Origin of the sequence: Streptomyces sp. Ru72 (assembly GCF_002920635.1) — a bacterium.
Classification (GTDB): Bacteria; Actinomycetota; Actinomycetes; order Streptomycetales; family Streptomycetaceae; genus Streptomyces.
In genome coordinates, this window is the sequence record NZ_PQSR01000050.1 from 1 (window position 1) to 53,683 (window position 53,683).

Genomic DNA, 53,683 nt, shown 5'->3' on the forward strand with positions numbered 1-53,683 from the left:
GCGGCGATGTCCAGGCCTCCCACGAGGGTGCAGGCCCTGGCGATCAGCGTGGGGACGGCCTCCGCACGCGGGCCGCGGAGTATGCGCCGCACCACACGTGATCGCTCCGGAACCTCACCCGACTTTTCCCCATCTATCCTGACAGACATCGCATCCCGTAGTTCTGCGAGAGACCTTGAGCCCGGTGCCGATCGGGGCATCCGGCGACATTGCGCCCTCTAGGACGGTGTCTCGGGGAGAGAGGTTCACTCCCCATCACAAAGCCGGTTCAAAGCCGACGGAAAGTCCGGGGCAAGAGTCGGCGAAACCGCGGGGGCGGGCCCCGCGGCACGTATGGAAAGCGCAGGCAGGAAAGAGCCCATGGGTCTCACGAGCAACAAGGTGCTGGCGCTGGCGATCGTGTTCGCCGTGCTGCTGTTCGTCGGCACGGTGTGGTACTGGCCACGGCTGGCACGACGGAACTGGCTGGCCGTCAGCGGACGGGTCGGTCTGCTGTTCGCCACCCAGGTGTCGATCTTCGCGTCCCTCGGGCTCTTCGCCAACCAGACCTTCGGCTTCTACGCCAGCTGGTCCGATCTGTTCGGCCAGGACACCGGACAGGGCGTGGTCGTCGACAACGGTGCCACGGGAGCGAGCGGCGGAGCCGTCCAGGTGGTCGGCACCCAGACGGTGAACGTGGCGGGCGGCGCACGGCCGCAGATCGGCGGGCAGATCCAGAGGATCACCATATTCGGCGCCAAGACGCACATCGCCACGCCTGCGTACGTCTACCTGCCACCGGAGTACTTCCAGCCGCAGTTCCGCACGCGGTCGTTCCCGGTGGGCGTCGTCCTCACCGGCTACCCGGGTACGGCGGAGGCGCTCATCAAGGGGCTGAAGTATCCCCAGACGGCGCACGACCTGGCGAAGAGCGGCAAGATGCAGCCGATGATCCTGGTGATGCTGCGGCCGACCGTGGTGCCGCCGCGGGACACGGAGTGCGTGGACATCCCGGGTGGGCCGCAGGTCGAGACCTTCTTCGCGAAGGACCTCCCCGACGCGATCAAGTCCCACTACAAGAGGGTGGGCGTGAGGCCCGCCGGCTGGGGCATCATCGGCGACTCCACGGGCGGCTACTGCGCGCTGAAGTTCGCGATGCACCACCCGGACGTCTATGCCGCCGCGGTGGGTCTGTCGCCGTACTTCAAGGCGCCGATCGACCCGACCACGGGCGACCTCTTCCACGGGAACAAGGAACTGCAGAACCGCGCCGACCTGATGTGGTACCTCAAGCACATGCCGGCTCCCAACACCTCACTGCTCGTCACGAGCAGCAAGCACGGGGAGTTCCACTACAAGGCCACGCTCAAGTTCATTGAGCAGGTGCGGGCGAACAAGGTGACGCGGATCTCCTCCCTCATCCTCCCGAGCGGGGGCCACAACTTCAACACGTGGCTCCGGGAGATCCCGAGCTCGCTGCAGTGGATGAGCGGGCGGCTCAGCGACCGCTGAGCGGGTGAATGGGTGGTATCTCCACGGGAATTCACCGCAATCCGGAGACGGTCGGCTCCCCGTTCCCTTTCGGGCGGGGAGCCGGGCCGCGGTAACGAGCTTCCGGCCGCACATAAACGATCTTGAAGATCTGTCCCGGTGACTCCGGAAGGGGCCCATGGCGTGCCGAAACGGCCCGGAGGAGCGGCCCATGACCCACTTCGGTGTCGATGACGTATCCATCTCCGAAGCCAATCTCCCGGATTCGGGAGGGTGCTGTTCCCATTCAGGTGTCGCGAGGCTGTGGGAACGTTGCGGTGTGGCCGCATTTTTACCGGGCGTGGCACCATCATTCGCCTACGCGCGGTAAGTTTCTGGCCATGCCACGTGGACGTCACCGTCATTCCCCACCCTTGCACAGGCTGTTGCCTCCTTCGGTGATCGCAGGCGTCTCGGTCGTCTGCGCCGTGGGGCCCTGGTTGTTCACGGAGCCGCTGGTGCTCCGTGGGCTGGCCGCGGGTGCCGCGGTCACGACGATCGTGGGCTCGGTCGTCATGCGCCGCTGGGATCTGGCCGCGGGCAAACGCGTCGCCGACCTCACGCGCGCGCGGGCGAGCGACGAATGGCGTCACGAGGAGCGCGTCGCCGAGCTGGAGACCGACCTCGAGGAGTCGCGCGAACTGCGGGTCAAACTGGAGCAGAGGCTCCGTGCCAAGCGCACGGAACTGGCCAATCTCCGCAACGAACACGCCGCCCTGCTGCGGCGGTACGCCACGGCGGAGACGGAGCGCGCGAGCGCCCTGGAGGGCCGCCGCCGGCTGGCGATCGAGGCCGCGCCCGCTTCTCGGGAGCTGTCCGCGCCGGTCGCTGAGGCGCCCGCCACCGGGCCGGACAAGGACGCAGGGCCGGCGCCGTCCGCGCCCCGGGCGTTCTCCGCGGAGGGCCCGGCGCTCTTCGCGGCGGCCAACGAGGCGCTGGCACGGCTTGCCCGGGGCGGGACCGCGGTCGTGGCCGGAGAGCCGGACACCGACGCCGGGGCGGCGAGCGAGAAGGACTCACCGACGAAGGGCGGCCCCGACGACGACGGCGGCGAGGGGGCCTCAGCAGGCCCCGACGCCCCGGAGGCCCCCGAGGCCGGTAGCGAGACCGAGGGCGCGGGCGAGCCGGCTGCCGAGCGGGAGCACCCGGCCGGTTCCGAGCGACAGCAGCCCGAGGCCCCCGCCGCCAAGCCGGCCCACACCACCGGCCACTTCACGGTGCCGACCGCCGTGGCCGTCGTACCGTCGGCCCCGCGTCCGCGCCCGGCCGTCGAGGGCGGGTTCGACTTCTTCGGCACCAAGTCGCGGCAGAGCCTGGAGTCCGTGCAGAACGAGGACCTCGCGGACGTCGTCGGCCAGGAGGCGCTCGCGGCGCACAAGGCGGAGTCCGAGTCCGGCTTCAAGTCCGCGGACCCCGAGGCGCGCGCCGTCGGCCAGGTCATCGACCTGACGGCGCACGACGAGACCGAGCGGATCGACGTCCAGGGGCTGCGGACCGCGGCCTCCTGACCCGTCAGGACGTGGATGAGGGGCGGCGGCACGCCAGGTGCCGCCGCCCCTCACGTCGTCACGTGGTGGCGCTGCCGCCTACGAGGCCATCCACCGGTCCGGCCGCGCGTCCCGCCGCCCCGTGCGCGACCGGTCGGCCTGCGCGTGCAGCAGCGCCGCCGCCTCCTCGGCGTCCCTGAGGCACGCCGTGACCGTCTTGTTCGCGCCGGTGTCCAGATGCACGTCGGCGACCCGCCACAGCCGCTGCCAGGGCCCCTGCGTCAGCCGTGCGCTCTGCACCTTGGCGTGCGGGACCAGGGACAGGGTGCGGCGCATCAGGCCGTGCCGGGCGGCGAACACCGCCTCGGTGACGGCCAGACCCTGGCCGCGCCACCACACCGGCAGGCACCGGGCCGCGCGCCGCGGCGGCCGGGACAGGGACGTCGGCACGGTCACCCCGGGCAGCACCCGGGCGATCACCGACTCGGCCGCCGCGCGCGGGGCGACCGGCACCAGCACCGGGTTGGACGAGCCCGCCACGTCCAGTTCGACCCGCACCCAACCGCGCCTGCGCCACAGCAGCGGCTCCACGATCCGTACGCTCTGCACGCGCCCCGGCGGCACCGTCTCGTGCGACCGGTCCAGCAGCCCGCGGTCGATGCGGAGCCCGTCCGGCGACTCGCCCACCGTCCAGTCGTACGCGCGCACGAAACGCCCCGCCGACCTGGTGGCCGCGCCGCCGATAAGCGGCACCCCGGCGGCCAGCACCGCCCCCACGCTGTGCGTGCCGAGCCACACCAGCGTCGGCACGACCAGGGCGCCGAGCAGCGAGCCCCAGGTGGCGCCGACGAGGAGGAGCGAGACGGCCAGGTCGCCCGGCGGCACGTGCAGCAGCCGCAGTACCGGTGCCTCGCCGACCTCGTGCGCCGTCTCGGGGGCGAAGCCGGCCGCGCGGGCGAGGAGCTCGGCCCGCAGCGCCCGCGCCTCCCCCTGGCCGAGATAGGCCAGTTCGTCCTTCTTGTGGGTGCCGATGACGTCCAGCTTCAGCTTGGCGACACCCGTGAGGCGGGCCAGCAGCGGCTGGGTGAGGTCGACGGCCTGCAACCGGTCCAGACGGATGTGCGCGGTGCGGCGGAACAGCAGACCCGTGCGGATGCGCAGTTCGGTGTCGGTCACCGAGAAGTGCGTGAACCACCAGCTGAGGAAGCCGTACAGGGCGGCGGTCGGCACGAGGACCGCGAGCCCGATGAGCAGCGCGGTCGCGGTCAGTCTCGCCAGCTGCTCCTGGGCCTGGTTCGGGTCGTGCACGGCCCAGCCGACGACCACGGCGACCGGCGCCCAGGCGCGCCGCAGCGGGGTCACGGGATGCAGCCGCCGCTCGGTACCGCGCTGCCCCTCGGGTATGCCGGGCTGTGCCCCGCTGTCGCTCACAGTCCCGCCGATCGGGCCTCGCCCAGCTCGGTCAGCCGATCCCGCAGCCGCTCCGCCTCGGCCGGATGCAGACCGGGGATCCTGGCGTCGGTCGCGGCGGCGGCCGTGTGCAGCTGGACGCTCGCCAGCCCGAAATGCCGTTCGACGGGACCGGAGGTCACCTCCACGAGCTGCATGCGGCCGTACGGCACCACGGTCTCCTCCCGCCACAGCACGCCCCGGCTGATCAGCAGGTCGTCGGCGCGCTCGGCGTACCGCCAGGAGCGCCAGTTGCGGCCGAGCAGCACCCAGCCCCAGGCGAGCCCGCCGAGCGGCAGCACTGCGAACAGCGCCCACACCGGCCCGGCCAGCAGACCCGGCAGCAGCGCCACCAGGACGGTCATCGGCCCCAGCCACACCAGCAGCAGCATCCGCCGCATTCTCAGCAGCCCCGGCGGCAGACCCGCCCAGAGGGGCTCGCCGCCCGCCTTCACCGTCCCCGTTTCCATGGCGCAAGCGTACGTACGAGAGACTGGGTCCATGACTCCTACGACGGAGACCATGGTCGGGATCGGCGGCGCCGCGGAGAGCACCGACATGGTGCTCAACATCGGGCCCCAGCACCCGTCCACGCACGGTGTGCTGCGGCTGAAGCTGGTGCTGGACGGCGAGCGGATCAGGCGCGCGGAGCCGGTCATCGGCTATATGCACCGCGGTGCGGAGAAGCTGTTCGAGGCGCGCGACTACCGCCAGATCATCATGCTGGCCAACCGCCACGACTGGCTCTCCGCCTTCTCCAACGAGCTGGGCGTGGTCCTCGCCGTCGAGCGGATGCTCGGCATGGAGGTGCCCGAGCGCGCCGTGTGGATGCGCACGCTGCTCGCCGAGCTGAACCGGGTCCTCAACCACCTGATGTTCCTCGGCTCCTATCCGCTGGAACTGGGCGGCATCACGCCGGTTTTCTACGCGTTCCAGGAGCGCGAGGAGCTGCAGAACGTCATGGAGGAGATCTCCGGCGGCCGCATGCACTACATGTTCAACCGGGTCGGCGGGCTCAAGGAGGACCTTCCGGCCGGATGGACCGCACGCGCGCGTACCGCCGTCCGTGACGTGCGCTCCCGCATGGACCGGTTCGACGACCTGGTGCTCGGCAACGAGATCTTCCGGGGGCGCACCCGGGGCGTGGGCGTCCTCGCGCCGGAGACCGTGCACGCGTACGGGGTCAGCGGGCCGATCGCGCGCGGCTCCGGTGTGGACTTCGACCTGCGCCGGGACGAGCCGTACCTGGCCTACGGGGAACTCCAGGACACCCTCAGGGTCGTCACCCGGCAGGAGGGCGACTGCCTGGCCCGGTTCGAGTGCCTGCTGGAGCAGACGCACAACGCGCTGGACCTGGCCGACGCGTGCCTGGACCGGCTGGCCGAGCTGCCGCCGGGGCCGGTCAACCAGCGCCTGCCCAAGGTGCTCAAGGCGCCCGAGGGCCACACCTACGCCTGGACCGAGAACCCGCTCGGCATCAACGGCTACTACCTGGTCAGCAAGGGCGACAAGACCCCGTACCGGCTCAAGCTCCGCTCGGCCTCGTACAACAACATCCAGGCGCTGACCGAGCTGCTGCCGGGCACGCTGGTCGCGGACATGGTGGCGATCCTTGGGTCGATGTTCTTCGTGGTCGGGGACATCGACAAGTAGCTCCCGCGAGCAGCTTCCCGAGTAGCCTTCCCGAGCAGCTTTTCCGAGCAGCTTTTCCGAGCAGTCGGCGGCCTCGAGCCGATCGAGGCCGTCGAGCCCTTCCGGACCGTCGTGCCCTTCTGGTCTCTGCGCTCTACGAGGCTTCGCGCCCTACGAGTCCTTGTGGCCTTCGAGCCCCTCCAGGGCCGCTTCCGCGATGCCCACCGGCTGGAGCAGCCAGCCGAAGTCGCCGAGGCCGCCGGGCGCGGTGAGTTCGGCGGCGGCTCCGGCGTGTGCGAGGGCGCGTACGTACGCGGAGGGGTCCGTGGAGGCGAGGGTGAGCGGGGGGCGTGCGCCGGTGATCCCGAGGGCTCGCAGCGCGGCGCGCTGGGTCAGCAGGCGTGCCCCGGGCAGGGCGCACGCGTCCAGGGCCACATGCGCCGTGATGTCGCAGGAGCCGTCCGGCACGGGAGCGCACTCCCGGCCCGCGCGGAAGCCGGTGAGCGTCCCGAACGGAGGCCGGGCGTCCGCGTGGTGCGCGTAGTCGACGGCGACGGCCAGCCCGCGCTCGACAGTGGCGACCGCGGCTGCCCACGCGGTGTCCCGGGGCACGCCGATCTCGGCCCGGGACCCTTCGGCGGACAGCGGCCACCAGCGCTCCAGCCAGGCGGCATCCGCTCCCGTGACCGGCTCCCCGAGCCGCTCGGTCCCGTCCCGCCGGACCAGGACCAGCCGGGGCAGGCCGTCGGCGTCCGCCTCCGCGACCTCGACCGGCACGTTGTCCAGCCACTCGTTCGCGAACAGCAGGCCGGTGATCTTCTCCGGGGGCTCTCCCCGCCACTCGATCCCGCGATCCAGGCCCCGGGGCCGGCCGGCGATCTCCACGGCACACGCGCGCGTGCGGGCGGCCACGTCCCCGGGCAGCGCGTCCAGGACCCCGGCGACCAGTTCGCCCCGCCCCGCCGCCATGTCCACGAAGGTCAGCTCGGCCGGCCGTCCCAGCGCCTCGTCGACCAGGCACAGCAGCCGGGCCACGGCCACCGCGAACAGCGGCGAGGCGTGCACGGACGTACGGAAGTGTGCCGCAGGCCCCTCGGGCCGCCGGTAGAAGCCGCCCGCCCCGTACAGCGCCTCCTCGGCCGCCGCCCGCCATCCCCGCCACTCATCGCTCAGCCGCTGGTCCACGGGGTCAGGCTAGGCGCACCGTCGCCAGGCATCTCCGACCAAGGGGTGCCGGCGGGTATCCACCTTGCGGAGTACGTGTGTCCGTCACGGATCGGCCCTCCGGTTGACCCCCGCACCCTGCGCGTTTCCCTACTCTGGGTTACGTGCAGCGCCTCTATGACTTCCTCCGCAGGCATCCCACCTGGGTCGACAGTTTCTGGGCCGTCGTCCTGTTCGGGCTCTCCTGCGTGAGCCTGACGAACCTCAACGGGGCGCCGGACCACCACGGATCGCTCCCGGTCGGGCTCGCCGTCTCCGTCGTGCTCTGCCTCGTCGTCGCGCTGCGCCGCCGCATCCCCGAGAAGATGCTGATCGTCGCCGCCGGCATGGGCCTGGCCCAGCTGGTCCTGGACGAGCAGCCGGTGATCGCCGACTTCGCGATGCTGGTGATCATCTACACGGTCGCCGCCCTGGGCGCCCGATGGGCCTCGCGGGTCGGCCTGGCCGTGGGCCTGAGCGCGGGCATCCTGGCCGCGGTCCGCTGGCCTGAGCACCACTCCAGCGTCCTCGGCAACATCGCGATAGCCGTCTTCCAGACGGTGCCCTTCGCCCTCGCCTGGGTCCTCGGCGACTCCCTGCGCACCCGGCGCGCCTACTTCGCCCAGCTGGAGGAGCGTGCCGCCAGGCTGGAGAAGGAGCGCGAGGCGCAGGCCAAGGTCGCGGTCGCCGCCGAGCGCGCCCGTATCGCCCGCGAGCTGCACGACGTGGTCGCGCACAACGTCTCGGTGATGGTGGTGCAGGCCGACGGCGCCGCCTACGTCCTCGACACCGCCCCCGACCAGGCGAAGAAGGCCCTGGAGACGATCTCCACCACCGGCCGTCAGGCGCTGGCCGAGATGCGCCGCCTGCTCGGCGTGCTGCGGACCGGCGAGCACAAGGAGGGGGGCGAGTACGTCCCGCAGCCCGACGTCGAACAGATCGACGAGCTGGTCGAGCAGTGCCGCAGCTCTGGCCTGCCCGTCGACTTCAAGGTGGAGGGCACCCCGCGCCCGCTGCCCAGCGGCGTGGAGCTCACCGCGTACCGCATCGTGCAGGAGGCGCTCACGAACACCCGCAAGCACGGCGGGCCGGGCGCGGGCGCCAGCGTGCGGCTGGTGTACTTCGACGACGGCCTCGGACTGCTCGTCGAGGACGACGGCAAGGGCGCCCCGCACGAGCTCTACGAGGAGGGCGGCCTCGACGGCCAGGGCCACGGTCTGATCGGCATGCGGGAGCGCGTCGGCATGGTCGGCGGAACCCTGGACGCGGGCCCCCGCCCCGGAGGAGGCTTCCGCATCAGTGCCCTGCTTCCGCTGAAACCGGCCCACTGACATGTGCCCGCCCCAGCCCGCCGACACCCACCGACCGAAGGACCCCCGCCATGCCGATCCGCGTGATGCTCGTCGACGACCAGGTGCTGCTGCGCACCGGGTTCCGGATGGTGCTGGCCGCCCAGCCGGACATGGAGGTCGTCGCCGAGGCGGGTGACGGCGTCGAGGCCCTTCAGGCGCTGCGTTCGACCGAGGTCGACGTGGTGCTGATGGATGTGCGCATGCCGAAGCTGGACGGCGTGGAGGCGACCCGCCGCATCTGCGCGGACCCGAACCCGCCGAAGGTTCTGATCCTCACCACGTTCGACCTCGACGAGTACGCGTTCTCGGGGCTGAAGGCGGGCGCCTCCGGCTTCATGCTCAAGGACGTGCCGCCCGGTGAACTGCTCGCCGCCATCCGCGCCGTGCACAGTGGCGACGCGGTGGTCGCGCCGTCCACGACCCGTCGTCTGCTCGACCGGTTCGCACCCATGTTGCCGGGCGGCAGCACCGAGCCGCGGCACAAGGAGCTGGACCGGCTCACCGACCGCGAGCGCGAGGTCATGGTGCTGGTGGCCCAGGGCCTGTCCAACGGCGAGATCGCGGCCCGGCTGGTGCTGTCGGAGGCGACCGTGAAGACCCATGTGGGCCGCATCCTGACCAAGCTGGGGCTCAGGGACCGGGTGCAGGTGGTCGTCCTCGCCTACGAGACGGGGCTCGTCCGGGCGGGCGGGCACGGCTGAGCCACCGCTGAGCGGCCGGCCCCCGGCCGGTGGCGCCTACCGGAGGATGCCCTCCAGGAAGTCGCTGCCGAGCCGGGCCACCGCCGTGACGTCCATCTGGTGCAGCACGTACCGGCCGCGGCGGCGGGTGGTGATCAGACCGGCCTTCTTCAGGACGCCCACGTGCCGGGATATCTCCGGCGGACTCATCCCGTGGATCTGCGCCAGCTCGCTCGTGGTGAACGTACTGCGGGCCAGACTGCGGCAGATCTGCATCCGCGCCGGGTGGGACAGCGCGGCCAGCCGACGGGACAGCTCTTCGACGGAGAGCGGGGAGGCCGGCCCCGGTGAGGTGATGGGGTAGTGCAGCAGGGGCTGCCAGCCGTACCGGTGCAGCACCATCAGGTGAGGCCGGCCGAGACTGGTCGGCACCAGCAGCAGGCTCCTGCCCGCCGTGGTGGTGCGTCCCCGGCCCAGCTTGTCGACGGTGATCCGGTCGCCGTCCTCGTCGATGAGGACCGCGGGCGATACCGCGGCCAGCGCCTCGGTCAGGCCCTTGTGCCGCAGGAGGTCGGTCTTGTGGCGGGCGTCCGCCGTGAGCTGGTGGCGCAGCCGGGACCAGGTCTCGGCGAAGAAGGCCTCGTCACAGTCCTCCAGGAACTGCCGCAGCCAGGCCCGCACCCGTGGCGGGTCCTCGAACAGCCGCTGCGTGAACAGCAACTGTCGCGGTCCTCGGGCGGCGGCCAGCTCGAGGGCGCGCTGTCGCAGTCCGGGGTCGGCGAGCATAGGGGGGCCGGGCGTGCCGTAGGGCAGCGCGCAGGAGAACTCCAGCGCCGCATCCACGAACTGTTCATCCGTGAGCTGGTCCAGCTGGTCGAGCTCCTCGGCCAGGGTGGCTGCGGGGAGTGCCGTCCCGCCAGGGATCCCGGCGTACGGATGGAAGAGGTCCGAGTGCGACGTACGCCACAGGAAGTCGGCCTCGCACATCCGGTCGGCGAGGTGCGGGTCGAGACCGGCGGTCACGGTGGTCACCCATCCCTGCAGCCCGGGGTGGTGGCCGGGCTCCGACAGCGCGTGCAGGGCCATCCCGAGTTCGGACAGCGGTGAAGGCACGACGGAAACACTCTCCGGCCGCAGTCCGCTGATGTCGATGTCCACGCTCACGGCCTCATGGTGCACCCCGCCACCGACATCGCCGTCCTCGTTTGACGGAGGCCGTCAAACGGACCCGTCGACTCCCGGCAGCCGCTCCACGAACTCCACCGCCGCCTTCTTCACGTCGTCCGCCGTCCACTCCAGGGCGGCGGCGCGTACGTAGACCTCGGTGAAGGCCAGGTCCGGACCGCCGCGGTCCCAGGGGTTGGCGAACAGGAGCGTCCCCGTCTCCTCGCCTTGGCGGACGGCGGCCTGAGCGAGGACGTCCGCGTCGTACGGCAGCCAGACCTGGAACTCGTGTGTGTGCGGCGGGTCGGGGTGCACCCTCGCCCACGGCAGCCCCGCCGCCGCGAACCCCTCGCGCAGCGCGGCGGCCACCACGCGCGCGTGGCGCACGTACTCCGGCAGCCGGGGCAGTTCCCGCTCGAGTCCCGCCAGGGCCGACAGCACCGTCGGGAACTGCTGGAAGACCGTGCCGCCGTAGCGGTGCCGCCAGGTCTTCGCCTCGTCGACGAGGGTCCGGGGGCCCGCGAGCGCCGCGCCGCCGTACCCGTCGAGGGATTTGTAGAACGACACGTAGACGCTGTCCGCGAGGCCCGCGATCTCCTCCAGCGGACGGTCGAAGTGGACCGTGGTCTCCCACAGGCGCGCGCCGTCGAAGTGCACCACCGCGTCGCGCTCGTGCGCCGCCTCGACGACCTCGGCGAGCTCCTCGAAGGAGGGCAGGACGAAACCGGCGTCCCTGAGGGGCAGTTCGAGCATCAGCGCCCCGAAGGGCTGCTCGAAGTCGCGCACCTCCTCGGCGGTCGGCAGCCGGGGCTCGCTCGTCACGCGCACCGGGCGCAACCCGCTGACCTCGCTGAACGCCTTCCGCTCGTGCACCTCGGGGTGGGCGAGCGCATGCAGGGCCACCGTGGGGTCGCCGGTGCGGCCCGCCCAGCAGCGCAGTGCCACCTGCTGGGCCATGGTGCCGGTCGGGAAGAAGGCGGCGGCCTCCTTGCCCAGCAGCCCGGCGACCTTCTCCTCCAGCGCCTCGACGATCCCCGTGCCGTACATGTCCCCGGTCTCGTCCAGGTCGTGCAGGCGCTCCGCGCCGTCCAGCAGCGCGAGCCGCTCCCGCAGCGTCCCCAGGAACCCCGGGCGCGCCAGCACGCGCTGCGCACCCCGGTAGGCGGCGATTCGGCGCTCCCGCAGCCGGCGCCGAAGCTCCTCGGGTGACTCCGCCGGGCCGTCCCCGCCCTGCCCGGCAGGCTCACCGGCACCCCGTTCAGCCGTTCGCGCCATGTCCCCCTCCGCCCTCGTTCCCACCCCTGGATCATCTACCGCGCCCCGCGCACGCGGCACCCCGATTTACCGACCGGCCGCGACCTGCGAGAACCCACAGCCTGTGGACAACCGGCCGCCTCACCCCCCAATCGCGTTAACATGACGAGAAATCGTCCGGTACCCAGAGCGGACTGGAACGGGAAGGCCACCGTCGAGTGAGTACAGTCCAGCAGCCAGACCCCAGGGACCGCCCAGCGCGGCTCACCGTGGGCGTGATCGGAGCCGGCCGGGTCGGGCCCGCGCTCGCCGCCTCGCTCCAGCTCGCCGGGCACCGCCCGGTCGCCGTCTCCGGGGTCTCGGACGCCTCCAGACGGCGCGCCGAGCAGATGCTCCCGGACGTGCCGCTCGTTGCGCCCTCCGAGGTGATGGGGCGCGCCGAACTGGTCCTGCTGACCGTCCCGGACGACACCCTGCCGGGCCTCGTCGAGGGCCTCGCCGAGACCGGGGCCGTACGTCCGGGCCAGCTCCTCGTGCACACCTCCGGGCGGTACGGCACGCGCGTGCTCGACCCCGCCCTGCGCGCCGGGGCGCTGCCGCTCGCCCTGCACCCCGCGATGACCTTCACCGGCACGCCCGTGGACGTCCAGCGCCTGGCCGGATGCTCCTTCGGGGTGACCGCGCCGGAGGAGCTGCGGCTGGCCGCCGAGGCCCTGGTGATCGAGATGGGCGGTGAGCCCGAGTGGGTCGCCGAGGAGATGCGCCCGCTCTACCACGCGGCCCTCGCCCTCGGCGCCAACCACCTGGTCACCCTGGTCGCCCAGTCCATGGAGCTGCTGCGCGCGGCGGGCGTCGAGGCCCCCGACCGCATGCTCGGTCCGCTGCTCGGGGCCGCCCTGGACAACGCGCTGCGCTCCGGCGACGCGGCGCTGACCGGCCCCGTCGCGCGCGGAGACGCGGGAACGGTCGCCGCGCATGTCTCCGAGCTGCGCAGGCACGCCCCCCAGACCGTCGCCGGCTACCTGGCGATGGCCCGCGCGACCGCCGACCGGGCCCTGGCCCACGGACTGCTGAAGCCGGAGCTGGCCGAGGACCTGCTCGGAGTCCTCGCCGACGGCACCGACCTGCGCGAGAACGGGGAAGACCGATGAGCCGCCGCCCCTTCGAACTGGCCCCCACGGTGGACGACCTGCGGCACCTCCAGGACCACTACGCGGTGCCGGGACGCACCGCCGTCGTGATGACCATGGGCGCTCTGCACGAGGGCCACGCCACCCTGATCCGGGCGGCGCGCAAGCACGTCGGCAGCAAGGGCTTCGTGATCGTCACCGTCTTCGTGAACCCGCTCCAGTTCGGCGCGGGCGAGGACCTCGACCGCTATCCGCGCACCCTGGACGCCGATCTGAAGGTGGCCGAGCAGTCCGGCGCGGACGTGGTGTTCGCCCCGTCCGTGGACGAGGTCTATCCGGGCGGCGAGCCCCAGGTGCGGATCTCCGCCGGTCCCATGGGCGAGCGTCTGGAAGGGGCCTACCGGCCGGGCCACTTCGACGGCATGCTCACCGTCGTCGCCAAGCTGCTCCACCTCACCCGCCCCGACGTGGCCCTGTACGGGCAGAAGGACGCCCAGCAGCTCGCCCTGATCCGCCGGATGGTGCGGGACCTGAACTTCGGCGTGGAGATCGTCGGCGTGCCCACCGTGCGTGAGGAGGACGGGCTGGCCCTGTCCAGCCGCAACCGCTACCTCTCGCCCCAGGAGCGGCACACCGCGCTCGCCCTGTCCCGCGCCCTGTTCGCGGGCCGCGACCGGCACGCCGCCCAGGAGGCGCTGCGCGCGCGTGCCCTTGAGGTGCCCGCCACGCACGCGCGTGCGGAGGCCCTGAGCGCCATAGGCGAGTCGCGTGCCGCCGCCGACGCGCACGCGGTCGCCAAGGCCGCGCCCGGCGGCCCCGCCGCCGTCCGCGCCGCCGCGAAGCTCGTCCTGGACGAGGCCACCCAGCTGGACCCGCCCCTGGTGCTGGACTACCTGGCCCTGGTCGACCCGTCGGACTTCACCGACGTCCCCGACGACTTCACCGGCGAGGCGGTCCTCGCCGTCGCCGCCCGGGTCGGGACGACCCGGCTGATCGACAACATCCCGCTCTCCTTCGGAGCACCCGAACCCGTCGACCCTCACGGAGCCGCCTCGTGACCGGCACAGGCATACGACTGCACGCGCCCGCCCCGGGCTGGTCCATCTCCGCCGACGTCGTGGTGGTCGGCTCCGGCGTGGCCGGGCTCACCGCGGCGCTGCGCTGCGACGCCGCCGGCCTGAACACGGTCGTCGTCACCAAGGCGCGCCTCGACGACGGCTCCACCCGTTGGGCTCAGGGCGGCATCGCGGCGGCCCTCGGCGAGGGCGACAGCCCGGAGCAGCACCTGGACGACACCCTGGTCGCGGGCGCGGGCCTGTGCGACGAGGAGGCCGTCCGCATCCTCGTCACCGAGGGCCCCGACGCCGTACGGCGGCTGATCTCGACCGGCGCGCACTTCGACACCGACGACGAGGGCGGCATCCAGCTCACCCGCGAGGGCGGGCACCACCGCCGCCGCATCGCGCACGCGGGCGGCGACGCGACCGGCGCCGAGATCTCCCGGGCGCTGGTGGAGGCGGTACGCGCGCGTGGGCTGCGCACGATCGAGAACGCGCTGGTCCTGGACCTGCTCACGGACGCCGACGGCCGTACCGCGGGCGTGACCCTGCACGTCATGGGCGAGGGCCAGCACGACGGCGTGGGCGCCGTGCACGCGCCCGCCGTGGTCCTCGCCACCGGCGGCATGGGTCAGGTCTTCTCCGCGACCACCAACCCCTCGGTGTCCACCGGCGACGGAGTGGCGCTCGCCCTGCGCGCGGGGGCCGAGGTCAGTGACCTGGAGTTCGTGCAGTTCCACCCGACCGTGCTGTTCCTCGGCCCGGACGCGGAGGGCCAGCAGCCCCTCGTCTCCGAGGCGGTCCGCGGCGAGGGCGCCCACCTGGTGGACGCCGACGGGGTGCGCTTCATGGTCGGCCAGCACGAGCTGGCGGAGCTCGCGCCCCGGGACATCGTCGCCAAGGGCATCATGCGCCGGATGCAGGAGCAGGACGCCGGGCACATGTTCCTCGACGCCCGCCACTTCGGCGCCGACATGTGGGAGCACCGCTTCCCCACGATCCTGGCCGCCTGCCGCGCCAACGGCATCGACCCGGTCACCGAGCCCGTCCCGGTCGCCCCGGCGGCCCACTACGCCTCCGGGGGCGTGCGCACCGACTCCCACGGCCGGACCACCGTGCCGGGCCTGTACGCGTGCGGCGAGGTCGCCTGCACGGGCGTCCACGGCGCGAACCGGCTCGCCTCCAACTCCCTCCTGGAGGGCCTGGTCTACGCCGAGCGCATCGCCGCCGACATCGCCCGGGACCAGAGGGCGAACGGTCTTCACGCGCGCGTGCCGCAGCCCGTCGCGTACTCGGAGAAGCCGGCGCACCCGCTGCTCGGCCCCGAGGCCCGCTTCGCGATCCAGCGGATCATGACCGAGGGCGCGGGCGTGCTGCGCTCCGCCGAATCCCTGGCCAAGGCGGCCGACCAGCTCCAGCGGCTGCACACCGAGGCCCGCGACGCCCTCCACGAGAACGGCAAGACCGCCGAGCCCGGCGTCGACACCTGGGAGGCCACCAACCTCCTGTGCGTGGCCCGCGTCCTGGTCGCCGCCGCCCTCCTGCGCGAGGAGACCCGCGGCTGCCACTGGCGGGAGGACCGGGCCGACCGCGACGACGCGAACTGGCGCCGCCACATCGTCGTACGGCTGAACCCGGATCGATCGCTGGCCGTGCACACCACAGACACCGCAGACTTCCCCCCGACCCTCGTAGCGTCCCAGGAGCAGTGACAGAAGTGAGCGACAACGACCTCCCCCTCGCCTCCACCGGAGGCTGCGGCGACGGCTGCGCCTGCGGCGCGGACGGCGACGAGGAATACCTGGAGTGCGGGCTCGACCCCGCGCTCGCCCAGCTCCTGGCCGACGCCGGACTCGACCCGGTGGAGGTCGAGGACATCGCAGGCGTCGCCATCCAGGAGGACCTGGACCACGGCGTGGACGTGACGACGGTCGCGACGATCCCCGAGGACGCGGTCGCCACCGGCGACTTCACCGCCCGTGAGGCGGGCGTCGTGGCGGGCCTCAGGGTCGCCGAGGCCGTGATCTCCGTGGTGTGCACCGACGAGTTCGAGGTCGAGCGCCATGTGGACGACGGCGACCGGGTGGAGTCCGGCCAGAAGCTGCTGACCGTCACCACCCGCACCCGTGACCTGCTCACCGCCGAGCGCAGCGCGCTGAACATCCTGTGCCGCCTGTCCGGCATCGCGACGGCCACGCGCGCGTGGGCGGACGCCCTTGAGGGCACCAAGACGCGCGTACGCGACACCCGCAAGACCACACCGGGCCTGCGCTCCCTGGAGAAGTTCGCGGTCCGCTGCGGCGGCGGCGTCAACCACCGCATGTCCCTGTCGGACGCGGCCCTGGTCAAGGACAACCACGTCGTCGCGGCCGGAGGCGTGGCCCAGGCCTTCCAGGCGGTCCGTGAGATGTTCCCGGACGTGCCGATCGAGGTCGAGGTCGACACCCTGCACCAGCTTCGCGAGGTCGTCGACGCGGGCGCGGACCTGATCCTCCTGGACAACTTCACGCCCACCGAGTGCGAGGAGGCCGTGGCGATCGTCAAGGGCCGCGCCCTGCTGGAGGCCTCGGGCCGCCTGACTTTGGGGAACGCCAAGGCGTACGCGGACACGGGCGTCGACTTCCTGGCGGTCGGGGCGCTCACGCACTCCTCCCCGATCCTGGACATCGGCCTGGACCTGCGAGCGGCGGAGTAGGTAGAGCCCCATGCTGCTGACCATCGACGTAGGCAACACGCACACCGTCCTCGGCCTGTTCGACGGCGAGGACATCGTGGAGCACTGGCGCATCTCCACCGACGCCCGCCGCACGGCCGACGAGCTGGCGGTCCTCCTCCAGGGCCTGATGGGCATGCACCCGCTCCTCGGCGAGGACCTGGGCGACGGCATCGACGGCATCGCGATCTGCGCCACCGTGCCGTCCGTGCTGCACGAGCTGCGCGACGTGACCCGTCGCTACTACGGAGACGTGCCCGCGGTCCTCGTGGAACCCGGCGTCAAGACGGGCGTGCCGATCCTGACCGACAATCCCAAGGAGGTCGGCGCGGACCGGATCATCAACGCGGTCGCGGCCGTCGAGCTCTACGGAGGCCCGGCGATCGTCGTGGACTTCGGCACGGCCACGACGTTCGACGCGGTCAGCGCGCGGGGGGAGTACGTCGGCGGCGTCATCGCACCCGGCATCGAGATCTCGGTCGAGGCGTTGGGCGTCAGGGGCGCGCAGCTGCGCAAGATCGAGGTGGCGCGGCCGCGGAGCGTGATCGGCAAGAACACGGTCGAGGCCATGCAGGCGGGAATCGTCTACGGCTTCGCGGGCCAGGTGGACGGCGTGGTCACCCGCATGGCCGGAGAACTGGCGGACGACCCGGACGACGTCACGGTCATCGCGACGGGCGGCCTGGCTCCCATGGTCCTGGGCGAGTCGGCGGTGATCGACGAACACGAACCGTGGCTGACACTGATCGGCCTGCGGTTGGTGTACGAACGGAACGTCTCCCGTATGGGGGGCTGAGCGCCCCCCAGGGGCGCGGGTCGTGTCGATATGCGGCTCCGCCCGTGGGCGCGCGGGTCAGCGCGAGCAGCACCCGCCGAAAGGCGAACAGCTCAACGGCGAACAGGCGCACCCGCGCCCCCACCTGGGGGAACCCCAGAGCGACACGGCACCCGGAGGGATCCGTTTTGTCCGATTAGCGGTAGCGTCCCCGCATGCCCACGCCACACGGATCCCGAGGCGCCCTGGCCTTCGGCGCGGAGGAGCTGCGCGTGCTCCGCCGCGCCCTCGCCCTCGCCCTGAACCCCCGCACCGCTTCCGCCGAGGACGTCCAGGACTGCCTCCGACTCGCCGAGTCCGTCGACGCGGCGGTGCGCGAGGGGGACCGCCTCAGGGCCTTCCTGCTGGCCGACCTCGCCCGCTACCGCGCCGCCCTCCCGGGTGCCGCCGGCGGCTACCTCACCCTCCTCCAGGACGCCCTCCGCGCCGGCTACCGCCCTGTCCCGGACGACCTCGCCGCGCTGCGCGCCCTGCGCGGCACCCCCCTGGCCGACGTCCTGCTCGACCGCTGCCGGGCCCTGGTGCCCCAGCAGGCGACGTTCGCCCCGTCGCGGCGTACGCCCGGCACGAGGATTTCGGCACCGGCCGAGCCCGGCGGGCGCGCGCACCTCGCTCCCCGCGGGTCCGCGGTCCCGGTCTGCCGTGCGCGTCTGACGGCCCTGCCAGGCGGCCGTGCGAGCGAGGAGGAGCGGCCCGAGGAGCCGACCCGCAAACCCGAGCGGAAGCCCGAGCGCAAGCCGGAGAAGCCCGCTCCCCGTCGTGAGCCCCAGGCCCCGCGCCCGACGCGCCGCCCGATCCCGACCCCGGGCGAGGTCTTCCCGCCGAAGCGGAAGCCGAGCCCTCCGGCCCACTCCCACGGGCAGCTCGCGGCCGGATAGGGCCCGTCGAAGAGGCAGACCCCGGATCGGCGCAATCCGGTGACGCCCACCCGACCGGGATCCTTCGGACACCCCTGGCTACTCTTGACGCATGGACTACGTCTCCGCGCTCGTGCCCCCGGTCGTCATGGCCGTGTTCTTCATCGGGCTCATCCGGGTGATCGTGAAGACCCAGGGCGGCGCCAACAAGGCCAAGGAGGACGCCGCCGTCGACGCGGCCCTCGCGCATGCCGAAAGCGCTCCCCGGAAGTCCGGGGACGCCGACGCCTGACCCTTTTTGTCCGGCCCTCGGGTCTTCCGGGCGGCACCCCGTGCCGCCAGGCGTACGACTCATGCCCCGAGTGTGTTTAGGGGTCGTACGCCCTTTTTGCTGCGGTTTGTCGTGTAAGTGCACGTCCCGCAAGCCATTGGCGACTTCTCCCACTATTGTGCTAAGCGTGCCTCGCCCATTGGGAGAACTCGAAGACGCGGTCATGACGCGGGTGTGGAAGTGGAACCGCCCGGTGACCGTTCGAGAAGTCCTGGAAGACCTTCAGCAGGAACGGTCCATCGCCTACACCACAGTGATGACCGTTTTGGACAATCTCCATCAGAAGGGCTGGGTCCGCCGGGAAGCGGAAGGCCGAGCCTATCGATATGAGGCGGTCTCCACCCGTGCCGCCTACGCGGCCGCGCTGATGAACGACGCCTGGTCGCAGAGCGACAACCCGGCCGCCGCGCTTGTCGCCTTCTTCGGCATGATGAGCGACGAACAGAGACAGGCACTCCGTGACGCGATGCGCATCGTGCAGGGCCCGGAGAGCACCCAGGAACCCCCGAGTGCCGAAACCGGTCCCGAGCTCCCGGCCGTGACGCCCGAGGAGAACAACCCCGCCTCGGCGGAGGGCGGCACCGGGCGATAGCGTCCGCTCATGCCAGCGAAGCGCCCTGAAGCCACCGCAAAAGCCATCACTGTACGACGGGCCAGGACGAGCGATGTCCCGGCGGTGCGCCGCCTCCTCGACTCCTACGTCCGCCGCGGCATCCTGCTCGACAAAGCGACCGTCACGCTTTACGAGGACATCCAGGAGTTCTGGGTCGCGGAACGCGACGACAACGGCGAGGTCGTGGGCTGCGGCGCCTTGCACGTGATGTGGGAGGACCTGGCGGAAGTCCGCACTCTCGCGGTGACGCCCGAGGCCAGGGGCCTGGGCGTGGGTCACCAGTTGCTGGAGAAGTTGCTGCAGACCGCCAGGTGGCTCGGCGTTCGCCGCGTTTTCTGTCTCACCTTCGAAGTCGACTTCTTCGGGAAGCACGGCTTCGTGGAGATCGGCGAGACGCCCGTCGACCAGGATGTCTACGCCGAGCTGTTGCGTTCCTATGACGAGGGCGTGGCGGAGTTCCTCGGTCTCGAACGAGTGAAACCGAACACCTTGGGCAACAGCCGGATGCTTCTGCATCTGTGATCGCCGGGCGATCGCGGGAGACTATTCGGCCGCGGTTCAGTCCGACGACCTTGCCCGGGTTCCCTATGTCCGAAACGCGCATGTTTCCGGTCTCCCGGCCGTCCGTCGGTCCCTCCCGGGGGGTTTGTGTTTTTCCGGCAAAAGCGGTTTGCTTTCCGACGTACTGCAGTACTGCATATAACAGGGGACGCGAAACGGGCGGCACCGGCCGCAGACCCTCGGCCCTGAAGTTATCGATGAAAGGAAATCCGGTGGCACAGAAGGTTCAGGTCCTTCTTGTCGACGACCTCGACGGTGGCGAGGCGGACGAGACCGTCACGTTCGCACTGGACGGCAAGACGTACGAGATCGATCTCACGACTGCCAACGCGGACAAGCTGCGCAGCCTTCTCGAGCCGTATGTGAAGGGCGGCCGTCGCACCGGAGGCCGTGCTTCGGGTGGGCGCGGAAAGGCCCGTGCGGCCGCTTCCGGTGGGAGCCAGGACACGGCGCAGATCCGCGCCTGGGCGAAGGAGAACGGCTACGAGGTCAACGACCGCGGCCGTGTTCCGGCGACCATCCGCGAGGCCTACGAGAAGGCGATGGGCTGAGCGCACGCGCGCCGCAGCCGGACCCGGTGGCACTGCGTCGCCATCGTGTCGACCAGCCGTACCAGATCGGGGGCACCCCCACCGCCCCCCATGGCCGACAATGTCGGCAGCACCTGTTCGACCTCGCACCCCGGCTCGGGGGGCCGCAGCCAGACGGCGGCCCCCTGTGAGACGGCCCGGTCCAGGGGAAGCGGCCGGGATCCCGGGGTGCCGGCCGGATGCGGCACCCGAGCCGGCGCGCATCCCGGCGGCGGCGGCGCCTCCATCTGCCCGCCCGCCCCGGTCGCCGTGAGGTCCAGGGCCAGCGCCCCCCACTCCAGCCAGTCGAGCAGCCCCGGCAGCTCCTCCGCGCTGCCCGCCGCCACCAGCAGCCGCATCCGCCCGGCGCACAACGCGACCGGGGAGGCGGGCCCCAGGTGTCTGAGCGCGGTGAAACCGGCCTCCGCGGGCACCTCCAGCACGTCGAAGCGCACACCGGTGACCAACCGCACGGGCTCTCCGGGCGCCGTCGGCCAGCCCAGCTCGTTCTCGTACCACTGACGCACGCTGCCGCTCGTGCCGGGATCGAGTGGCCTTCGTGGAGGGGGCACCGGGTGGACCGTGTGGACCATGTACGGAGCAACCGCCCGAGTCGGCGCGAGGTTACGCTGGGTGGTCGATCGATTGCTCCAAGTGCCGAAAAAAGGGGCGTACAGGGGTGTTCGGCGGCGCAAGGATGTTCGCCCGTAGCGGAGGGAAACGGTGCGCGCGGCATGGACTGTCGGTGTCGGCGGGTAAGACATCCCTAGTGGGAGGGGGCGTTGTGCGGGAAAGGCTGTCTCACGTTCGCCATCGGCGTACTGGCGAGTGGGGTATCTGCCTGGCCTGCGGGAACATCGTCTCGCACCATCGGGTTGGAGCAGATGTCGGCGTTCGGGGTCAGGAGGCCATCGACGGTGTCGGCAGTTGGAATGAGCGGTCCCCGCTTGCGGGACTAAGCTGCGGAAGGACAGGGAGGGGAAGTTCCCCCCACTGCCTGACCGCTCTGAGGAGCGATTAACGATGTTCGAGAGGTTCACCGACCGCGCGCGGCGGGTTGTCGTCCTGGCTCAGGAAGAAGCCCGGATGCTCAACCACAACTACATCGGCACCGAGCACATCCTCCTGGGCCTGATCCACGAGGGTGAGGGTGTCGCCGCTAAGGCCCTGGAGAGCCTCGGGATTTCGCTCGAGGCGGTCCGCCAGCAGGTGGAGGAGATCATCGGCCAGGGCCAGCAGGCCCCGTCCGGGCACATCCCCTTCACCCCCCGTGCCAAGAAGGTCCTGGAGCTGTCGCTCCGCGAGGCCCTTCAGCTGGGCCACAACTACATCGGCACGGAGCACATCCTGCTCGGCCTGATCCGCGAGGGCGAGGGCGTCGCCGCCCAGGTCCTGGTCAAGCTCGGAGCAGACCTCAACCGTGTCCGCCAGCAGGTCATCCAGCTGCTGTCGGGCTACCAGGGCAAGGAGACCGCCGCCGCGGGCGGCCCGGCCGAGGGCACGCCCTCGACCTCTCTCGTCCTGGACCAGTTCGGCCGGAACCTCACCCAGGCCGCTCGTGAGTCCAAGCTCGACCCGGTCATCGGGCGCGAGAAGGAGATCGAGCGGGTCATGCAGGTGCTGTCCCGCCGCACCAAGAACAACCCGGTGCTCATCGGCGAGCCCGGCGTCGGCAAGACGGCGGTCGTCGAGGGCCTGGCGCAGGCCATCGTCAAGGGCGAGGTGCCCGAGACCCTCAAGGACAAGCACCTCTACACCCTCGACCTGGGCGCGCTGGTCGCCGGCTCCCGCTACCGCGGTGACTTCGAGGAGCGCCTGAAGAAGGTGCTCAAGGAGATCCGCACCCGCGGCGACATCATCCTGTTCATCGACGAGCTGCACACGCTGGTCGGTGCGGGTGCCGCCGAGGGCGCCATCGACGCGGCCTCCATCCTGAAGCCGATGCTGGCCCGCGGTGAGCTGCAGACCATCGGCGCCACCACGCTCGACGAGTACCGCAAGCACCTGGAGAAGGACGCGGCCCTGGAGCGCCGCTTCCAGCCCATCCAGGTCGCGGAGCCGTCCCTGCCGCACACCATCGAGATCCTCAAGGGCCTGCGCGATCGTTACGAGGCGCACCACCGCGTCTCCATCACGGACGAGGCCCTGGTCCAGGCCGCCACCCTGGCCGACCGCTACATCTCGGACCGCTTCCTGCCGGACAAGGCGATCGACCTGATCGACGAGGCCGGTTCCCGGATGCGCATCCGCCGGATGACCGCACCGCCGGACCTCCGCGAGTTCGACGAGAAGATCGCGGCCGTCCGCCGGGACAAGGAGTCCGCGATCGACTCCCAGGACTTCGAGAAGGCGGCCTCTCTCCGCGACAAGGAGAAGCAGCTGCTCGCCGCGAAGGCCAAGCGGGAGAAGGAGTGGAAGGCCGGCGACATGGATGTCGTCGCCGAGGTCGACGGCGAGCTGATCGCCGAGGTGCTGGCCACGGCCACGGGCATCCCGGTCTTCAAGCTCACCGAGGAGGAGTCCAGCCGCCTGCTCCGCATGGAGGACGAGCTCCACAAGCGGGTCATCGGCCAGGTGGACGCCGTCAAGGCGCTGTCGAAGGCGATCCGCCGTACGCGTGCGGGCCTGAAGGACCCGAAGCGTCCGGGTGGTTCGTTCATCTTCGCGGGCCCGTCCGGTGTCGGTAAGACCGAGCTGTCCAAGGCGCTGGCGGAGTTCCTGTTCGGTGACGAGGACGCGCTGATCTCCCTCGACATGTCGGAGTTCAGCGAGAAGCACACGGTCTCCCGTCTGTTCGGTTCGCCCCCCGGCTACGTCGGCTACGAGGAGGGCGGCCAGCTCACGGAGAAGGTGCGGAGGAAGCCGTTCTCGGTGGTCCTGTTCGACGAGGTCGAAAAGGCGCACCCGGACATCTTCAACTCGCTCCTGCAGATCCTGGAGGACGGTCGCCTGACCGACTCCCAGGGCCGGGTCGTGGACTTCAAGAACACGGTCATCATCATGACGACCAACCTCGGCACCCGGGACATCTCCAAGGGCTTCAACCTCGGCTTCGCCGCCGCGGGCGACACGAAGACCAACTACGAGCGCATGAAGAACAAGGTGTCGGACGAGCTCAAGCAGCACTTCCGGCCCGAGTTCCTCAACCGCGTCGACGACGTGGTGGTCTTCCCGCAGCTGACCCAGGAGGACATCCTGGCGATCGTCGACCTGATGATCAGCAAGGTCGACGAGCGGCTCAAGGACCGGGACATGGGCATCGAGCTCGCCCAGTCCGCGAAGGAGCTGCTGGCGAAGAAGGGCTACGACCCCGTGCTGGGTGCCCGGCCGCTGCGCCGCACGATCCAGCGCGAGATCGAGGACACGCTGTCCGAGAAGATCCTCTTCGGGGAGCTGCGTCCGGGCCACATCGTGGTCGTCGACACGGAAGGCGAGGGCGACGCCCAGAAGTTCACCTTCCGTGGTGAGGAGAAGTCGGCTCTGCCGGACGTCCCGCCGATCGAGCAGGCGGCCGGTGGCGGTCCGAACCTGAGCAAGGACTGACCCCTGCGGGGGTGAGACGGAAAGGGGCTGCCCCGGGACTTCGGTCCCGGGGCAGCCCCTTTTTCCGGCGGTGGCCGTCAGAGCACGCCGTCCACCTTTTCGACGGCCGGCGGGCACGGCAGGAGATCGAGGACGTGTGCCGGGATGTCTGCCACGTCCGGGGCGAGACGAAGGGTGAGGCTCGTCACTCCGGGAAAGAGCGTGCGGAGTCGGGAGAGGTCCTCGTTCCCGGTGAACATGTTCAGCCGCAGCCTGGTGACCCGGGACAGGACAGGGCCCGCCTCCCAGCCGGTGGCATTCCAGTCGATGTGCAGCTCCTTGAGTGCGGGCATGGCCACGACCTCCTCGAAGTCCTCGGCCGTGAGCCTCTGTGGGGGTGAGGCGAGGCCCAGCCTCTGCACTCTGTGCGCGTGTCGCAGGCCGCGGAGCCCGTTGGACCGGAGGGCATCCCTGCTGAGACGGACGTATTCCAGCTGGGCGGGGAGGACCGCGTCCAGGGAGTCGACAGGCAGGGCGATGGCGATTTCGAGCGCCTTGAGGGTAGGGGCGAGGGGTGCCAGCGCATCCGGCTTCTCCAGGCCCGGCGTGCTGTGCAGCGTCAGCCGGGCGAGCGGAAGTCCGCCAAGCGGAGCCAGGTCCTCGACGTGCGGCGAGCCGCTGAGGTCGAACTCGCGAAGCTGCCCCTGCTCGGAGACGAACGCCAGGTCCCGCAGGGCGCGATTGTCCCGTACGACGAGCCTGCGCACCTGGTCCGGGCGGAGCTCGGCACGGATGTCGTCCGGTGCGAGGTCCCCCACGATCTGGAGCATGGACGGCCCGCCCAGCTCGCGCAGGATGCGCAAGTGCGCGACGGAGTGAGCGGTGAAGTACAGGCCGTCCGGCCGCAGGTGCGCCACGACCTCCTCCGCGTACCTCTCGGTGTCGAAACGGAACCAGGTCCACATGAGCTGGGCCCGTACCTTCAGCGACGGATGCGACCGGAACCGGGCCAGTACCGGGATGGCCGCCTCCACGCCGATGAGCGACGCCGTGATCACGACGGCTCTCGCCTCCGCGTCCGTCAGACCCTCCGGCCCCGGAAGCAGTTCCAGGACGAGGGGGCCGGCCTCGGCGAGGGCGCGGGCCTCCGCCGTCGTACGGGGTGGGATGAGCGCGGCGGCCTCGGACTCCACCCGGGTGCGGACACGGGGATCGAGTTCCGTCGCGTGTTCCAGCGAGGCGAGCGCCAGGAGCCGGATGCGTGTGCCGGCCGCTCCCGGCGCCCCGTCGGCGGACGCGATCAGGTCGTCCAGCAGTTCGGCCCTCTCCCGTGGCCGTGCGTGCGCCACCGCCATGCGGATCACGTCCGCCCACTGTTCGTCGGCGGCACCCCGCACCAGCAGCCCGAAGTCGCCGTCCTCGACCGCCGCCTTCGCGCCCAGGTAGTCCTGGAAGGTGCGGTGGACGAACTCGACGGTGTCGGGCACGGGTTCGCGCAGCAGTCCGCTGCGGACCAGGAGGTGGCGCAGGATCTGGCCGGCGTCGCCCTGGGAGGCGGCGGCCGGCAGCGAGGGCAGCACGTCGGCGATGATCCGCTCCGCGCGCTCACGGTCCAGCTCGGACTGGTTGTTGCGGATCAGCCAGTACGCCAGGCGCTGCAGCAGCTGGATCTGCGGGGCCTCGGTCAGGTGGATGCCGTCCTGCCGGACGAACATGTCCCGCTCCTCGTCGCGCCGCGCCAGCAGCATCGACAGGGCCGCCTCGTACAACTCCTGCCTGCCGTGCGGCAGATAGCCCCGCCGGTCGCGGTGCAGGGCGCAGATCAGCCCGCACATCAGCGGGTTGGTGGCGAGCCGGCCGAGGTCCGGCTTGGTGCGTACGGCGTCCAGGAGCGAGTGTTCGTAGTCGTCGAGGCGGTCGGTGTCGGGCGCGCCGACGCGCGCCGCGGTGTGCCAGCGGCGGACGAACGCGGCGACGTCGTCGCGGCTCATGGGGGCGAGGGAGAGTTCGGTGAAGCCGTCGGGGGCGAGCCAGTCCTCGCGCACGGCGGAGGGGCGCGAGGTCACGAGCCACTGGTTGCCGGGGTAGACGTCGAGCAGGTCGCGCAGCCAGCGCCGGGTGCGCTCCCGTTCGCCCTCGGGGATCTCGTCGATGCCGTCGACGAGCAGGAGTGCGCGGCGGTCGGTGAGGACCCGGTCGGCCCAGCCGGGCGGCTGGGTGGCGTGGAAGGGGACGCGGACGGCGTCCAGGAAGGCGTCGGGCGCCGGCAGCCCGCCGGGGCGGCGCAGGAGGGTGCGCAGCGGCAGGACGAACGGGATCCGGTCGCCGCGCTCACCGCGGGCCGCCGTCACCGCCAGCCACTGCACCAGCGTGGTCTTGCCCGAGCCGGCGACCCCGCGCAGCAGGACCCGGTCGTGGCCGGTGAGGGCCTGGTCGGCCGGGAGGGCCGCGGAGGCGGTGGCGATACGGGCGTCGGTCTCCTCGTCCGGGCGCAGCGCCTGGAGACTGAGGTAGGCCGAGTCGAGGGGCCAGCGCTCAGGGGAGTTGACGAGGTCGATTCCGTAGATGGTCAGGTGGCTGTGCTTGCTGGCCACGTAGGCGAGGTAGCGCTGGTCGAAGGCCGCGTCGGTGCCGCCGGTGCGCGGGGTGCGCGCGATCAGCTCGTCGATCTTCGCGATGATCTCGGCCTGCCGCCGGGTCTGTTCGACCAGGGTGCGGGGGACGAAGGTGGACCGCTGCGTGAAGAAGTGCAGGATGTGCAGGCAGGCGATCTCCAGGACGCGCTCGTAGAAGAGGGTGGCGTCGAGGGAGAGGTCGCGGTCGGGGGTGCCGCTCGCGGCCCGCAGGTGCAGGGCGAGGGTCTGGTGACCCAGTCGCACGGCCTGGACGTCCGTCATGTCGAGGTCGCCGAGGGCATGCAGGGTGGTGGCCAGGGCGAGGACGACGGCGGGTGTCTCGTCCTCGGGCAGCGGGCGTTCGCCCTCCGCCGTGACGGCCCGCCTGACCAGTTCGGCGGCGAGCTTGGTGAGCTCCTTCTCGGCGAGGGCGCGCTTCTCGCCGCGGAACGAGACGAATTCCGAGACGCGCACCGGTCTGTCGACGAGCCCGGCGCCGGGCCCCTCCGTGACGAAGAGCCGCTTCACGAGCGGGGTGACCACGCTGGAGGCCACCTTGACGCCCAGGGCCGCTGCATCCATCTGCTCCCCCGTGCTCGGTCCGTGACGGTGGGTCAGCCTAGCGGGCCCGCCGGGTGACATGTCACACAGGGGGAGGAGCTGGTACGAGGACGATTAGTAGCACCCGTCCACCGGTGTCGTGCGCCCACGAACGGGCGATTTCCCACCCAGTACGACATGTCCTCGTAGACCGCCCGTTTGGTAATCAACAGGGCTGGCTTGTACCAAGAAACGGTCAAGCCCCCCATGTCCCGAGGTTTCCATGTCCCAGAGCGTCATGCCCTCCTCCTCCCGTACGTCCCGGATGCGTGCACGGCTGGCCGTACTGGCCGCCGGTGCCGGGGTTTCAGCAGTGCTGGGAGCCGATGTGGCGGCCGCCGCCGGGAGTGGCGCGGTGAGCGCCGCGTCCTGGGTCCATCCGGTCAGGAACTACTCGCTCACGGCCGGCTTCAACCAGGCCGGCGGCATGTGGAAGTCCAGCCACAGCGGGCAGGACTTCGCCGTGCCGAGCGGGACGAGTGTCGTCGCCGCGCACGCCGGGACCGTCGTCAAGGCCGGGGCGGGCGGCGCCGGGGACGGGGCGGCGTACGGCAAGGCCGTCGTCGTCAGGCACGCGGGCGGCACGTATTCGCAGTACGCCCACCTCTCGAGGATCGACGTCAGGGTCGGCCAGGCCGTCGTCACCGGTCAGCGCATCGGGCTGTCCGGCAACACGGGCAACTCCAGCGGCCCGCACCTGCACTTCGAGATCCGTACGACCCCGAACTACGGATCCGCCGTCAACCCCGTCGCCTACCTGAGGAGCAGGGGCGTGGCCGTCTGAGGTGTGTCCGGCCGGCCCTACGAAGTGCCCTCGCCCGAGTGGGCCTGGGTGACCAGGTCGATCGCGACCTCCAGGACCGCCTCGCGCTTCTCCTCCGGATTGCCCTCGACCTCCTGCAGGACGAACATCCCCGCGTGCATCGTGAACAGCGCGCTGACGCAGCGGACCTGGTCGGTCAGGGAGGCGTCCGGGTCCCGGATGATGTCGCGCATCTGCAGCATCCGGTCCTTGAACTGGTTGCCGATGCTCAGCTCGCGGATCGTGGCCTGGTTCTCCTGCATGAAGCGGAAGAGCGGGGCCGCGCCGGCCAGCGCCTCGCTGTAGCGGCGCAGCACCTCCTGCTTGGTCTGAAGGGTGTGCGGCTGCGCCTTGCCCCACTCGATCAGTTCGTCCATCGGGCGGGTCAGGTCCTCGAAGATGCTGACGAGGATCTCTTCCTTGGTCTTGAAGTGGTAGTAGAGCGCCGCCTTCGTGACGTCCAGGCGTTCGGCGATCTCCCGCAGTGAGGTCTTCTCGTAGCCCTGCTCGGCGAAGAGGTCGAGCGCCACGTCCTGGATGCGCTGGCGGGTGTCCCCGCGCCGCTGTCGCTTGGTGCCTTCCATGGTGGTGCCGCCCATCCTCGTACTCCTCGCACTCCCGGAGAGCCTGTGCAAGGCCTCCTGACCGAGCCTACGAAACTTACTTGACGCCCGGCTAGTTACGGGGCTACCTTCCCTAGTGTAGTGAACTAGCCGGGCGGCAAGTAAGTGGCCGACGGCAGGCGGTACCAAGGGGAGTTGGGGACCATGGCGGACAGCGCGGCACCGGCCGCTGGCGGCGAGAAGAGTGAGAAACAACCTCGGAGCATACGGGTCGTCCTGCTCGCGCTGATGATCACGATGATGCTCGCGATGCTCGACAACATGATCGTGGGCACGGCGATGCCGACCATCGTGGGCGAGCTGGGCGGCCTCGAACACCTGTCGTGGGTGGTGACTGCGTACACCCTCGCCACCGCCGCCGCGACGCCGCTGTGGGGCAAGCTCGGCGACATGTACGGCCGCAAGGGCTCGTTCATGACGTCGATCGTGATCTTCCTGGCCGGTTCCGCGCTCAGCGGCATGGCGCAGAACATGGGCCAGCTCATCGGCTTCCGCGCCGTCCAGGGCCTCGGCGCCGGCGGCCTGATGGTCGGCGTCATGGCCATCATCGGCGATCTGATCCCGCCGCGGGAGCGCGGCAAGTACCAGGGCATGATGGCGGGCGTCATGGCGCTCGCGATGATCGGCGGCCCGCTGGTCGGCGGCACCATCACCGACAACTGGGGCTGGCGCTGGGCCTTCTACATCAACCTGCCGCTCGGTGTCGTCGCGCTGGTCGCCATCAGCGCCGTGCTGCACCTGCCGAAGAAGCGCTCCCAGGCCCGTGTCGACTACCTCGGCGCCGCGCTGCTGACCGTCGGCATCACCTCCATCGTGCTGGTCACCACCTGGGGCGGGTCCCAGTACGCATGGACGTCCGCGCGGATCATGGAGCTCATCGGGATCGGTGTCGCCGCGCTCGTCGGATTCCTCTTCTGGCAGACGAAGGCCGCCGAGCCGGTCGTGCCGCTGCACATCTTCCGCAGCCGGAACTTCTCGCTGATGTCGGCGATCGGTTTCATCACCGGGTTCGTGATGTTCGGTGCGACGCTGTTCCTGCCGCTGTACCAGCAGTCCGTGCAGGGTGCGTCCGCCACCAACTCCGGGCTGCTGCTCCTGCCGATGCTCGGCGCGATGCTGGTCGTGTCGATGATCGCGGGACGGGTCACCACCAACAGCGGCCGGTACAAGGTCTTCCCGGTGGTCGGCAGCGTGCTGATGATCGTGGGTCTGTTCCTGCTGTCGCAGATGGACACGGGGACCAGCCGGTTCACCTCGGGCGTGTACATGGCAGTGCTGGGCGCCGGGATGGGCTGCCTGATGCAGATCACCATGCTGGTGGCGCAGAACAGCGTCGAGCTGCGGGACATGGGTGTCGCCTCGTCGACCACGACCCTCGCGCGGACGCTGGGCTCCTCCTTCGGCGTCGCGATCATGGGCGCCCTGTTCAACAACCGGGTCCAGCACGTGATGGCCGAGCGGGCGGGTGCGCTGGGGTCGAAGATCACCGAGCAGTCGGCGCAGCTGGACGCCAAGAGCCTTCAGAAGCTGCCGGCGGCGGCGCGTGAGGCGTACCAGCACGCGGTGTCCGCGGGCACGCACTCGGCGTTCCTGCTCGGCGCGGTGGTGGCCGTGCTCGCGCTGGCCGCGGCGGTGTTCGTGAAGGAGGTCCCGCTGCGGGGAGCCGGGCCCGACAAGCAGGCCGGGGGTGCGGCTGGGGACGCCGCGGATGTGCCGCCGGCGGTTGCAGAGGCCGTCTGACCGGCACGGGCCCCGGCCCGAGGCCCCCGGGTGCGTGCACCCGGGGGCCTTTCGGTGCGCGGACGGCCACACCGGGCGAGTCTCGCCCCCGCCGCCCTGTCAGTGCCGCGTGGCAGCATCGGGGCGTGGACAAGATGCGGCAGCTGCGGCTGGCCAAGGACCTGATGGACCGGGACTGGGCCGACCCGGCGCTCGATCTCGGGGCCGTGGCCGAGCGTGCCGGGTACTCGCGGTACCACTTCCTGCGGGCCTTCAAGGAGGCGTACGGCGAGACGCCGCGGCAGTATCTGACGCACCGGCGCATCGAGCGCGCCGAGGACCTGCTGCGCACCGCCGATCTGTCCGTGACCGAGATCTGCCATCTCGTGGGGTTCAGCAGCGTCGGCACGTTCTCCGCGCGGTTCAAGGCATGGACCGGGCTCACGCCCAGCGAGTACCGCGCCAAGCACGTCGGCCGCGGCGCCGCGCTCATACCCGGGTGCTACGCGATGCTCTGGGCAGGCGGGTTCCGCAGGAGCGAGCAGAGCAATTCCGGAGAAGCGGGGTGAAGAGTCCGCTGCTTACCGTGGCAGCGCAGACCGAACCTCCCACCTCCAGGAGCGCACGATGATCAAAGGGCTCGCCATCACCACCGTCTGGGTCCTCGACCAGGACCGGGCCAAGGAGTTCTACACACGGAAGCTCGGCCTCGAGGTCCGTACGGACATGACCATGGGCGACGGCGGAATGCGCTGGCTCACCGTGGGCGCCCCGGACCAGCCCGACGTCGAGCTGACGCTCATGGTGCCCGGGCCGCCCGCGATGGACCCCGAGTCCGCCGAGATGATGAAGAAGCTGATCGCCAAGGGCGCTCTCGGTGCCGGTGTGCTGGCCACCGACGACATCCACGGCGACTACAAGCGGCTCAAGGACCGCGGCGTGGAGTTCCTCCAGGAGCCCCAGGAGCGGCCGTACGGCACCGAGGCGCTCTTCCGCGACGACTCCGGCAACTGGTTCTCGTTCACCCAGCGCCGTGAGGGCGGTCTGGACCTCGAGAAGGAGTGGAGCTAGCGGCTTCCCGGTCCGCTCCGCCGAGCCCGGTTCTGCGGCCTTCCTGTTCCGCTCCTCACCTTCCCGACGCAGGCGGCATCACTTTCCCGACACGGGCAGCATCGGGAAGCTGCCCGTGGCCGTCGGCGCGTGCTCCGGCAGCCACAGCACCGCCACCGCCCCCTCGGCCGGCACATGCTCCGGCACCCCGGGCGCCCGGATGTTGCGGAACGTCAGCCGGGCGCCCAGCACCCGCGCCTGCCCCGCCGCGATCGTCAGCCCCAGCCCGTGGCCCTGGCCCGAGCGGTCCGACCTGCCCGTACGGAACCGGCTCGGGCCCTCGGCCAGCAGCTCCTCGGGGAAGCCGGGCCCGTGGTCCCGTATACGGATCACCCGGCCCTCGACGGACACCTCGATGGGCGGCTTGCCGTGCCGTGCCGCGTTCGCCAGCAGGTTGAACAGCACCCGCTCCAGACGGCGCGGGTCCGTGGTGACCTCCGACTCGTGGATCACCCTGACGTCGACGTCCGCGTCCTTCGCGGCCACCCGCCGGGTCACGAACTCACCCAGCATGATGTCCTGCAGCTCGGCCCGCTCGGACGCGCCGTCCAGCCGGGCCACCTCCAGGACGTCCTCCACGAGCGTCCGCATGGCCTTCGCGCGGTCCAGCACCAGTTCGGTGGGGCGGCCCGGCGGCAGCAGCTCCGCCGCGGTGAGCAGGCCCGTGACCGGAGTGCGCAGCTCATGAGCGATGTCCGCCGTCACCCGGCGCTCCGCCTCGAGCCGCTGCTGCAACGCGTCCGCCATCGCGTCCACCGCCCGCGCCAGATCGTCCGTCTCGTCGCGTACGACACCACCGATCGCGTCCCGTACGCGCACGTCCGTCTCGCCCTTGGCGACCCGGTTCGCCGCGGCGGCCGCCTTGCGCAGCCGGCCCGACAGCTGTCCGCCGATCAGCACGCCGAGCGCGGAGCCGCCGAGGACGACCGCGATCGAACCGATGATCAGGGCCTGGTCGAGGTCCTTGATCACCCCGATGCTGCGGTCGGTGCGGGTGTGCAGGGACAGCACGCGGCCGTCCTTGAGCGGTACGGCGGCCCAGGTGTCCGGCACCCCGTTGCGGTCCCAGGACGCGAAGGTGGCGCGCCTGCCCTGCATGACCTTCTCCAGCAGGTCCCGCGGGATGGCCGGATCGTCGATCTTGGTCCCGAAGGTCTGGGTGCGCCCGGACTCGTACATCCGCTGCGCGACCTGGATGCGCTCGTCGGCGAGGTCGCGTGCGCTGTTCAGCATCGACACCTGCGCCGCGTTGTGCACGACCAGGCTCAACGCGATCGCGACGAGCGCCCCGACCAGGGCGATCGCCGCGCTGAGCTTCCATCTCAGACCGGTGCGTATGGCTGCGTCCTCGGGGACGAGGCGGCCGATGATCCCCCGCATGCTCCTGTCCCCGCTCACGCCTTCAACTTGTAGCCGAAGCCGCGGACCGTCTCGATCCGGTCCTGGCCGATCTTGGTGCGCAGCCGCTGCACATGGACGTCGACGACACGGGTGTCCCCGCCCCAGCCGTAGTCCCACACGCGCTCCAGCAGCTTGTCGCGCGACAGTACGGTGCCGGGCGCCGACGAGAACTCGAGCAGCAGGCGCATCTCGGTCGGCGTCAGGGCCACCGGCTGCCCGGCCCGGCGGACCTCCATGCCCTCGGTGTCGACCTCCAGGTCGCCGAACGTGAGCACCCCGTCGTCCCCGGACGAGGTCTCCTCGGCCGTCCGGCCGGCGCCGCTCGCGTGCCCGAAGCGGCGCAGCACCGCACGGATGCGCGCCACCAGCACGGCGCCGTCGAAAGGCTTGGTCACGTAGTCGTCGGCGCCCGCCTCCAGGCCGAGAACGACGTCGATCGAGTCGGCGCGCGCGGACAGCATGATCACCGGCACGGTGGACTCGTCCCGGATGCGCCGGCACAGGCTGACCCCGTCCAGCCCGGGAACCATCACGTCCAGCAGGGCGATGTCGGGACGGCGGGCGCGGAAAGCCTCCAGGCCCGACAGGCCGTCGGGCATGGCGGTCACCGCGAAGCCGTCCCGCTCCAGGGCGAGCTGGGTGGCCTCGCGGATGACGTCGTCGTCCTCGACGAACAGGACGTGTGTCTGCTCTGCCATCCGCTGCTCTCAGTAGGGGTCGGGGTCAGTTCTTGCTGGGCGCGGCGGTGCCGCTGCTGCCCACCGCGTTGCTGTACTCGTTGCGTGTACGGGATATCTCGGTGAAGTGACTGGTCCTCCAGCTGTAGGTGATCACTTCCTCGCTGGAGGGGTACGACACCGGGTCGCCCTTCTGGTACATCTGCTGGGTCACCACCAGGTCGCCGCGGTCGATCTCCGCGTAGACCGGCGGTTCCTCGGCCTTGAACACATTCTGGTACCTGTGGTTCTTCATCCGGTACACGTACGAGCCGACCCCGACGGCGTCACCGCACGTCATCACGTTGACCACGATGTCGTCGACGTCACCGCCGGTGATGTCGCCGTAGGACACGTCGATCGGGTACTCGTCGGCCACGCAGGGCTTCAGGTCCTCCTTGACCACCTTGGCGACCTGCGGGTCGTCCTTGACGATCTTCACCACCTCGGCACGCGTGGGCTCCTTGGAGGTGGGCGAGGGCGACGGCACGGCGGCGCCCGTGATCACCGGGTCGCTGCCCGCGGGGCCCTCGTCCCGGGCGCCCGTGCCGCCGGTGGCGCAGGCGGCGACGAAAAGCCCGAGGGCGGCGACCGCGGACACCGCCGCCGTCACCGCCTTCAGGGGTCCGCTGAGCCGTATGACCCCCGTGCCTAGGCCGCGCAACGCTCCCGCTCCTCACGCTCCAGCGCGCGTGCGTCCAGGTCGCGGGCTTCCAGCTCCTCCCGGAGCCGGGCGAGCGCCCGGTGCAGCGTGCTCTTGACCGTACCGGCCGACATGCCGAGGGCGGCGGCCGTCTCCTCCGTGGACATCTGCTCCCAGTGTCGCAGCACGACGACGCTGCGCTGCTTCGGAGCCAGCACCTTCAGGACGTCCATCAGCAGGGCGCGGGCCGCGTGCTGCTCCGTGGAGTCCTCCACCGACGCGTCCGGGAGCTGCTCGGTGGGGACCTCCTCCAGTTTGCGCGAGCGCCACCACTCGGTCCGCGTGTTGATCATTACGCGGCGCAGGTAGGCGTCGGCCAGCCGCTTGTCCGCGATGCCCTCCCAGCGGCCGTACGTGCGCACCAGCGCGGTCTGCAGCAGGTCCTGGGCGTCGGTCGGGTCGGGGACCAGCCGGCGCGCGCTGCGCAGCAGCGCGTCCTGCCGGGTGCGTACGTACTCTTCGAACTCGAGCACCTCGCCGTGCGCCATTCCAACCGCCTCCGTTCCCCGTTTTCCGACCTGTGGTCCGGCTGCGCCCCGCAGCCCGGCCGGTTCCTCACGACTTCGAGCGGGCTCGTCCCGAGCCCGGGTGCCGCACTGTCGGCGGCACGCATATGAAGTTACGGACGAGTTGTCACGGCGTTGTCCGTTCCAGGCTGCGGAGAGCGCTCGGCTGTCCGTCGGTTGTGTAACAGGCGCTGGAACGGGGTAAGGGCAGGCGGTAGTTGGGGTGGGTATGGGGCGATTTGGCAGGCGGGGAGAGGGTGGGAGGCTGTGATGTGGCGGCGGTGTCGCTGTGACGGGACCAACGGTTGGCTGTGAAGTCGCCGAGCGGGGCGGGCGGACAGGGCCCGGGACGGGTCAGGTGAGGGGCAGGCGGTACAGGCGCCCCGGGAGGGGCTCCACCAGGCCGTCGGAGACCAGGCCGTCCAGGGCCCGGGCGCGCTGTACCGGGTCGTCCCAGACGCGGTCGAGCACCGACTGCGGTACCGGGCTCACGGCCTCGCGCAGCACGGCCAGCAGCCGGCCGCGCACCTGACGGTCGGTGCCCGCGTACGTCTGGCCGCGGCGCGGCGGACCGTCGTGCTCGGGCTTCCCGGCCAGCCGCCAGGCGCACTGCGTGGCGATCGGGCAGCGGTGGCAGTTCTCGTTCTTCGCCGTGCAGATCAGCGCGCCCAGTTCCATGGAGGCGGCGGCCCAGCGGGAGGCGGTGCGCTCGTCGTCGGGCAGCAGCTCGCGGGCGAGCCTGCGTTCGGCTGCGGTGGTGGCGTTGGGCGGGTACTGCACGCCGGTGACCGCGCGGGCCAGGACCCGGCGCACGTTGGTGTCGAGCACCGGGTGCCGCTGGCCGTACGCGAACGACGCGACGGCGGCGGCCGTGTACTCGCCGATCCCGGGCAGGGCGAGCAGTTGGGCGTGGTCGGTGGGGACGTCGCCGCCGTGCCGTTCCGTTATGGCGACCGCCGCGCCGTGCAGGCGGAGTGCGCGGCGGGGGTAGCCGAGCCGGCCCCAGGCGCGGACCGCTTCGCCCGGGGGTTCCTTGGCCAGGTCGGCCGGGCGGGGCCAGCGGGCGAGCCACTGCTCGTAGACGGGCAGGACGCGGTTGACCGGCGTCTGCTGCAGCATGAACTCACTGACCATCACGCCCCAGGGACCGGCCTCCGGGCGCCGCCACGGAAGATCACGGGCGTGCTGCTCGAACCAGGCGATGACCGGGCCGTGCAGGGCCGTGCCGGGGGCTTGGCCGGTGGCGGTGGAGCCGGGGGTGCCGTCGGTCTGGATGGGGGCGGTGGCGGGGGCGGGGGTGGTGGGTGCAGTCATGGCGTAGTCGATCCTGCCATGCCGGGGGTGGTCGGGTGGGGGACCGGCTCGGGGTGGTTTTGTCCGGGATGCCACTCAGGGGCTCCGGCAGAGTCGGGCTCTGCGTCCGTAGGCGTGGGCACCCTCCGCCACAGCCGCCGGCTCGGCGGACGCGGTTCTCCGAGATGATGATCCGGAAAAGTTGTGGCCCGGGCGGCGGGTGGGGCCAGGTGTGGGGGAGATCTCTCGTACAGTTTGCGCCGTGGGATCTCTGCGCAATCCGGTTGGGCCGCTTCCCTCCTCCATCTACTGGCGACGGAGGGCCGTAGTGCTGTCCGTGGTCGCCCTGTTGGTGCTGCTCGTCGTGTGGGCGGTCACCTCTTCCGGCGGCGGCGGGAAGAACAAGGCGGACGGCTCGAACGGCAAGCATCCCACGTCGTCGATCACGCCGGGCCCGTCCGGTACGGGGCCCGCGATCAGTCAACACCCGGGCGGCCGTGACGAGTCGGGCGGTGGCGACGGTTCCGGATCCTCCGGGTCGTCGGGCTCCGGAGCCTCCGGCGGAACGGGCGGCACCGGATCCGGTGACACGGGCGACGGGGCCGACGGCGGTGGCAGCGGCGGCACTTCCTCCGCCGCCGACCAGCTCCCCGCAGGCGGTGGGGCCACGCTGCCCAACTGCGCGCCGAACACGGTCCAGTTGACGCTGCGGAGCCTGCACAACACCTACGAGCCCGGGGACACCCCCACCTTCCAGCTGATCGCCAAGAACACCTCCGGCAGTGACTGCAAGGTCGACCTCGGCCCCAAGTACGCCGTGCTGACGATCACTCAGGCCGGAGGCGGCAGCGCCTTCTGGACCTCGGCGGACTGCCGCGGCGGCTCGGGCGGCGCGCTGTTCCGAGTGCCCGCGAACGAGCAGGTCACCTACACCGTGAAGTGGGACCGCAAGCACAGCGCACCCAACTGCGCGACACCACCGGCGGGTTCCGCGCCGGCGGGCACCTACCTGGTCGAGGCGAAGGTCCCGGGCTTCCCGAAGGCACAGACGTCGTTCGTGCTGGCGAAGGACTAGTAGGGCTTGGCAGGCAACGTCTGCCCGTCAAGGAGCGGCGTCCGGTGCGTGTTCCCGGATGAGCTCCGCGTCGCGGGTCCCGGCCCACGGTGCGCATCCTCGACTGCCGGGTGCCGTGCACGTCGCAGTGCCCCGGCCGCCCCGGCTCAGCCGTCGGTCAGACGTACCGTTCGAGGATCGAGGACTCCGCCAGCCGCGAGAGCCCCTCGCGTACGCTCCGCGCCCGGGCCTCGCCCACGCCGTCCACCGTCTGCAGGTCGTCCACACTGGCCGCGAGCAGTTTCTGGAGGCCGCCGAAGTGCTCCACCAGGCGGTCGATGATCGCGCCTGGCAGTCGCGGGACCTTCGCCAGCAGGCGGAAGCCGCGCGGGGACACACCGGAGTCGAGCGCCTCGGGGGAGCCGGTGTAACCCAGCGCCTTGGCGACCGTGGACATCTCGAGGAGTTCCGCGTGGCTCAGCGCGTCCAGCTCGGCCAGCGCCTCCTCGACCGTGCGGGAACGCTTCGCGGTCGGTTCCGGAACGTAGTCGCGGACCACCAGTTCGCGTTCGGGCTCCACGCCCGCGATCAACTCGTCGAGCTGGAGGGCGAGCAGACGGCCGTCCGTGCCCAGCTCGACCACGTACTCCGCGATCTCGGTGGCGATGCGGCGCACCATCTCCAGCCGCTGCGCCACCGCGGAGACGTCCCGGACCGTCACCAGGTCCTCGATCTCCAGCGCGGACAGCGTCCCGGCCACCTCGTCCAGGCGGAGCTTGTACCGCTCCAGGGTGGCCAGGGCCTGGTTGGCGCGGGACAGGATCGCCGCCGAGTCCTCCAGGACACGGCGCTGCCCGTCGACGTACAGCGCGATCAGCCGCATGGACTGCGAGACGGAGACCACCGGGAAGCCGACCTGCTTGCTCACCCGGTCCGCCGTACGGTGCCGGGTGCCCGTCTCCTCCGTCGGGATCGTGGGGTCGGGGACGAACTGCACACCGGCCCTGAGGATCTTCGACAGGTCCGAGGAGAGCACGAGGCCGCCGTCCAGCTTGCACAGCTCCCGCAGCCGCGTGGCGGTGAACTCCACGTCCAGGACGAAGCCGCCCGTGCACATCGCCTCGACGGTCTTGTCCGAGCCGAGCACGATGAGGCCGCCGGTGTTGCCGCGGAGCACGCGCTCAAGTCCGTCACGCAGGGGCGTGCCAGGTGCCACGGCGCTCAGTGAGGCGCGCATCAGGCGATCGGAACCGGCACTCCCACCGGACTTTCCGGGAGCTGCTGCCCGGTCGTTGGCTGCCACTGCACTCCTCCGGTCGCAGGTTCTGGGGCGCTCCCGTGTCGCACACTCGGTTCGTACGGACGGGCGAGACCAGGGCAAAGTCTACCGGCGGTCCTCCTCCTCCCGCGGGGCCTCTCGGCGACGGGAGCGGGGGAGGACCCGCAGCGCGTCCCCCACGTCCGCCACTTCCAGCACCTTCATCCCGGGCGGGATCTTCCCGGGATCGGCCGGTACGAGGGCGTGGGTGAAGCCCAGGCGGTGGGCCTCGGCCAGGCGCCGCTGGACGCCCGTGACCCGTCTGACCTCTCCGGCGAGGCCGACCTCGCCGATCGCCACCAGGTTCTTGGGCAGCGGGGTGTCGCTCGCGGCGCTCGCCAGCGCCAGTGCCACCGCCAGGTCGGCGGCCGGCTCGGAGAGCTTCACCCCGCCGACGGTCGCGGAGTAGATGTCCCGCTTGCCCAGGGCGCTGATCCGGCCGCGCTGCTCCAGCACGGCGAGCATCATCGAGACGCGGGAGGTCTCCAGCCCGGACGTCGTACGCCGCGGGGAGGGGATCTGCGAGTCGACGGTCAGGGCCTGCACCTCGGCCACCAGGGGGCGGCGGCCCTCCAGGGTGACGGTGAGGCAGGTGCCGGGGACAGGCTCGTCGCGGCGGGTCAGGAACAGGCCACTCGGGTCCGCCAGGCCCGTGATGCCCTCGTCGTGGAGCTCGAAGCAGCCGACCTCGTCCGTGGCGCCGTAGCGGTTCTTGACGCCCCGGACGAGGCGCAGGCGCGCGTGCCGGTCGCCCTCGAAGTGCAGGACGACGTCCACCAGGTGCTCCAGCAGGCGCGGGCCCGCGATCGCGCCGTCCTTGGTGACGTGGCCCACCAGGAGCGTGGCCATGCCGCGCTCCTTGGAGGCGCGGATCAGGGCCCCGGCGACCTCCCGCACCTGGGCCATGCCGCCGGGCGCGCCGTCGATCTCCGGGGAGGCGACCGTCTGGACCGAGTCGAGCACGAGCAGGGACGGCTTGACCGCGTCCAAGTGGCCGAGGACGGCCGCGAGGTCCGTCTCCGCCGCCAGGTAGAGGTGGTCGTGGATGGCTCCGATGCGGTCGGCGCGCAGCCGCACCTGGCTCGCCGACTCCTCGCCGGTGACATACAGCGTGCGGTGCTCGTCGCTCGCCGCCTTCGCCGCGACGTCGAGCAGCAGCGTGGACTTGCCGACGCCCGGTTCGCCCGCCAGCAGCACGACCGCGCCCGGTACGAGTCCGCCGCCGAGGACGCGGTCCAGCTCGGGCACACCGGTGGAGCGGGCGGCGGCCTGCCGCCCGTCGACCTGGCCGATCGGCAGGGCGGAGTTGGTCACCCGCCCCGGTGCCGTCGTCCGCACGGCGGGCGCGCCGTACTCCTCGATCGTCCCCCAGGCCTGGCACTCGGGGCAGCGGCCGAGCCACTTGGCCGTCTGCCAGCCGCACTCGGTGCAGCGGTAGGACGGCCGGTCCTTGGAGGTCTTCGTACGGGCAGCCATGGTCGAAACCGTAGCGGGGGCCACTGACAACCGGTCGCAGGGCAACCGGGAGCAGAGCCTTGGCAGGGCGGTCCTACAATCCGGCGCCCCGCTGCCCTGCGCGCCCCCCGATCTGCGGAATACATCCTTCCTGTCCCCTTATGAGGGATCGTTTCACCCGTACGGAGTAAAAGTGCTCAAGGAGGAAGAAGGCGCCGGTCATCGCCGCCTACGGTCGCACGGGTGATGAGCAGCAGGCCGGAGATCTCGACGCACGCCACCGGCGCACACCCGGCGCGCAACGACGCGCGGCAGCGGGGAAGCGCGCCCAGTGGCGCGACCCGTCGCCCCCTGGCGCAGCGCCTGCCCGCGCGCTACGACCCCTACCTGGACGGACTGTTCACCTACTGCCTGTCCGTGCTGTGCGATCACGACGCGGCGACCGGGGCTCTCGGCGACGCCCTGGCGCTCGCCGAGCGCCGCGGCACCCGCGGCCCGCGGTCCCACGACGACCACCGAGCCTGGCTGTACGCCCTCGCCCGCTGGTCCTGTCTGCGCCGTCTCGCCGAGGCCCGGCGCCACCGCCGGGCCGGGCGCGACCGGGACCTCGGCGCGCACAAGGAGGACGCCGACCGTCGTGCCGCCGAAGCCGCCGGCACCGCCCCCGAGCCGGCCGAGGGGACGGAGGAGCTGCGCCGCCGCGAGCTCGCCCAGCTCGCCTGGCCGGAGGCCGCCGGCACCACCCCCGAGCAGCGAGAAGCGCTCGAACTCGCGGTACGCCACCAGCTCGCCCCCCGCGAGGTCGCCGCCGTGCTCGGCCTGGACCCCACCGCCACGCGGGACCTGCTGGCCGCCGCCGCCTGCGAGGTGGAGCGCACCCGCGCCGCCCTCGCCGTCGTCGAGACCGGCACCTGTCCGGGCGTCGCCCGCCTCACCGGCGACCACCAGCTCGTCCTCAGCGCCGCCCTGCGCCGCGAACTGGTCCGGCACGTCGACGACTGCCCGCGCTGCCGCCGTACCGCCGAGCGCGCCGTTCCCGGCACCTGGCCCGGCACCAGCGTCACCCCCGCCGCGCTGCCCGTCCTCCAGGCCCCGCGCGCCGCCCTGCACACCGCCATGACGCACGCTGCACGCGCGCGTGCCGGCGCCCCCCGATTCGACCGGCGCGGCTTCCCCATGGACCCGAAGGACCACGCGGCCCGCCGTGACCGCCTCCGCGCGCGTGCCGTCACCACGACCGTCGTCGCCACCGTGGTCGCCGCCCCGGTGTTCGCCCTGTGGGCCGCCTACCGCGGGCCCCTCACCGGCGAGGCCGCCGACGGCCGGCCCGCCACCGCGCGTGAGGTGCAGGGCACGGCGCCGCTCGGCGGCGAGGGCTCGGACGGGTACGAGAACGCGGGCAACGCCAGCGTGAGGCCCGGCGCCCGCCTCCCCGGCAAGGACGGCCGCACACCCGACGTCTCCGTCGAGGTCATCGGCGTGGCGACGGGCTCCCCGGGCGAGGGGCATTTGGCGGTGGCGGCCCGCAACGACGGCACCACCACGCTGATCACCCTCACCGCGTCCGGCAGCTCACCGGTCCACTGGTCCGCGACCACGGGCGCCTCCTGGCTGTACATGAACCAGTCCTCGGGCACGCTCGACCCGGGCGCGTCGTTCACGATCCGCGTCCAGGTCGACCACCTCCACGAGCCCTCCGGCCCCTGGCACGCGCAGGTGGCGCTGGCCCCGGCGGGCGCCGTCGTCTCGATCGACGGCTACGGCGTGGCGGGTCCGTCCGACCCGCGGCCCACCCCCAGCCACACCGTCCCGGCCGACCCTTCACCGACCGGTCCGCCGCCCGGCTCGGACCCCACCCCCGGCGACCCGACCCCGACCGATCCGCCGACCTCCAGCCCGTCGCCCTCCGACCCGCCGGCCTCGAGCCCGCCGCCCACCGACAGCGGCGCGCCGAGCCCCGCCCCGTAGGCCGCCCTGTCCGTGTCCGTACCGTCAGGCCACGGGATCCGCGGGATGCGGTGCCACCAGCGGCAGCTGCGACGCCAGGCGCTGCTCGCACAGCTCCGCCAGGCGGTCGTACCCCGCCTTGCCCATCAGCTCGGTCAGCTCCGCCCGGTAGGAGACGTACACCGGCTCGCCCGCGCCGTGCGCCGACGTCGCCGACGTGCACCACCAGTGCAGGTCGTGGCCGCCCGGACCCCAGCCCCGGCGGTCGTACTCACCGATCGACACCTGCAGCACCCGGGTGTCGTCGGGCCGGTCGATCCACTCGTACGTGCGCCGGATCGGCAGCTGCCAGCACACGTCCGGCTTGGTCTCCAGCGGCTCGCGGCCCTCCCTCAGGGCCAGGATGTGCAGGGAGCAGCCCGCGCCGCCCGCGAACCCGGGCCGGTTCTGGAAAATGCACGAACCCTGGTACGGGCGGGTCTGCCGGGACCCCTCGTCGTCCTCCGCGACCCAGCCCGTCTCCAGGCCCACGTCGTGGTGCTGCCAGATCTCCGGGGTGAGCCGTGCCACGTGCTCGGCCACCCGCTTCTCGTCGTCCTCGTCCGAGAAGTGCGCCCCCAGCGTGCAGCACCCGTCGTCCGCGCGGCCTGCCTGAATGCCCTGGCAGCCGCTCCCGAAGATGCAGTTCCAGCGCGAGGTCAGCCATGTCAGATCGCACCGGAAGACCTGCTCGTCGTCGGCCGGATCCGGAAACTCCACCCACGCGCGCGCGAAGTCGAGCCCCTTCTCGTCACTCGTCTTCAGGGCTTTCTTCGCCATCTTCAGGGCCTTCTCGGACGGGGACGCCTTCGCCTGCGAAGAATCCTTCGATCCCTTGGAGGATTTGTCGGTCTTCGCCTTTTTCGTCTTTGGCACGCCTCCAGAGTAAGTGGCCCCGGGCCGCTCGGGGGACGGCAGATCCCCGCACTGGCAGTAGCGTTCCGTACATGAGACTCGGTGTCCTCGACGTGGGTTCGAACACGGTGCATCTGCTGGTGGTGGACGCCCACCCCGGCGCGCGCCCCCTGCCCGCGCACTCGCACAAGGCGGAGCTGCGGCTCGCCGAACTCCTGGACGGTGACGGAGCCATCGGCCAGGAGGGCGTGGACAGGCTGATCGCCGTCGTCCGGGACGCCCTCCAGGCCGCCGAGGACAAGGGCGTCGAGGACCTGCTGCCGTTCGCCACCTCCGCGGTGCGCGAGGCGGGCAACAGCGACGACGTCCTCGCCCGGGTCGAGGACGCCACGGGTGTCGAGCTGCAGGTGCTGACCGGCGAGGAGGAGGCCCGGCTGACCTTCCTCGCCGCCCGCCGCTGGTTCGGCTGGTCCGCGGGCAAGCTCCTCGTCCTCGATATCGGCGGCGGCTCCCTGGAGATCGCCTACGGCATCGACGAGGAACCCGACGCCGCGGTGTCCCTGCCGCTGGGTGCCGGTCGGCTGACCGCCGCCTGGCTGCCCGGCGACCCGCCCGACCCGGAGGACGTCAGGGCCCTGCGCCGCCACGTACGGGCCGAGATCGCCCGCACGGTCGGCGAGTTCAGCCGCTTCGGGGCGCCGGACCACGTCGTCGCGACCTCAAAGACGTTCAAGCAGCTCGCCCGCCTCGCCGGGGCGGCCCGCTCCGCCGAGGGCCTGTACGTCCAGCGCGAGCTGAAGCGGGAGTCGCTGGAGGGCTGGGTGCCCCAGCTCGCCGGGATGACGGTCGCACAGCGGGCGGAACTCCCCGGCGTCTCCGACGGCCGCGCGAGCCAGCTGGTGGCCGGGGCGCTGGTCGCGGAGGCGGCGATGGACCTGTTCGGCGTGGAGGCGCTGGAGATATGCCCCTGGGCGCTGCGGGAGGGCGTGATCCTGCGACGGCTGGACCACATGGGCTCGGTGTGAGCGAGGGGTCCCCGCAGGGCGCGCGGGCTGTGACATGTGCGGCTCCGCCGCGCGGTCACGGCATGACGAAGCGACCACGGGCCCGGGTCGCGCCGACGCCGAGCTGATCCACAAGGCACCCCCTAGTGACCTCGGCCACCCCACCCCCCACTCCCGGCCCAACGGCCGGAGGCACCCCGTACCCTGTCCCTCGTGGCAGAACCAGCGGTGCGCATCCCGGATGCGAAGGTCGCGCTGTCGACGGCCTCCGTCTACCCGGAGTCGACGGCGACGGCCTTCGAGATCGCCGCGCGCCTCGGGTACGACGGGGTCGAGGTCATGGTGTGGACCGACCCGGTCAGCCAGGACATCGAGGCGCTGCGCCGGCTCAGCGACTACCACCAGATCCCCATTCTGGCCGTCCACGCCCCCTGTCTGCTGATCACACAGCGGGTGTGGTCCACCGACCCCTGGGTCAAACTCCAGCGGGCCCGCGCGGCCGCCGAGAAGCTCGGCGCCGGCACCGTCGTGGTCCATCCGCCCTTCCGCTGGCAGCGCCAGTACGCGCGTGACTTCGTCGACGGCATCTGGCGCATGGCGAACGAGACGGATGTGCGGTTCGCCGTCGAAAACATGTACCCGTGGCGCTACCGGGACCGCGAGATGCTCGCGTACGCCCCCGACTGGGACGTCACGAAGGACGACTACCGGCACTTCACGATCGACCTCAGCCACGCCGCGACGGCCCGCGCGGACGCCCTGCAGATGCTCGACCGCATGGGCGGCCGCCTCGGCCACGTCCACCTCGCCGACGGCAACGGCTCGAACAAGGACGAGCACCTCGTCCCCGGCCGCGGCGTTCAGCCCTGCGCCGAGGTCCTGGAGCGGCTGGCCCTGGGCGGCTTCGACGGGTACGTCGTCATCGAGGTCAACACCCGCCGCGCCATGTCAGGCGCCGAGCGCGAGGCGGACCTCGCGGAGGCCCTCGCCTTCGCCCGGCTGCACCTGGCGTCGGAGGTGCGGGTGCCCCGCCGGTGAGCGGGCTCGCACCCGGCTGAGACACACGTCCCGGATTCCGGACATCGTGTCCGTCCCTTGGAGCACCGGCGTACGCTCGACCTCAGTCAGAACTCCGCCGGGCTCCCTGGCGGAACTCTCCGAAGGAGCGAGCGACGATGCCCGAGCTGAGGTCCCGCACAGTCACCCACGGCCGCAACATGGCGGGCGCCCGCGCCCTGATGCGCGCCTCCGGTGTACCCGGCGCGGACATCGGACGGAAGCCGATCATCGCCGTCGCCAACTCCTTCACCGAGTTCGTCCCGGGCCACACCCACCTGGCGCCGGTCGGCCGGATCGTCAGCGAGGCGATCAGGGAGGCCGGAGGCATCCCGCGCGAGTTCAACACCATCGCGGTGGACGACGGCATCGCCATGGGACACGGCGGCATGCTGTACTCCCTGCCCTCCCGCGACCTGATCGCGGACAGCGTGGAGTACATGGTGGAGGCCCACTGCGCCGACGCCCTGGTCTGCATCTCCAACTGCGACAAGATCACCCCGGGCATGCTGATGGCCGCCCTGCGCCTGAACATTCCGACGGTCTTCGTCTCCGGCGGCCCCATGGAGTCCGGTCGGGCCACCCTGGTCGACGGCACCGTCCGCACCCTCGACCTGGTCGACGCGATCTCCGACGCCGTGAACGACAAGGTCTCCGACGAGGACATCCTCCGCATCGAGGAGAACGCCTGTCCGACCTGCGGCTCGTGTTCCGGCATGTTCACCGCCAACTCGATGAACTGCCTGACCGAGGCGATCGGCCTCTCCCTCCCCGGCAACGGCTCGGTCCTCGCCACCCACACCACGCGCAGGCAGCTGTACGTGGACGCGGCCCGCACGGTCATGGACCTCACCCGCCGCTACTACGAGCAGGACGACGACACGGTCCTGCCGCGCAACATCGCCACCTTCGCCGCCTTCGAGAACGCGATGGCCCTCGACATCGCGATGGGCGGCTCCACCAACACGATCCTGCACCTGCTGGCGGCGGCCCAGGAGGCGGGTGTCCCCTTCGGCCTGGAGGAGATCGACCAGGTCTCGCGCCGGGTGCCGTGTCTGGCGAAGGTCGCCCCGAACGTCGCCAAGAACCGCACGTACTACATGGAGGACGTGCACCGTGCCGGCGGCATCCCCGCCCTCCTCGGCGAGCTGCACCGCGCGGGCCTGCTGAACGAGGACGTGCACGCGGTCCACAGCCCGTCCCTCGCGGACTGGCTGAAGACCTGGGACGTCCGCGGCGGCTCCCCGTCCCCCGAGGCCGTGGAACTGTGGCACGCGGCCCCCGGCTGCGTCCGCTCGGCCGAGGCCTTCTCCCAGTCGGAGCGCTGGGAGGCCCTCGACGAGGACGCGGAGAACGGCTGCATCCGCTCCGCGGAGCACGCGTACTCCAAGGACGGCGGCCTGGCGGTCCTCAAGGGCAACCTGGCCGTGGACGGCTGCGTGGTGAAGACGGCCGGCGTCGACGAGTCGATCTGGACCTTCGAGGGCCCGGCGGTCGTCTGCGAGTCGCAGGAGGAGGCCGTCCAGAAGATCCTGACCCAGCAGGTCAAGGAGGGCGACGTCGTCGTCATCCGCTACGAGGGCCCCAAGGGCGGCCCGGGCATGCAGGAGATGCTGTACCCGACCTCGTACCTGAAGGGACGCGGCCTGGGGAAGGCCTGCGCGCTGATCACCGACGGCCGCTTCTCCGGCGGCACGTCGGGCCTGTCGATCGGCCACGCCTCCCCCGAGGCGGCCTCGGGCGGCACGATCGCCCTGGTGCGGGACGGCGACCGCATCCGCATCGACATCCCGAACCGCACGATCGAGCTCCTCGTGTCCGACGAGGAGCTCGACACCCGCCGTGCCGCGCTGAACGGCGTCTACGCCCCCGCGAACCGCGACCGCAAGGTCTCCGCGGCACTGCGCGCGTACGCCGCGATGGCGACGAGCGCGGACAAGGGCGCGGTGCGCGATGTGACGAAGCTGGGCTGAGGGGTCACTCCAGGAGCCACGGAAAGGGCCGCCCGGCGACGGGCGGCCCTTTCGCGTCCTACCAGCGGGACGGCTCGCGTCCGTCGACGGCGAAGACGGTTCCGTCGGGGGCGGTGGCGTAGACGTGGCCGTCGGCGAGCACCGGTTGGGGAAGCGAGGCCGCGACCCAGTCAGTGTTCGTACCGAGCCGCGCCCGGGTCTGCCCGACGAGCGCTCCCTTACGCGCGTCCACGGCGAGGAGTCGGCCGTCGGCCGCAGTGACGTAGACGTGGCTGCCGTCGGCGACGGGCGCGGAACCGCGACCCACGGACGTCTCCAGCTGCCAGAGCTGCTTCCGCGCGTCCATGTCGAGGGCCTCCAGTGACCCGCCCGAAGCCAACACGTAGACGACGTTCCCGTGCACGGTGGCCTGGGCGTCCTGGCGTCGGACGGGCAGTGCCACGCGGCGTGACACCTTGGACTCCGGGCTGTAGCGGACGACGGCGACCGTGTCTCCGTAGAACCGGTCGACGGAGAGGAAGAAGACCGATCCCTTCCCTGTGCCGACAGGCCTGAGCGTCCCGTTCAACCGCGCTGCCCAGCGCACGAACCCCGTGTCCGGATCCACCGCGGTGACCTGCGTGCCCGAGCCGTCGCCGGACGTACTCGTGGCGTACGCCAGCGGGTCGCCGGTGAATGAGGAGAAGTACGGCGCGCGGTGGCCCGGAATCCGCCGGGTCCACTGGGTGTCGCCCGATGCGCTGTTCACGCCGGTGACCGTCCCGTCGGAGTGAGTGAGCAGGAGCATGCCGCCGACGTACGCCCTTCCGCTCTGCGTGGGCATGTCCCGCTGCCAACGCGTCCGCCCGGTGTCAGGGGCGAGCGCCTCCAGGTGCCGGCCGTCCTCCGTCGACAACTGCACGAGACCACCCGACAGGACCGGCGGCCCGCTCCAGCGGGCCTCAGTAACGGACCGCCGCCACAGCAGGCCGCCGTTGAAGGGAGAAAGGGCGAACACGACGTTGGGCTCTGCACAGAGCAGTTTCCCTTCGGCGTACGAACACTGGGGCATACCCTCCTGCCCGGCCACCGGCTTCGTCTCCCATGGCCCGAACCCCGCCGATGTGACCCGGGGGCCGGTCCGGGACGGCGCGGGACTGCTGTCGTCGACCGAGCGGACCGCCAGAATCGCGCTGCCCACCAGCAGACCGAGCACGCCGACCGCCACGGTTGCACGCCTGCGGAGGCGTCCGGGGCGCCGTTTCGACTGCTCCACGCTCGGCTCCGGCCTCGGCTCGTCACGTGTCCGTTGCGCCGGTATGAACGCCTGGGTGTCGTACGAGGCCGCCACCGACCGCAGTTCCCGCATCAGCTCGTCCGGCGTGGGCCGGTCCTCGGGCTCCTTGGCAAGACACCGCGACACCAACGGCGCCAGGTCCTCCGGCACACCGGTCAGATCCGCCTCGTCGTGCACGACCTGGTAGGCGACGACATACGGACTGTCCGAGTCGAACGGCCCCCGCCCAGTCGCCGCGTGCACCATGACGGACCCCAGCGCGAAGATGTCGGCGGCGGGACCGACCTCCCTCGGCCGTCGGAACTGCTCGGGTGCCATGAAGGGCGGCGTACCGATCAACTTGCCGGTCTCGGTGCGCAGTTCGCTGTCCTTGGGCCGGGAGATGCCGAAGTCGATGACCTTCGGGCCGTCCTCGGCGAGCAACACGTTGCTGGGTTTCAGATCCCGGTGCACGACTCCGACCCGGTGGATGTCGCGCAGCGCCTCCGCGAGCCCGGCCATCAGCCGACGCAACTGGGCCGGGGCCATCGGCCCATTCCGCTTCACGTGCTCGGAGAGGGTGGATCCGGGAATGTACAGTGTGGCCATCCATGGCCGTTCGGCCTCTGGGTCGGCGTCCACGACGGGTGCGGTGAAGGCACCGCTCACCCTCCGGGCCGCAGCCACCTCCTGCCGGAAACGGCCCCTGAACTCGGGGTCCTTGGCGAACTCGGCGTGCACGACCTTCACCGCCAGCTTCAGCCCCGAGGTGCTGCGGGCCAGGTGCACCACGCCCATGCCGCCGGAGCCCAGACAGGACTCCAGGCGGTAGTGACCGGCGTACTCGGGAAGTTCCGCTTCCGCGCCCGCTCCGGTGTTGTGCTGTGGCGCCATGGACCACCCCCGTGCTGTTCGTCCGCGCGCGCGACGCACGGAGCCTAGTCGATGACTCGTACGAGACCGAGGCGGCTTGCTAGCCTCCGCGGCGAGTCGCGCACGTGTGTTTCACGGTGTGATGCGAGGGAATCAACGGGACCTCATGACAGTCATGAGGCAAACGGGGGAGGTACTTCATGTCTGTTGACCATGTCGAAGAAGTCGGCAGCGGCGACGAGGCGAACGCCGTCACGACGGCCGCGGCTCTGCGCTACTACGCGGTCGCACCGGGCGTTCGGCTCAACGTCCGCAGTGGCCCGGGCACCAGCTACAGCATTGTCCGCGTGCTCAACGAGGGTGCGTACGTCCCGATTTACTGCCAGACGCCGGGTTCGACGGTGACGGGCTATTACGGCACGAGCAACATCTGGGACAACATCAGCAACGGCGAGTTCGTCGCGGACGCGTACGTGAACACGGGTAGCGACGGCTATGTCGCCTCGCGCTGCGGCTGATCTCCCCTCCGAGAGGATGCCATGACGTTCAGGAAACGCAGATCCCTTCTCCTCGCGGGTTCCGCCGCCGGGGCCCTCCTCATGATGCTGGGCACCTCCACGGATGCCTCGGCGCTCACCTACTACCCGGTCGCCCCGGGCGTTCGCCTCAACGTCCGCAGCGGCCCCGGCACCGACTACACCATCGTTCGGGTCCTGCCGGAGGGAGCCAAAGTCCCGATCTTCTGCCAGACGCCGGGTTCGACGGTGACGGGCTATTACGGCACGAGCAACATCTGGGACAACATCGACGACGGCGAGTACGTGTCGGATGCCTACGTGAACACGGGCAGCGACGGTTACGTCGCCTCGCGCTGCGGCTGATGCGACCGGGGCGGGGTCCGTCGATGGCCGGAGTGATAATCGACCCGTGAGCGACGAGACCGGCACTCCGGACACCCCCAAGGGCGGCCCCCGCCCCGAACCGATCCGCTTCTTCGGCACCACCTGGGTGGATCACGACGGCGGCTACACGGCCCGCCGTATCGCCGTGTCCGCCGGCTCCCTCGCCGCCGCCGCGATCTCCTGCCTCGTCCTGCGCTTCGCCTATCAGGGCCTGAGCATCGCCGACGTCGGCGCACTGGTGACGCTGCTGGTCGTCGTCATGTTCGCCGTGTGCAGCGCACTCGCGTTCGGCCACACCTGGGGAGCCTTCACCAAGCGCCCCGACCCCGAGCGCCAGTCCTCCCTCCGCGGCCTCCTCACCATCGGCTTCGTCGGCTCCCTCCTCGCCTACTTCTTCCGCTCCCTGACCGAGGCCCCCGGCGAGAAGCTCCACCGCGAGGAGTACGACCAGGCCCGAGCCGCCCACGAGAAGCGCACCTCGCGCCGCACCGGCAACCCCTCCCGCCGGCGCCGTTCCTGACCCGGGCCCCCGCCCAACGCCGCGTAAACCCGCTGCCCCGGCCCCCGGCTCCCCGCCACCATGGGCGTATGACCGCGCCCTCCCGAGCAGCCCGCGCCCACTCCTTCAACGCCGCGGCCGCTCAGTACGCCGCGAACCGCCCCTCCTACCCGCCCGCGCTCTTCGACGCTCTCGAAGACCTCGCCGACCGTCCCCTCGCCGGCGCCCGCGTGGCCGACATCGGCGCCGGTACCGGCATCGCCACCGCCCTGCTCAGGGCCCGCAGCGCGCACGTGCTCGCCGTGGAGCCCGGCGCCGGCATGGCCGACCAGTTCCGCCGATCCCTCCCCGACGTCCCCCTCCTGCGCGGCGACGGCAACGCCCTCCCCCTCGCCACCGCCTCAGTCGACGTCCTCACCTTCGCCCAGTCCTGGCACTGGACCGACCCCGCCCGCTCGGTCCCCGAGGCCCTGCGCGTCCTGCGGCCGGGCGGCGCGCTCGCGCTGTGGTGGAACATGGACGCCCAGGACGTTCCCTGGATAACCGAGCAGGCGGACCGCATCAAGCGTTTCTTCGGCACCGAGCAGGCGACCAAGAACGGCGCCGGCGGCACCCATATCGGACTCGCCTTCCAAGGGGCGCCCGAGGTCCCCGCCCACGCCCGTCGCGTCATCCGCTGGAGCCGTACGATCCCCGTCGACACGCACCTCGCCAACATCGGCAGCCACTCGATCTTCCTGGTCGGCGGCGAGGAACGCGCCGGAGCCTTCCTCGCCGAGGAGCGGGACCACCTCCTCAAGACCTTCCCGGACGGCCGTGTCGAGGAGGCCTACGACGTGGTACTGATCGTGGCCCGGCGGCTCTAGCCGCGGACACACCGCCGGCGCCGGGTCATGGCCCCGCCACGTCCACCCCTGGGCACGGCACAGCCGCCGTCCCGCCCACCGGACACCCCGCCGATCGCACCCTCCCCAGTGCGAGGATGACCGAAGGACGACGCACCCCGGAGGGCCCCACCACCATGAGCCAGAAAGTCGCAGTCCTCGGTACCGGCAAGATCGGCGAAGCCCTGCTCAGCGGAATGATCCGAGCCGGCTGGGCCCCCGCCGACCTCCTGGTGACCGCCCGCCGCCCGGAGCGGGCCGAAGAGCTCCGCACCCGCTACGGCGTCACCCCGGTCACCAACCCCGAGGCCGCGAAGACCGCCGACACGCTCATCCTCACGGTCAAGCCCCAGGACATGGGCACGCTCCTCGACGAGCTCGCCCCCCACGTCCCCGACGACCGTCTGATCATCAGCGGAGCCGCAGGCATCCCCACCTCCTTCTTCGAGGCCCGCCTCGCCGCCGGCACCCCGGTCGTCCGCGTCATGACGAACACCCCGGCCCTCGTCGACGAGGCCATGTCCGTCATCTCCGCCGGCACCCACGCCACCGCCGACCACCTGGCCCACACCGAGGAGATCTTCGGCGCCGTCGGCAAGACCCTCCGCGTCCCCGAGTCCCAGCAGGACGCCTGCACCGCGCTCTCCGGCTCGGGACCGGCGTACTTCTTCTACCTGGTCGAGGCCATGACCGACGCCGGCATCCTGCTCGGCCTGCCCCGCGACAAGGCCCACGACCTCATCGTCCAGTCCGCGATCGGCGCCGCGGTGATGCTCCGCGACAGCGGCGAGCACCCGGTCAAGCTCCGCGAGAACGTCACGTCCCCGGCGGGCACCACGATCAACGCCATCCGCGAACTCGAGAACCACGGTGTACGGGCCGCCCTCATCGCCGCCCTGGAGGCCGCCCGCGACCGCAGCCGCGAACTGGCCTCCGGCAACAACTGACGTCGCCCCCGGGGCGGGGTGCCGTGCCACCCCGCCCCGCGAACGACCTGCCTCCTCCGCGGTCACCAGGCGCGTCGCCCGTTCGGAGCCACCGCCTCCCGATGCCGGGAGCGCCTAGCGAGCCGCGCTCATCACGGGTTCCCGCACCCCGGCAGCCGGCGGCAGCAGGCCGATCGCGCGATAGGCGGCGTCCACGGTCGGCCGGGCCACCGCCCGCGCCCGCTCCGCGCCCTCGCGCAGCACGTCCTCCACATACGCGGAATCGGCGCACAACTCCCGGTGCCGCTCCTGCACCGGCCTCAACAGCTCGACCACGGCCTCCGCGGTGTCCTTCTTCAGAGCGCCGTACGACGTGTAAGCACCGCTCAACTCCTCCGGATCACTCCCGGAGCAGGCGGCGAGGATCTCCAGCAGATTGGCCACGCCGGGCCGCGCCTCCCGGTCGTACACGACCTCCGCCCCACTGTCGGTCACCGCACGCATGACCTTCTTCCGTACGACGTCCGGCTCGTCGAGCAGATAGACGATCCCGGGGCCGGAGTCGTCGGACTTGCCCATCTTCGACGTCGGGTCTTGAAGGTTCATGACGCGGGTCGCGATCTTGGGGGGCGTCGCCCGCGGCACCACGAACGTGTGCCCGTACCGCTGGTTGAACCGCACGGCCAGGTCCCGCGCCAGCTCCACGTGCTGCGTCTGGTCGTCCCCGACCGGCACCTCGTCCGTCCCGTACGCCAGGATGTCCGAGGCCATCAGCACGGGATACGTCAGCAGGGACAGCCGTACGCTCCCACCCCGCTCCCGTTCGCGCGCGGCCTTCTCCTTGTACTGGATCATGCGCCGCATCTCACCGTCGGTGGCTACGCACTCCAGCACGTACGACAGCCGCGCGTGCTCGTCGACGTGGCTCTGCACGAACAGGGTGCACCGCTCCGGCTCGAGCCCGGCCGCCAGCAACAGCGTCGCCGCCTGCCGACTGAGCCTGCGCACCCGCGCCGGATCGTGGTCCACGGTCAAGGCATGCAGGTCGACGACGCAGAAGAGCGCGTCCGCCTGGTGCTGGTCGACGTCCACCCACCGCTGGATGGCGCCCAGGTAGTTTCCCAGCGTCAGGTGCCCGGTCGGCTTGACCCCGCTGAAGACCCGTGTCATCTCACTCCACCTCCTGGTCGGGGGCCGCCGCCTTCGGCCGGCCGCCCCTCGGAGATCCGGAGGGAGATACGAGAACGGCCGCCGAGGCGGCGGCCGTTGAGCGCATACGTGAGTCCGGCCGCCGTCAGGCGGCCCACCACAGCTGGTTGCACGCACGCGAAGTCATGGCATCGAGGGTACGCCCACCGGGAGCCGACGCAAGGGACGCGGCCTCGAGTTGACACGTAGCGGGCTGATCCGTAGTGTTCTCCGGGTTGCCCGACGTGAGCGCCGACTCCGGTCGGTCCCCGGGCAGCCATTCCGCAGGTACCAACCGATAATCGGCGCAACGTCGTCGTGGGTATCGGCATGCGTATTTTCGGAATGTAGGAGCGAAGCACCCGATTAGCTCGGGAGTCGAGAATCCGCTAAAGTCTCACTCGTCGGAACGGCCCAAGGGCCGGGAGGGCAAGCCCGGTTGACTGGG

At 71.4% G+C, this 53,683-nt stretch carries 48 protein-coding genes; 30 read left to right on the top strand and 18 right to left on the bottom strand.

Annotated elements, in window-relative coordinates; genetic code table 11:
- Positions 1 to 360 precede the first annotated feature (360 nt).
- Positions 361 to 1,491, top strand: a complete 1,131-nt coding sequence (locus C3488_RS22415; RefSeq protein ID WP_103842116.1) for an esterase family protein — start codon at positions 361 to 363, stop codon at positions 1,489 to 1,491.
- 359 nt (positions 1,492 to 1,850) lie between these two features.
- The gene (locus C3488_RS22420; RefSeq protein WP_103842117.1) at positions 1,851 to 3,017 is read left to right on the top strand and encodes a hypothetical protein; all 1,167 of its coding nucleotides are present in this window, start codon (positions 1,851 to 1,853) and stop codon (positions 3,015 to 3,017) included.
- A 78-nt stretch (positions 3,018 to 3,095) separates the two neighbouring features.
- On the opposite strand, the gene C3488_RS22425 is transcribed toward C3488_RS22420, so the two are convergent.
- On the bottom strand, positions 3,096 to 4,427 hold the full coding sequence (locus C3488_RS22425; protein ID WP_103842119.1) for a PH domain-containing protein: 1,332 nt from the start codon (positions 4,425 to 4,427) through the stop codon (positions 3,096 to 3,098).
- On the bottom strand, positions 4,424 to 4,915 hold the full coding sequence (locus C3488_RS22430; protein WP_103842120.1) for a PH domain-containing protein: 492 nt from the start codon (positions 4,913 to 4,915) through the stop codon (positions 4,424 to 4,426). The genes C3488_RS22425 and C3488_RS22430 overlap by 4 nt, the downstream gene beginning before the upstream one ends.
- 31 nt (positions 4,916 to 4,946) lie before the next feature.
- On the opposite strand from C3488_RS22430, the gene C3488_RS22435 reads away from it, so the two are divergent.
- On the top strand, positions 4,947 to 6,098 hold the full coding sequence (locus C3488_RS22435) for an NADH-quinone oxidoreductase subunit D (RefSeq protein ID WP_103842122.1): 1,152 nt from the start codon (positions 4,947 to 4,949) through the stop codon (positions 6,096 to 6,098).
- Between the two features lie 150 nt (positions 6,099 to 6,248).
- Here C3488_RS22435 and C3488_RS22440 read toward each other — a convergent pair whose 3' ends face one another.
- Positions 6,249 to 7,262, bottom strand: coding sequence for an SAM-dependent methyltransferase (locus C3488_RS22440; protein ID WP_258053580.1), 1,014 nt, complete (start codon positions 7,260 to 7,262; stop codon positions 6,249 to 6,251).
- A 143-nt stretch (positions 7,263 to 7,405) separates the two neighbouring features.
- Here C3488_RS22440 and C3488_RS22445 point away from each other — a divergent pair, with 143 nt between their 5' ends.
- On the top strand, positions 7,406 to 8,611 hold the full coding sequence (locus C3488_RS22445) for a sensor histidine kinase (protein WP_103842123.1): 1,206 nt from the start codon (positions 7,406 to 7,408) through the stop codon (positions 8,609 to 8,611).
- A 50-nt stretch (positions 8,612 to 8,661) separates the two neighbouring features.
- Complete coding sequence (locus C3488_RS22450; RefSeq protein ID WP_103842125.1) at positions 8,662 to 9,333, top strand: response regulator transcription factor; 672 nt, start codon at positions 8,662 to 8,664, stop codon at positions 9,331 to 9,333.
- Positions 9,334 to 9,369: 36 nt separating this feature from the next.
- On the opposite strand, the gene C3488_RS22455 is transcribed toward C3488_RS22450, so the two are convergent.
- Positions 9,370 to 10,476, bottom strand: a complete 1,107-nt coding sequence (locus C3488_RS22455) for a DUF5937 family protein (protein WP_103842188.1) — start codon at positions 10,474 to 10,476, stop codon at positions 9,370 to 9,372.
- 54 nt (positions 10,477 to 10,530) lie between these two features.
- Positions 10,531 to 11,751, bottom strand: a complete 1,221-nt coding sequence (locus tag C3488_RS22460; protein WP_103842126.1) for a low specificity L-threonine aldolase — start codon at positions 11,749 to 11,751, stop codon at positions 10,531 to 10,533.
- Between the two features lie 197 nt (positions 11,752 to 11,948).
- Here C3488_RS22460 and C3488_RS22465 point away from each other — a divergent pair, with 197 nt between their 5' ends.
- The 10 genes from C3488_RS22465 (at position 11,949) to C3488_RS22510 (ending at position 20,379) form a co-directional block, all read left to right on the top strand.
- On the top strand, positions 11,949 to 12,881 hold the full coding sequence (locus C3488_RS22465) for a Rossmann-like and DUF2520 domain-containing protein (protein WP_103842128.1): 933 nt from the start codon (positions 11,949 to 11,951) through the stop codon (positions 12,879 to 12,881).
- Entirely contained in the window at positions 12,878 to 13,918 is a 1,041-nt protein-coding gene (gene panC / locus C3488_RS22470; protein WP_103842129.1) for a pantoate--beta-alanine ligase, read from the top strand. The genes C3488_RS22465 and panC overlap by 4 nt, the downstream gene beginning before the upstream one ends.
- Positions 13,915 to 15,630, top strand: coding sequence for an L-aspartate oxidase (locus C3488_RS22475; protein WP_103842131.1), 1,716 nt, complete (start codon positions 13,915 to 13,917; stop codon positions 15,628 to 15,630). Before panC ends, C3488_RS22475 begins: the two co-directional genes overlap by 4 nt.
- 5 nt (positions 15,631 to 15,635) lie before the next feature.
- Positions 15,636 to 16,613 carry a carboxylating nicotinate-nucleotide diphosphorylase gene (gene nadC / locus C3488_RS22480; protein WP_103842133.1) on the top strand — a complete coding sequence of 326 codons (978 nt, stop codon included), beginning with the start codon at positions 15,636 to 15,638 and terminating at the stop codon, positions 16,611 to 16,613.
- A gap of 10 nt (positions 16,614 to 16,623) precedes the next feature.
- Positions 16,624 to 17,427, top strand: a complete 804-nt coding sequence (locus C3488_RS22485; protein ID WP_103842134.1) for a type III pantothenate kinase — start codon at positions 16,624 to 16,626, stop codon at positions 17,425 to 17,427.
- A gap of 194 nt (positions 17,428 to 17,621) precedes the next feature.
- Entirely contained in the window at positions 17,622 to 18,344 is a 723-nt protein-coding gene (locus C3488_RS22490; RefSeq protein WP_258053581.1) for a hypothetical protein, read from the top strand.
- A 91-nt stretch (positions 18,345 to 18,435) separates the two neighbouring features.
- The gene (locus tag C3488_RS22495) at positions 18,436 to 18,615 is read left to right on the top strand and encodes a hypothetical protein (protein ID WP_103842136.1); all 180 of its coding nucleotides are present in this window, start codon (positions 18,436 to 18,438) and stop codon (positions 18,613 to 18,615) included.
- A 202-nt stretch (positions 18,616 to 18,817) separates the two neighbouring features.
- On the top strand, positions 18,818 to 19,246 hold the full coding sequence (locus C3488_RS22500; protein ID WP_103842137.1) for a BlaI/MecI/CopY family transcriptional regulator: 429 nt from the start codon (positions 18,818 to 18,820) through the stop codon (positions 19,244 to 19,246).
- A 9-nt stretch (positions 19,247 to 19,255) separates the two neighbouring features.
- Entirely contained in the window at positions 19,256 to 19,789 is a 534-nt protein-coding gene (locus tag C3488_RS22505) for an amino-acid N-acetyltransferase (protein WP_103842139.1), read from the top strand.
- A gap of 251 nt (positions 19,790 to 20,040) precedes the next feature.
- Complete coding sequence (locus C3488_RS22510) at positions 20,041 to 20,379, top strand: Lsr2 family protein (protein WP_103842140.1); 339 nt, start codon at positions 20,041 to 20,043, stop codon at positions 20,377 to 20,379.
- Here the strand turns inward: C3488_RS22510 and C3488_RS22515 are convergent.
- Entirely contained in the window at positions 20,358 to 20,990 is a 633-nt protein-coding gene (locus tag C3488_RS22515; protein ID WP_103842142.1) for an SCO3374 family protein, read from the bottom strand. The genes C3488_RS22510 and C3488_RS22515 overlap by 22 nt on opposite strands.
- A gap of 430 nt (positions 20,991 to 21,420) precedes the next feature.
- On the opposite strand from C3488_RS22515, the gene C3488_RS22525 reads away from it, so the two are divergent.
- Positions 21,421 to 23,940, top strand: a complete 2,520-nt coding sequence (locus tag C3488_RS22525) for an ATP-dependent Clp protease ATP-binding subunit (RefSeq protein ID WP_103842147.1) — start codon at positions 21,421 to 21,423, stop codon at positions 23,938 to 23,940.
- 77 nt (positions 23,941 to 24,017) lie between these two features.
- On the opposite strand, the gene C3488_RS22530 is transcribed toward C3488_RS22525, so the two are convergent.
- A complete protein-coding gene (locus tag C3488_RS22530) occupies positions 24,018 to 27,116 on the bottom strand; it encodes an NACHT domain-containing NTPase (protein WP_103842148.1) in 3,099 nt (1,032 codons plus the stop codon).
- Positions 27,117 to 27,357: 241 nt separating this feature from the next.
- Here C3488_RS22530 and C3488_RS22535 point away from each other — a divergent pair, with 241 nt between their 5' ends.
- Positions 27,358 to 27,918: a M23 family metallopeptidase gene (locus C3488_RS22535; RefSeq protein ID WP_103842149.1), complete on the top strand. Its 561-nt coding sequence runs from the start codon at positions 27,358 to 27,360 to the stop codon at positions 27,916 to 27,918.
- A gap of 17 nt (positions 27,919 to 27,935) precedes the next feature.
- Here the strand turns inward: C3488_RS22535 and C3488_RS22540 are convergent, their stop codons facing one another.
- Positions 27,936 to 28,535, bottom strand: a complete 600-nt coding sequence (locus C3488_RS22540; RefSeq protein ID WP_103842150.1) for a TetR/AcrR family transcriptional regulator — start codon at positions 28,533 to 28,535, stop codon at positions 27,936 to 27,938.
- 168 nt (positions 28,536 to 28,703) lie between these two features.
- On the opposite strand from C3488_RS22540, the gene C3488_RS22545 reads away from it, so the two are divergent.
- The 3 genes from C3488_RS22545 (at position 28,704) to C3488_RS22555 (ending at position 31,349) form a co-directional block, all read left to right on the top strand.
- Positions 28,704 to 30,299 (top strand): MDR family MFS transporter, encoded by a 1,596-nt coding sequence (locus C3488_RS22545; RefSeq protein WP_103842151.1) that lies wholly within the window; start codon positions 28,704 to 28,706, stop codon positions 30,297 to 30,299.
- A gap of 134 nt (positions 30,300 to 30,433) precedes the next feature.
- Entirely contained in the window at positions 30,434 to 30,847 is a 414-nt protein-coding gene (locus C3488_RS22550; protein WP_103842192.1) for a helix-turn-helix transcriptional regulator, read from the top strand.
- Between the two features lie 58 nt (positions 30,848 to 30,905).
- On the top strand, positions 30,906 to 31,349 hold the full coding sequence (locus C3488_RS22555; protein ID WP_103842152.1) for a VOC family protein: 444 nt from the start codon (positions 30,906 to 30,908) through the stop codon (positions 31,347 to 31,349).
- 78 nt (positions 31,350 to 31,427) lie between these two features.
- Here C3488_RS22555 and cseC read toward each other — a convergent pair whose 3' ends face one another.
- The 5 genes from cseC to C3488_RS22580 all read right to left on the bottom strand — a co-directional run bounded on the left by cseC (position 31,428) and on the right by C3488_RS22580 (position 36,028).
- Positions 31,428 to 32,768, bottom strand: a complete 1,341-nt coding sequence (gene cseC / locus C3488_RS22560; RefSeq protein WP_103842153.1) for a two-component system sensor histidine kinase CseC — start codon at positions 32,766 to 32,768, stop codon at positions 31,428 to 31,430.
- Between the two features lie 14 nt (positions 32,769 to 32,782).
- On the bottom strand, positions 32,783 to 33,487 hold the full coding sequence (cseB, locus tag C3488_RS22565) for a two-component system response regulator CseB (protein WP_103842154.1): 705 nt from the start codon (positions 33,485 to 33,487) through the stop codon (positions 32,783 to 32,785).
- Between the two features lie 25 nt (positions 33,488 to 33,512).
- Complete coding sequence (locus C3488_RS22570; protein WP_103842155.1) at positions 33,513 to 34,169, bottom strand: hypothetical protein; 657 nt, start codon at positions 34,167 to 34,169, stop codon at positions 33,513 to 33,515.
- Positions 34,157 to 34,696 (bottom strand): SigE family RNA polymerase sigma factor, encoded by a 540-nt coding sequence (locus C3488_RS22575; RefSeq protein WP_103842156.1) that lies wholly within the window; start codon positions 34,694 to 34,696, stop codon positions 34,157 to 34,159. The genes C3488_RS22570 and C3488_RS22575 overlap by 13 nt, the downstream gene beginning before the upstream one ends.
- A 372-nt stretch (positions 34,697 to 35,068) precedes the next feature.
- Positions 35,069 to 36,028 (bottom strand): A/G-specific adenine glycosylase, encoded by a 960-nt coding sequence (locus C3488_RS22580; RefSeq protein ID WP_258053584.1) that lies wholly within the window; start codon positions 36,026 to 36,028, stop codon positions 35,069 to 35,071.
- A gap of 241 nt (positions 36,029 to 36,269) precedes the next feature.
- Here C3488_RS22580 and C3488_RS22585 point away from each other — a divergent pair, with 241 nt between their 5' ends.
- Positions 36,270 to 37,082: a hypothetical protein gene (locus C3488_RS22585; protein ID WP_103842157.1), complete on the top strand. Its 813-nt coding sequence runs from the start codon at positions 36,270 to 36,272 to the stop codon at positions 37,080 to 37,082.
- A gap of 157 nt (positions 37,083 to 37,239) precedes the next feature.
- Here the strand turns inward: C3488_RS22585 and disA are convergent, their stop codons facing one another.
- A complete protein-coding gene (disA, locus tag C3488_RS22590; RefSeq protein WP_103842159.1) occupies positions 37,240 to 38,364 on the bottom strand; it encodes a DNA integrity scanning diadenylate cyclase DisA in 1,125 nt (374 codons plus the stop codon).
- Between the two features lie 81 nt (positions 38,365 to 38,445).
- A complete protein-coding gene (gene radA / locus C3488_RS22595; protein ID WP_103842161.1) occupies positions 38,446 to 39,855 on the bottom strand; it encodes a DNA repair protein RadA in 1,410 nt (469 codons plus the stop codon).
- Positions 39,856 to 40,080: 225 nt separating this feature from the next.
- Between radA and C3488_RS22600 the strand changes: the two genes are divergently transcribed.
- On the top strand, positions 40,081 to 41,802 hold the full coding sequence (locus C3488_RS22600; RefSeq protein ID WP_258053585.1) for a hypothetical protein: 1,722 nt from the start codon (positions 40,081 to 40,083) through the stop codon (positions 41,800 to 41,802).
- Between the two features lie 24 nt (positions 41,803 to 41,826).
- Here C3488_RS22600 and C3488_RS22605 read toward each other — a convergent pair whose 3' ends face one another.
- On the bottom strand, positions 41,827 to 42,696 hold the full coding sequence (locus tag C3488_RS22605) for a hypothetical protein (RefSeq protein WP_103842165.1): 870 nt from the start codon (positions 42,694 to 42,696) through the stop codon (positions 41,827 to 41,829).
- A gap of 71 nt (positions 42,697 to 42,767) precedes the next feature.
- On the opposite strand from C3488_RS22605, the gene C3488_RS22610 reads away from it, so the two are divergent.
- The 3 genes from C3488_RS22610 (at position 42,768) to ilvD (ending at position 46,708) form a co-directional block, all read left to right on the top strand.
- Positions 42,768 to 43,700: a Ppx/GppA phosphatase family protein gene (locus C3488_RS22610; protein ID WP_103842167.1), complete on the top strand. Its 933-nt coding sequence runs from the start codon at positions 42,768 to 42,770 to the stop codon at positions 43,698 to 43,700.
- A gap of 192 nt (positions 43,701 to 43,892) precedes the next feature.
- Positions 43,893 to 44,717, top strand: a complete 825-nt coding sequence (locus tag C3488_RS22615) for a sugar phosphate isomerase/epimerase (protein WP_181139142.1) — start codon at positions 43,893 to 43,895, stop codon at positions 44,715 to 44,717.
- A 137-nt stretch (positions 44,718 to 44,854) separates the two neighbouring features.
- Positions 44,855 to 46,708, top strand: a complete 1,854-nt coding sequence (ilvD, locus tag C3488_RS22620) for a dihydroxy-acid dehydratase (RefSeq protein WP_103842170.1) — start codon at positions 44,855 to 44,857, stop codon at positions 46,706 to 46,708.
- Between the two features lie 58 nt (positions 46,709 to 46,766).
- Here the strand turns inward: ilvD and C3488_RS22625 are convergent, their stop codons facing one another.
- Complete coding sequence (locus C3488_RS22625) at positions 46,767 to 48,857, bottom strand: PQQ-binding-like beta-propeller repeat protein (RefSeq protein WP_103842172.1); 2,091 nt, start codon at positions 48,855 to 48,857, stop codon at positions 46,767 to 46,769.
- Between the two features lie 179 nt (positions 48,858 to 49,036).
- On the opposite strand from C3488_RS22625, the gene C3488_RS22630 reads away from it, so the two are divergent.
- From C3488_RS22630 to proC, 5 genes are all read left to right on the top strand, one after another.
- Positions 49,037 to 49,354 carry an SH3 domain-containing protein gene (locus tag C3488_RS22630; RefSeq protein WP_103842174.1) on the top strand — a complete coding sequence of 106 codons (318 nt, stop codon included), beginning with the start codon at positions 49,037 to 49,039 and terminating at the stop codon, positions 49,352 to 49,354.
- An 81-nt stretch (positions 49,355 to 49,435) separates the two neighbouring features.
- Complete coding sequence (locus C3488_RS22635) at positions 49,436 to 49,717, top strand: SH3 domain-containing protein (protein WP_258053586.1); 282 nt, start codon at positions 49,436 to 49,438, stop codon at positions 49,715 to 49,717.
- A 46-nt stretch (positions 49,718 to 49,763) separates the two neighbouring features.
- The gene (locus C3488_RS22640) at positions 49,764 to 50,258 is read left to right on the top strand and encodes a hypothetical protein (protein WP_103842178.1); all 495 of its coding nucleotides are present in this window, start codon (positions 49,764 to 49,766) and stop codon (positions 50,256 to 50,258) included.
- 68 nt (positions 50,259 to 50,326) lie between these two features.
- Positions 50,327 to 51,103 carry a class I SAM-dependent methyltransferase gene (locus C3488_RS22645; RefSeq protein ID WP_103842180.1) on the top strand — a complete coding sequence of 259 codons (777 nt, stop codon included), beginning with the start codon at positions 50,327 to 50,329 and terminating at the stop codon, positions 51,101 to 51,103.
- Positions 51,104 to 51,258: 155 nt separating this feature from the next.
- On the top strand, positions 51,259 to 52,068 hold the full coding sequence (proC, locus tag C3488_RS22650) for a pyrroline-5-carboxylate reductase (protein WP_103842182.1): 810 nt from the start codon (positions 51,259 to 51,261) through the stop codon (positions 52,066 to 52,068).
- A gap of 114 nt (positions 52,069 to 52,182) precedes the next feature.
- Here proC and trpS read toward each other — a convergent pair whose 3' ends face one another.
- A complete protein-coding gene (gene trpS / locus C3488_RS22655; RefSeq protein ID WP_103842184.1) occupies positions 52,183 to 53,217 on the bottom strand; it encodes a tryptophan--tRNA ligase in 1,035 nt (344 codons plus the stop codon).
- Positions 53,218 to 53,683 lie beyond the last annotated feature (466 nt).

What these genes read in the sequence shown, in the direction of transcription:
- C3488_RS22415 (WP_103842116.1), top strand. Translation starts at nt 361, where the DNA reads ATGGGTCTCACGAGCAACAAGGTGCTGGCGCTGGCGATCGTGTTCGCC.
- C3488_RS22420 (WP_103842117.1), top strand. Translation starts at nt 1,851, where the DNA reads ATGCCACGTGGACGTCACCGTCATTCCCCACCCTTGCACAGGCTGTTG.
- C3488_RS22430 (WP_103842120.1), bottom strand. Translation starts at nt 4,915, where the DNA reads ATGGAAACGGGGACGGTGAAGGCGGGCGGCGAGCCCCTCTGGGCGGGT.
- C3488_RS22435 (WP_103842122.1), top strand. Translation starts at nt 4,947, where the DNA reads ATGACTCCTACGACGGAGACCATGGTCGGGATCGGCGGCGCCGCGGAG.
- C3488_RS22450 (WP_103842125.1), top strand. Translation starts at nt 8,662, where the DNA reads ATGCCGATCCGCGTGATGCTCGTCGACGACCAGGTGCTGCTGCGCACC.
- C3488_RS22460 (WP_103842126.1), bottom strand. Translation starts at nt 11,751, where the DNA reads ATGGCGCGAACGGCTGAACGGGGTGCCGGTGAGCCTGCCGGGCAGGGC.
- panC (WP_103842129.1), top strand. Translation starts at nt 12,878, where the DNA reads ATGAGCCGCCGCCCCTTCGAACTGGCCCCCACGGTGGACGACCTGCGG.
- C3488_RS22485 (WP_103842134.1), top strand. Translation starts at nt 16,624, where the DNA reads ATGCTGCTGACCATCGACGTAGGCAACACGCACACCGTCCTCGGCCTG.
- C3488_RS22490 (WP_258053581.1), top strand. Translation starts at nt 17,622, where the DNA reads ATGCCCACGCCACACGGATCCCGAGGCGCCCTGGCCTTCGGCGCGGAG.
- C3488_RS22495 (WP_103842136.1), top strand. Translation starts at nt 18,436, where the DNA reads ATGGACTACGTCTCCGCGCTCGTGCCCCCGGTCGTCATGGCCGTGTTC.
- C3488_RS22500 (WP_103842137.1), top strand. Translation starts at nt 18,818, where the DNA reads ATGACGCGGGTGTGGAAGTGGAACCGCCCGGTGACCGTTCGAGAAGTC.
- C3488_RS22505 (WP_103842139.1), top strand. Translation starts at nt 19,256, where the DNA reads ATGCCAGCGAAGCGCCCTGAAGCCACCGCAAAAGCCATCACTGTACGA.
- C3488_RS22515 (WP_103842142.1), bottom strand. Translation starts at nt 20,990, where the DNA reads ATGGTCCACACGGTCCACCCGGTGCCCCCTCCACGAAGGCCACTCGAT.
- C3488_RS22525 (WP_103842147.1), top strand. Translation starts at nt 21,421, where the DNA reads ATGTTCGAGAGGTTCACCGACCGCGCGCGGCGGGTTGTCGTCCTGGCT.
- C3488_RS22530 (WP_103842148.1), bottom strand. Translation starts at nt 27,116, where the DNA reads ATGGATGCAGCGGCCCTGGGCGTCAAGGTGGCCTCCAGCGTGGTCACC.
- C3488_RS22535 (WP_103842149.1), top strand. Translation starts at nt 27,358, where the DNA reads ATGTCCCAGAGCGTCATGCCCTCCTCCTCCCGTACGTCCCGGATGCGT.
- C3488_RS22540 (WP_103842150.1), bottom strand. Translation starts at nt 28,535, where the DNA reads ATGGGCGGCACCACCATGGAAGGCACCAAGCGACAGCGGCGCGGGGAC.
- C3488_RS22545 (WP_103842151.1), top strand. Translation starts at nt 28,704, where the DNA reads ATGGCGGACAGCGCGGCACCGGCCGCTGGCGGCGAGAAGAGTGAGAAA.
- C3488_RS22550 (WP_103842192.1), top strand. Translation starts at nt 30,434, where the DNA reads ATGCGGCAGCTGCGGCTGGCCAAGGACCTGATGGACCGGGACTGGGCC.
- C3488_RS22555 (WP_103842152.1), top strand. Translation starts at nt 30,906, where the DNA reads ATGATCAAAGGGCTCGCCATCACCACCGTCTGGGTCCTCGACCAGGAC.
- cseC (WP_103842153.1), bottom strand. Translation starts at nt 32,768, where the DNA reads ATGCGGGGGATCATCGGCCGCCTCGTCCCCGAGGACGCAGCCATACGC.
- cseB (WP_103842154.1), bottom strand. Translation starts at nt 33,487, where the DNA reads ATGGCAGAGCAGACACACGTCCTGTTCGTCGAGGACGACGACGTCATC.
- C3488_RS22575 (WP_103842156.1), bottom strand. Translation starts at nt 34,696, where the DNA reads ATGGCGCACGGCGAGGTGCTCGAGTTCGAAGAGTACGTACGCACCCGG.
- C3488_RS22580 (WP_258053584.1), bottom strand. Translation starts at nt 36,028, where the DNA reads ATGACTGCACCCACCACCCCCGCCCCCGCCACCGCCCCCATCCAGACC.
- radA (WP_103842161.1), bottom strand. Translation starts at nt 39,855, where the DNA reads ATGGCTGCCCGTACGAAGACCTCCAAGGACCGGCCGTCCTACCGCTGC.
- C3488_RS22600 (WP_258053585.1), top strand. Translation starts at nt 40,081, where the DNA reads ATGAGCAGCAGGCCGGAGATCTCGACGCACGCCACCGGCGCACACCCG.
- C3488_RS22610 (WP_103842167.1), top strand. Translation starts at nt 42,768, where the DNA reads ATGAGACTCGGTGTCCTCGACGTGGGTTCGAACACGGTGCATCTGCTG.
- ilvD (WP_103842170.1), top strand. Translation starts at nt 44,855, where the DNA reads ATGCCCGAGCTGAGGTCCCGCACAGTCACCCACGGCCGCAACATGGCG.
- C3488_RS22625 (WP_103842172.1), bottom strand. Translation starts at nt 48,857, where the DNA reads ATGGCGCCACAGCACAACACCGGAGCGGGCGCGGAAGCGGAACTTCCC.
- C3488_RS22630 (WP_103842174.1), top strand. Translation starts at nt 49,037, where the DNA reads ATGTCTGTTGACCATGTCGAAGAAGTCGGCAGCGGCGACGAGGCGAAC.
- C3488_RS22635 (WP_258053586.1), top strand. Translation starts at nt 49,436, where the DNA reads ATGATGCTGGGCACCTCCACGGATGCCTCGGCGCTCACCTACTACCCG.
- C3488_RS22645 (WP_103842180.1), top strand. Translation starts at nt 50,327, where the DNA reads ATGACCGCGCCCTCCCGAGCAGCCCGCGCCCACTCCTTCAACGCCGCG.
- proC (WP_103842182.1), top strand. Translation starts at nt 51,259, where the DNA reads ATGAGCCAGAAAGTCGCAGTCCTCGGTACCGGCAAGATCGGCGAAGCC.
- trpS (WP_103842184.1), bottom strand. Translation starts at nt 53,217, where the DNA reads ATGACACGGGTCTTCAGCGGGGTCAAGCCGACCGGGCACCTGACGCTG.